Source organism: Pseudomaricurvus sp., from assembly GCF_965662505.1.
Classification (GTDB): Bacteria; Pseudomonadota; Gammaproteobacteria; order Pseudomonadales; family Cellvibrionaceae; genus Pseudomaricurvus.
This window is the reverse complement of the sequence record NZ_CBFIHX010000015.1, coordinates 1-44,663: the sequence shown is the minus strand read 5'-3', so window position 1 is coordinate 44,663 and position 44,663 is coordinate 1. Positions and strand designations below refer to the sequence as shown.

Below are 44,663 nucleotides of genomic sequence, written 5' to 3'. Positions count from 1 at the left end.
CATGACTCAATTTCCCCCGTTCGATAATTTGCCGAGTGAATTGTTGGACGAGGTCGTGGAGGTTGTAGAAATCGCCTATTTCAAGGCGGGCACGATGATTTTGGAGCAGGGACAGCCTATCCATGCGTTGCCCTATATCCGCAGTGGTGCTGTTGAGGTCTATCACTCCAGTGGCGATCTCTATAATCGTCTGGAAGAGGGCGATATTTTTGGCCAGTTTGGGCTTTTGCGTCAGCGTCGGGTGCGCTTTCCGGTTAAGGCTATCGAAGATACCCTGTTGTACCGAATTCCCGAGGCCTATTTTCAGCGCCTGTGCGAGGATGACAGTTTTGCGGATTTTGTGGAGTTGTCCGGCTCGCGCTTAAAAAGCACCGTTGATCAGAGTCTGCAAGAAAATGACCTGATGACGACGCGGGTACGCAAGTTGATCAATCGCTTGCCGGTAATGGTGGAAACCACAGTCTTGATTCAGGACGTGGCCCGTGTGATGACGGAGAATGGGGTTTCTTCGGTACTGTTGATCGAGCCGGCCGAGGAAGAGAACAGCGACGGTGTTTTCAGAGATGACGAGGGCCGACTTTGGTTGTTGGCGGGTATGATCACCGATGAGGATTTGCGTGTTCAGGTGGTTGCGGGAGGAGCAAGCCCGGATCTGCCAGTAAGTCATCTCAGTTATCATCGCCTGATCACTATCCAGTTTGATGAATCCGTCAATGAAGCCATGCTGACCATGCTGCGCAATCACATTCAGCGATTGCCGGTGTTGCATCGACGTCGTCCGGTGGGTGTAGTGCATCTGTCGGATATTGTCCGTTACGAAACCAACAGCAGTCTCTATCTGGTCAGTAATATTTTCAGTCGCAGTTCTGTGCGCGACTTGTCTCGACTGGTGCCGGAGATACGCGCAGCCTTTGTGCGACTGGTGAACGCGGGATCCACTTCGCAAATGATTGGCGATGCCATGTCCAGCATTGGGCGCAGTCTGATGCGGCGTCTGATCGAGCTGGCGGAAGATGAGCTGGGCCCGCCGCCTGTGCCTTATTGTTATATGGTGCACGGTTCTCTGGCGCGACACGCCCAGTCGGTGATTACCGATCAGGACAACGCCATTGTCTTGCACGACAGTTTCGATCCTGAACAGCACGATGAATATTTCAAAACCCTGGCGCAAAAGGTCAGCGACGGTCTGGACGCCTGTGGCTATGACTATTGCAAAGGTGGAATCATGGCCACCAATGACGAGTGGCGGCAGCCGCTGTCCCAGTGGAAGCGCTATTTTGAGGAGTGGATTGCCGAACCGGATCCGCAGCGATTGCTGCACAGCTGCATCTTTTTTGATCTGGATGCCGTACACGGTGAAGAGCGTTTTGTGGAAATTCTGCAGGATCTGGTGGCAACGAAAGCTTCCAAAAGCCCCCGCTTCCTGGGCGCGATGGCTCGCAATGCCCTCAATCGTACGCCGCCATTGGGCTTCTTTCGCACTTTTGTGATGGAGACCGACGGTCGGCAACACAAGATCATTAACATCAAAAGCCGGGGCGTAGCCCCCATGACCGATGTGATCCGTGTACACGCACTGGCGGCGGGGTCGCGCGCGCAGAACAGTGTGGAGCGTTTGCGGGATATCGATCAGGCGAAAATACTGCCCGCCGGCCAGGTGGATAAATTGAGTTATGCACTGGAGTTCATCGCTCTGGTGCGCATGCGTCATCAGGCAGGCGAACTACAAAACGACCAACCGGTGGACAACGCCATCGAGCCGGAAAACATCGACAGCACCGAACGCCACAATCTGAAAGAGGCTTTTCAGGTACTGAGTAACGCCCAGAACTTTCTTGGCTTTCGTTACCCCGGCTCGGAGAAATAGATGCTTGCCAAACGGCCACAGCAAAGTGTGATTGACGAGTGGCAGCGTTATCACCAACAGCAGGCGAAAGTCTGCGTGCACCCGGCGCTAAAACACTTTTACCAAACACCCTTGCCGGATGCGGATATGCCACTTTCGGAAGTACCACTGATGGCGTTGGATTTTGAAACCACGGGGTTGGATCCCAAGCGCAATGAGATTGTCAGTATTGGTATGGTGCCTTTCACGTTACACAGTATCCGTCCGTCAGACGGTTACTATCAAGTGGTGAAGCCAACGCGGGCACTGAATGAAGAATCTATCGCCTTCCACCGTATTACTCACTCGCAGGTCGATCAGGCACCGCCGCTAGAGAAGGTCTTGGATGAACTGGTGGAACGGCTTCGTGGACACATGGTGGTGGTGCACTACCGACCGATTGAGCGGCCTTTTCTGGATTATTCCTGTCGCAGGCTGTGGCGGGAACGCTGCTTGTTTCCGCTGATTGACACCATGGCGATTGAGGCGCGGTGGGAGCGTCAAGGTTGGAAGCAGAAATTGAAACAGGCTTTTGGTGTGCAACCGGTGTCGATTCGACTGAGTGACAGTCGCGAGCGTTATGGTTTACCGGTGTATTCGTCGCATCATGCGAAGGTGGATGCCATGGCCACCGCAGAGCTGTTTTCCGCTCAGGTGGCCAGACATTATTCTCCCACAACGCCCCTGGGGCAGTTGTGGGATTAACATTACAATTGTGGGATTGACCCCGGCTAACTCGCAGGGGCCGCTGAGCGTGGTTCACTCATCAAGCCGCGGATAATGGCGTAACACCCCACCAGCAACACAATGGTGAACGGAAGCCCGGCTGAAACGGCAGCCGCTTGCAGTGCGCCCAGGCCACCACCCAGCAACAGAGCGATGGCAATGGCGCCCTCGGTCACACCCCAGAAGATGCGCTGTGGTTTGGGTGCATCAATCTTGCCGCCGGCGGTAATGGTATCAATCACCAGTGAGCCGGAATCCGAAGACGTCACAAAGAATACAATCACCAGAATGATGCCAATAAACGATGTGATCTCGGCCATCGGCAGTTGCTCCAGCATCACAAACAGCTTCAATGACAGATCCGCTGTAGCGGCACCTTCAAAGCCAGACTGCAGTTGTTTGATCGCCGTGGTACCAAACGCCGTCATCCAGAAAACGGATACGACAGACGGAATCAGCAGCACTGAGATCAGAAACTCACGCACACTGCGTCCGCGACTCACCCGTGCGATAAACATACCCACAAAAGGTGACCAGCTGATCCACCAGGCCCAGTAGAAGGTCGTCCAGCCTTGACTGAAGTTTGCGTCTTCACGACCAAAGGGGTTCGACAGGGCCGGCAGTTCGGTAAGGTAACTGCCCAAATTGCTGAAGAAGCCGGACATAATGACCCAGGTGGGGCCGACAATAACCACAAACATCAGCAGCGCGAACGCCAGCAGCATGTTGATTTCCGACAGCCGTTTCACACCTTTCTCGACACCCGCCACAATCGACACAATGGCGATCGCGCTAATACCGGCAATTAACAGAACCAGTGTGGTGTCACCGTCGCCGATACCAAACAGATGATGCAAACCGGACGCCGCTTGTTGCGCACCGATCCCCAGCGAAGTTGCGAGACCAAAGAGTGTGGCGAATACCGCGAGAATATCGATGATATGACCCGGCCAACCCCAGATTCTCTCCCCAAGGATAGGATAGAAGATAGAGCGGACTGTGAGCGGTAAGCCTTTGTTGAAGGAGAAAATCGACAGCGATAATGCCACAATCGCATAAATCGCCCAGGGGTGCAGACCCCAGTGGAAGATCGTAGCGGCCATGCCTAAATCCAGCGAGGCTTGCTCATCACCGGCTGCGCCACCCAGAGGTGCCCAATCGGTTCGCGCGCCATCTGCGCCCACAGTGACTCCGGCGTAAGAAGTGCCGTAGTGAGACAGCGGCTCGGACACTCCATAGAACACCAGCCCGATGCCCATACCGGCGGCAAACAGCATGGAAAACCAGGACAAGCGGGAGAAGTCCGGCTTGGCCTCCGCGCCGCCGATACGGATACGGCCCAGCGGTGACAGGATCAGACCCAGGCACACCAGTACGAATATGTTGGCTGAGAACAGGAAAAACCACGTTAGGTGAGTGTTGATCCAGTTTTTGCCGGCCTCAAACAAACTGGTGGATTGCTCTGGCAAGGCCAGTGACATGAATACAAAAATCATCACCACGATTGCCGAGAAAATAAACACCGCACCGTGAATATCGATGGTGATACCCATGTGCTTGGCTCGGTAATTATCCTGCCCAATCTGGTAATCGGTATCGATTAAGTTGGCTGCACCGTCCGGGGCGGGTACGCCCAGCGATTCGGATTCAGGGGAGTTGTCGGACTGTTTGTCCACGTTGTTCTCCTTGTGTGAATGTGGGTTTGTTTGTCTGAAGGTACGTTATGGGTTATGAGAAACTGTTTATGACACAGCAGTCAGCACGCGCCAGTGAAAAGACGAGTGCTGACAGTAGTGCTTGAGCTTAGAAGTAATACCCGAAATTGATGTTGTAGCGAGTGAGCCACTCGTTATCAGCGTTTGCCCCGAGGCGGTCACCGAAAGCGGCATCACCCCCGACAAACTCGTTGCCGTTGGAAAAAGCCAGATCGTTGTAGATGTACCAGCCATTGCGGGCCAGCGCCACACCGATGATAAACAGCTCACTGTCGTTGAAACCGTCTTCATCCTTCACGATGGAGCTGTATTCCATGTAAGGCACGACGTAATCGAGCCAATCAATACGGTCTGTTGTATAGGTGTAGCTGAGAGAAACCGCGGGTACCCAGGCTTCAGCGGCTGCCGTGCTGGGGAAGTCGTAAGCACCGTATTGCACCAGAGCGTCTGTTCCCAGTGGCTGATCAGAATCCACATCGTATTCGTAGCGGGTCAGCTGGGAAGCCAGTTTAAGATTGCCCCATTGATTGATCATATGAACCGAGGCGGCGTAGTGATCACCATCGGACTGTGGCCCTTCGCTTTCCAGCTGACCCATTTGAACTGAGAAACCCAAATCGGTGGAGACGCCTTCGCCTTTGCTGGCAAAGGAATAGATACCACGCAGGTTGAACTGGTTGCGTTCCTCGTAGCCGTCGCCGGACTCATTCACCACGTCGTAGGAATAGCGGGCACTGTCGCGGCTGGCGCCGGTGTATTGACCCTCATCGGAATAGTAGTAGGCGACGTCCCAGGCCCAGTTGCCGCGCTGTGTGCTGTATTTCACACCCAGATCCATATCATCCGACAGGCCCAGGTAGTAGTGCTGATCGAATAGCCAGCTCTGGGATACGCCATAGGCGCCAGGACCAAAAGGCACACGGTTCACGCCCACTTGCATTTGGCTGTCTTCGTCAAAGTTGTAACCCAGCCAGGCGGTATGCAGAAAGTTGTAGCCGTTGTACCAGCGGTACTCAAATTTACCGGTGACCGGCCCGTTGCTGTAATCCAGATTGACACGAAAGGTATCCAGACTGACGTTGCCGTCATCCTCCCAGGCTCGGCTGGCTGCACCGCTGCTTGAGGATGGATAGTCACCCACTGTGTAGTTGGCGCGAATCGCACCGCCCACTCTCAAATTGCCGATCTGAATAGGAGAATCCGCTTTGGTGAGTTTCACATTGGTTTCTGTGAGTTCTTTGTTTTCAGCCTGAACCGTTTTTAACTCGGTATTGGCAGCGTCTAATTCAGCTTTCAGTTTTTGAATGCGCTGTTGCAACTCGGCTTCGCTGGCTGCAAAAGCGGGAAGAGAAGCGCACAGTAAAAGGGGGGGCAAAAAAGATAGCAATGGGCGACGTACCCACCCATGGATTGGTGTTGTCATTGTTATTCTCCCTGAGGGAATAGACGGGGAATTGAAAGGGTTTAGTTAAATTCATACGACAGTATGGTCGAAAAGGTTCAAATTTTCCAATTTGTGCGGAGTTTGACAGTGCGGGAAATACTGTGTTTCAAGAGAGATTTCGGTATCCAAATGTAAAACAAAACCGTAACTTTCTATTAAATGTGTTTAGAGTAACTGTTTTATTAGTTTAAAAATTAGCCACTAAAAAAACGGGGCCCTGGAAAATAAAATTGGAAAGATTCAGGTTTTCTGATGCTTACTCATTGTCAATTCTTTGGCGTTTGCTTGGTTGTACAAATAAGAAACTCTCTGGAAACTTTGATTAAATAGCGTCGTATATGTGTAGCATTCATTCAATTTAGACTTGTTGGTGATTTAAACTGTAGTGAGTAGTGAGTAGTGAGTAGTGAGTAGTGAGCGGTGGGTGGCCAGTGGCAAGGTCCATCCTATCCCCGCTGTTTATGAACTGGGTAAACTTGGGTAAGATCCCGTCCGAAACATCAATCTGCCTTGGCAAACCTCAGCTTTTGGTGACTTGAGGTTTTTAACAGGACGCTCCAGGAAAGGAATCGTAAAGCTATGATGAAGTGGTTGTTAATTCTGGCCGGTATCGCGTGTGTGCCGTTTATAGTCGGCATGGTTGCTTTTGGTGTCTTCAATTCTCCTAAAATGAATGGTGTTAAAGCTTTCGATCAGTCCGTCAGTAAGCAGTATTACCACGATGACGAAAACGTCTACTTCGTACGGGGCAGCAACTTTTTCGAGCTAGGTAAGCAGCACATGGAATCTGCTGAACTCAACAGTTTTACCGTGTTGTCCAACTCGTATGCCAAAGATAATCAACAGGTATTTTTTTCCGGAGAGGTGATTCCCGGAGCTGATCCCCATGCTTTTCAGTTGTTGCTGCCCAGTGGTGTGGATAGCAGTACACAGAATGAATCGTTTTATTCTCGAGATGATCAGCAGGTCTTTTTCTTCAGTCAGTTAATGGAGACGGCAGACCCCGCCAGTTATACCAATATTGGTGGTGGTTACGCGGTTGATAAGCAACAGTTTTATTACGACGGCAAGCCGATGTCAGTCGACGCTGCGAACTATAAATATTTAGGGGCGGAAGACGGTTATGCCTATCTGGCCATTAATGAGCGCGTGTATTTTCAAGGTGACCTACTGGCAGGTGCCGTGCCTTCCGGTTTTACTTTATTGGCTAAGGGTTTTGTCAAAGACAGCTCTCATGTGTTTTATCGTGGCGATCTGGTCAAGGGTGCTGACGTCGCCAGTTTTGAAATCGTTAACGAAGTCATTCAGAAAGATCATCAACGCATGTTCTATCAAGCCGAACCACTACCCTTTGGTGATCCTGCAACGGCCAAGGACGTAAATGGATATTTCTGGAAAGATAAAGACAGTGTCTATGAAGTCGATACACGTTTGCTGGATGTGAACCCGAATTGGTTTAGCAAAATCGATGCAGAAGACTTTGGCGCGTACAAGTATCAGGAAGTGAAAATCGATGAGCACAACTCTCGCTATATAAAACGCAGCAAGCTGGATTGGTTGAGTGATGGTTATTTCACCTACGAGGGAGCTGTGTATCATCATGCCCAAGGGCGTCTGGATGTAGGCTCAGTCGTGGATGTGCGAAGTTTCGACGATGCCTTTGCCGGTTGGTACATCGTCATTAACGATAAAGCCTTCTACGGTAACACCGTAATTGAGGGCGCGGACGCCAGCCACTTTAAGCCGCTCAGACAAAACTTTTCCACAGACGGTCAGACCCTCTTTTGGAACGTGCATCCCGTGATTGATGCAAACCCCGACGAATTCAAGGTGGATGAAGCAGGTTTTCCTGAGCAGGGCGAGGATGGCCGATATTATCTGAAGAAAACATGATGCAATGGCTTTGGCCGAGTTGTTATTTTTGATGCACTAACTCAAGCGCTTTCTCGCACTGGCCCTCTTGCGCCATCGCCCGGTCGATCAGGCCTGTGTAGAGAAAAGACATGCCGCCCGTTAAGAATGCGGCGCCGCCACTCAGTAACAACCCTTTTTGATTAAGACCGATGCTTGGCTCTTTCAATGTGCCGCTAAGTTTCACAAACGGTGTAACAAGCATATCTGCGCTGACGCCAACGCCTTTGCGGGGCTTGGTGTTGAATTCAATATTGAGTGTTTCATCGTTAAGGTCCACTTGGCCGCCGCCGACCACCATCAGCTTTTCGCTTTGCAGCAAAAATCCACTGATGTCGCCCTTACCCGAGGAAAAATCGATCGCAAACACACTGCACTCCCAATTGGTGAACTCATCGTCCTTGGCAAATGGATTCAGCGTATTGAACAGCTGATTCAAAATGTCACCGGAGAATTTGTCGATCATTTTGTTGCTAACAATCCCCGGGCCCTGGCTAGCAATGAGTTTGCCATCAAGACTGGATGCGAGTGCTCTGGGGGTCGTTCCCGTCGCCTGTAAATCCACTTCGATTTTGGTGACAGGGATTTGGTCTTTGGGGACTGATCCTTCAGACAGCAGGTCGGACTGGAAATCACTGACCAGACCCTGAATGTCGAGTGTTGCCCTGTTGCCTTCCTGCTGTAGCTGTAATTGATAATTAACTTTACCTGCTATTGAACCTTCAAAGCTGTTGCCCAGAATAAGCTGGTTCTGACGGTTTTGGATGTTCAGCTGTACGTTCTCGACTTCCGTATCGGGCAGTATCAGTCGACCGATCTGAATTTGTGCGTCCAGTTGCAGCCCTGGTCGCTGCTTTAACGGTAAAGGTGTGTCATCAAAAACATAGCGAGACGATGGTTTTCCTGTGGTCTTAGTGGTCGCGGTGGTGGTCCTAGTGGTTGGGTTTTCGGCCATAAACGGCGTCACATCCAGCCGATCCGAACGGGCTTGCAGCGTGATCTCGGGTTGATCGCCCTGATGAATCAATGCGTTTCCAGTGATGGTGTTGTCATCGATGTTAACGGTGAATGATTTCAGATCCAGCTCAGAGGTCGTCGCGACCAGCTGAGTTTTTAACCGGAAGGGCAATTCGGGTAGATCGGTTTTCAGGTAAGAGAGTTTACCTCCAGATGCTTCCACGCTCAGTTCTGCCTGGGCGTTGGCGGAGTCAATGTGGCCATCTACGCGCAGTTCCAGGCCGCTCAGACTGGCGACGACGTCATTCAGAAGCAGATTGCCATCGCTGACGGCAACATTGCCTTTTAGCTTGAGGTCTTCGGCGGGTAAGTCCTCGATCTCCAGCCAGTGACCGATCTTGTCGAGGGTGCTGATGGAGGCGTCGAGATCCACAGACTGGTCACGATATACGTATTGAGAGGTCAGGGAGAATTCGTCCGCCTTGGCGTTAACCACAACATGATTTCCCACCACTTTGGCGTTGAAGTCGACAGGTGTTTCGGCGAACTGGCCGCTGGCCTCTGCTTGCCAGTCGGAGGTGGTGCCTGAAATGGTCAGATGGTCGAGCCGGGCTTCGACATCATCATCCCCAGGCTTGCGCAGCAGCACCTGTACGTTGTTGACAGAGGCCGACTGGATTTCAACAGGCAGTGACAGTTCCACGGATTGTGGTTCCGGTGAGGGCTCATCGGTTTGTGAGCCCATAGCCCAGTTGGATTCGTCCGAGGCATTGCTTTCGTGGAGGATGTTGACGTTATCAACCTCAATTGTTCGCACCACGATTGGTGGCGAAACAAGGGACCAGAGATCAACTTCCACATAAGCTTTTTCTGCCGTTAGCATAGACGGCTGGGAGCCCCAGTCAGGACTGCTGAGACTGACCTGTTCTAACAGCAGCGTGGGCGTGGGCAACCCTTTGAAAAAGAAGTCACCGTCGATGCGAAATTGCCTGCCAGTGGACTCCGTGACGACGGCTTCAATTTTGGGTTTGAGAAAGCGAAAATCCGAAAACCAGAGGCACAATCCGACTACCACAATCAGCGTGCAGAGGGTCGCCAGCAGGATCAACAGGGTTCTTCGGAGTGACATACAACACCATCGTGGTTGGAATAGATTTCAGTATAGTCGGATCAATCGCTATCGCCTGTTTAGGCACGGTTTGAAGATGTCGTTATGCCCGTAAAGCTGTACTCTATGGTTTAGTGTATTTAGACAGGATCGTTGACGACACGATCAACAGACATTTTCTGCTGGAGTAATGTGTATATGGTTGATATGACAGCTGTTAAAAAACTGCTGAGTTTAACGTTGCTTATGACAAGCGCCTTTTTTATTGGGTGTGCTTCTAAACCGGTAACGCAGTTATCGACGGGAGATTCGTTGGATTTAACAGGAATAAAGGATCAGAACGACAATCCGTTTACCCATCAGGACACCATGAAAACCCTGTTGTTCGTAAGCGGCATGGAGGCTAAAGAACGGGTCTATGAAAGTTTCGAAGGCATCGACACCGCCTGTCTGAATAGCGGTAAACTGGTGTATCTGGCGAATATCAGCGGTATGCCCAGTATCATCAGTCAACTGGTCGCAGTTCCCAAGCTGCGTGATTATGCCTACCCAATCTGGTTGGATTGGGAGGGTGACGCTACGGCTGCTCTTCCGGTACGTGACGATCAGGTAACGGTGCTCAGCCTGGACGGTCAAGTGATAACCTCGACGGAGTTTGTTGAGGATTCCGAAACCTTGTCTCAGCATCTGATTGACCTTTGTGGGCCTGGGGATGGGAAGAGTTCGCAATCCAGCGAACGTTCCAACCTGCGTTTTTAACTGCCAACCTGCGTTTTTAACTGGGGGAATAGCAGCTATAGTGTAGCTGATGCTCTCTGTATAAGAAGCGTGTTTACGAAGATCAAATATCAATAAAAATAATAGATTGGCCGTTCCCGGTCTGGGTAGGAGGAACTTGTGATATTACTGATTTTGGGGGTTCTGCTCTGGTCTTTATCCCATCTGTCATTAGCCCTAATGCCGCAGTTTAAAGTTGCGGTTGTCAACAAAGTGGGACTGCTGCCCTGGAAAGGCCTGTTTTCTCTGGTGGTTTTGTTGTCATTGATGATGATTATCTTTGGCTGGAAAGCAACCATACCCTCAATAATTTTGGTGCCGCCGACAGGTGTGCGTCATTTAACCATGGCTCTGGTACCCATTGCTTTTGTATTCTTTTTTGCAGCACGACTGCCCACGGATATAAAACGTGTTATTCGTCACCCGCAGTTAACCGGGGTTAAACTCTGGGCGATTGCGCACTTGTTGAGTAATGGCGACACTCGGTCAATGATTCTGTTTGGTAGCCTGCTGATTTGGGCGGTACTGGAAGTCATCTTTATCAATCGCCGTGACGGGAGAGAATGGACACGACCTGAACCCGTTGGTTGGTTCAAGTCTATTGTCAGTACGATCGTTGCGCTTGTGATCGCAGGGGGAGTGGTTCACTTCCACCAGTATTTATCGGGCGTTCGTCTGATGGGCTAAACCGATTAAGAATACACGTTGAAAATATTAAAGCACTTATTGTTCATGCTCAGGAGAATTGACTATGCCTTTATCACTGCACGCTGCTTTTGTGCCTTCCTGTTTGCAATTACTGGGTTCCATGAAACACCTTCTCAAGAAGGCCGAGGACTTTTGTCGAGACAATGATATTTCAGAGGAGACTCTGCTTCATGAGAGTCTGGCCGATGACATGCTGCCTTTTGCCTATCAGATTAAATCAACTGCGGTACATTCTGCAGTCGCTATCCAAAGTTTGTCTAAAGGTGTTTTTTCACCAGATTTAAATCCACCGCCCGAAGATTTTTCTGGACTGCACCAATGCATTGATCAGGCGGTTGAGTTTTTAGAAACTGTGGATGAAGAAACTTTGGAGACGGCTATTGGTCAGCCGATGATGTTCAAAATGGGTGACTTTGAACTGAAGTTTACCGCAGACAATTTTCTGTTGTCGTTTTCTCAGCCGAATTTTTATTTTCACGCATCCACTGCCTACGATATCTTGCGTGCAAAAGGCGTGAAAATTGGTAAGGCAGATTATATGGGCAGGATGCGAAAACTCTAAGCATCTGCTTGACCGGTCATGGTGTTAACCGTTTTTATCGATGTTTGGTTTTCTGGGAGGACGATTTTTTCGTTTATTACCAAAGCAGACTCGTTTGTATGCCTCTGACATCACAAGTCGATTAGTCTCTGCAGTTCTGTAGCCTCTATAATCAGCAATCCCAATATTCAATAGTCCCAATAATCAATAAACTCCATAATTATTGATTGGTCAGGCCACAAAGTGATATTCAGAGGCGAATAGAATAACAATGACGAATACAGAGACGACCATTAAGCCGGTAGCGGTTATCACTGGTGGTGCGGGTGGCATGGGGTTGGCCACGGCCAAGATCATGGGCACTGACCATCACGTTATTATTTGCGATGTTAATCAACAGAGACTAGACAGTGCCGTTAAGACCTTGCAAGAGCTGGGTGTCAGTTGTGAATCGGTTATCTGTGACATCACTGATGAACAGGCGGTAGATGCTCTGGCGGCTCACGCCGCTGATGTGGGTCAAGTGAAAGCCGTCATTCACACAGCGGGTTTGAGCCCGCAAATGGGCGATCCCAATATCATCATGAAAGTAAACGCCCTGGGTACGATCAACATCAGTAATGCTTTTTACAACGTTGCCAAAGAAGGCTTTGCTTTGGTGAATGTCTCTTCCAATTCTGCGCATTTGGTGCCTGCTATGATGGTGCCGACACGAAGTTACCGCCATGCGAGAACGAATCGGGAGGCCTTTGTGAAAAAGGCACTGTTTCCCTGCAAACTGTTGCCGAAAAAACATCGTTCTGGTCTGGCGTACTGCATCAGCAAACACTTTGTGGCCTGGTACAGCAAGACCGAAGCCTCACGGTTTGGTGCAAAGGGCGCTCGCGTCGTGTCGGTATCCCCCGGTTTGTTTGATACCGAAATGGGGCGTTTGGAAGAAGATCACGGCGGCGCGGCATTGGTCGATATGTCGGCTTTAAAACGTTTTGGAAAACCGGAAGAGATCGCTGAAGTTCTGGCCTTTTGCGCCAGTTCGAAAGCGGGCTTCCTGACTGGCGTGGATGTTTTGTGTGATGGTGGGGTGGCCGCGTCCAAGTTGTGATATTTATCTAATCTATTCCGGATCAAACACACTCAACTTTAAATTTTCTGATATCGCTTGCAGGGCTTTCATGGCCCGCACGCTATTGCCAGCGGGTGACAAACGGGGTGAGTAACCCACCAGCGCCATCTTGCCGGGGGCAATCGCGACGATTCCACCGCCGACACCACTTTTCGCCGGTAGACCCGCGGTATAGGCCCACCAGCCGGATTCGTTGTAAAAACCGTTCATCGTCATCAGCGCCAACACTTTCTCAACCTGATCTGCTGCCAGTACGTTTTCACCGGTGATCGGATTGGTGCCGGCATTGGCAAGCGTCGCCCCCATGGTGGCCAGTTGTCTTGCGGTTACCGCGACACAGCTCTGCTTGTTATACACATCCAGAGTCTCCTCCGGGGATGCCCCGAGCATCTGACTGTTTTGCAACAGGTTGGCGATGGCGCGGTTGTGATAATTGCTTTTGCCTACCGACTCATAGACGTCTTGCATCAATGGCAGCGGTTCACCGGCAAAGCGTTGATACATATCGCGGACTTGCTGCCAGCGTTGTTCGCCGCTGTTGGCCTTTAACAGACTGACAGCAGTGATGGCTCCTGCGTTGACCAGTGGATTGATTGTATTGGGGGCGTCCGGTTCGATACCGCTCAGGGAGTTAAAGGGCAGGCCGGTAGGTTCCACACCAATCTTCTGCAGAACAAAGTCAGGACTGGTTTGGGTGAGTAGCAGGGCCAGGGTGAAAGGTTTGGCCGCACTCATAATCGCGAACGCCTGATTCGCATCGCCTTTGGTAAACACCTGACCATCGACGGTAATGATGGCCAACCCGAAGTGATCCGGATCGGCCTCAGCCAATGCGGGAATATACTGGGCGGTTTCTCCGTCTTTCAGATTCTTGAAACGTTCATAAGCCGAATCCAAAGCCGCCTGGATGTCGTCTGTATTCTGAATCTGAGAGCTCTGAATTTGAGAATTCTGGATTTGAGAACTTTGGTTTGAAGAGTTCTGGTTTGAAGAGTTCTGGGATGACGTGTTCTGGTCAGAAGCTGCCCTGGCAAAGCTGGCCTGAAAAACCCCCAGAGCCAGCAGAGCGACGCACAGAATAGAAACTTTGTGCAAATACCTGCTCATGGCGCAACTTCCGGTGGCTTGCGTCCCAGAGTGGCCTGTTCAAATCCGTAGGCCATCTCAATCAGCTTGCCCTCGCTACAGGCGGTGCCGACAAATGTCACGCCAAAGGGGATGGGCTTGGGATCAAAGCCTTCCGGCAGTGGTGGGTCGAGTGTGTTAGGTACTTCGGAGAAGGGCACTGCGATCACAGGGTAACCGGCCTTGTTGATGATGTTTTCACCGTACCACGCGGGAAACATCAGAGCGTCCAATTGATGTTCTTTCATTGCGGCATCGATCCCCAATGTGCGAGTCAGTAAAATATCTTTTTCACGATCGGCGTTATAGCGTTCACGATCATCGTACACATCCATCTGATCAGAAATGTCCAGTTCAGCTTGATCGTACTTGATGGCGTTCTCTTCACGGTGCGCTTCGTTAAATTCACGCAGCGCGGTTAAGGACTCGACAGGAGCGCTGTCGCCGAGACTATCAAGCCATTTATTGAAATCCCGCTTCATGCCGTATTTCATAACGACGGAGCAGTTTGTGTCTCCCCCTTTACCTTGTGGAGTGTCGTAACAGTTGCCAAACAGCAATTGATTTGCATCGGGATCTCCGCTGGTCACACTGGGAATATTGGCCGGATCCACCACGGTGGCACCTGCCACTTTTAAGGCGGCGATGGCGTTTTTCATGACTTCGGCCTGAGCTTCTGTGAGACCTCCGCGGGGTTTGTTTTCACCGGGTGGTGTGAACGCTTCATAGTAAAAAGCTCGTGGGATGCCGATACGAACACCTTGCAGCCCATCCTTCAGGAAGTGTTCACTGTAGCCGTCGTCACCGGGGGGCGGGCAAACGCCGGTATCCGGATCATTACTGTCGTCGCTTTCCATCGCAGCCAGTAAGGTGGCTGCATCGGCTACGGTCTTGGCCATAGCTCCGGCGGTATCCTGATCAGCTGTAATGGGGATGATGCCGTATCTGCTCACACGACCCACGGTCGGTTTAATGCCCACAAGGCGAGTATTATTTGATGGGATTTCCAACGACCCCGACGTTTCTGTGCCGACATTGGCGGCCCACAAGTTGGCTGCGGTTCCAATGCCCGAGCTGGAGCCACCGGTGTCCAGCACGCCGCGACCGTCATTAAAACCCTCGCGAGGGTCCATGCGCGGATCATAGGGATTGTAGCCATAACCGTTCACCGCGTTGTAGTTGTTGGGCATTCCAGTGGCGACCCAGTTAGCCAGTTCGGTGAGCGTGGTTTTGGCTATGATGATGGCCCCGGCTTCACGCAGGTTATCCACCAGTGTGGCTTCGTAGGGCGGTGTAAAATCCTCAAACGCCAGAGCGCCTCCGGTGGTAGGCATATCGGTGGTGTGTATATTGTCTTTCAGGGCGATGGGGATACCGTGCAGTGGACCTCTGACGTTGCCATTGGCCCGTTCCTGATCCAGCTTGCGCGCCTGTGCCAGTGCATCATCGGCAATGGTGATGGCGGCGCCCAGAAGTGGGTTGTACTGCTCGATACGGGTCAGATATTGCTGAACGATAGCTTCCGAGGTGGTTCGTCCCTCGTCCATAGCGGCTTGCATATCGCTGAAGCTGGCTTCAACGACGCTAAAAGTTTCAGCGCTAGCGGGCAGGGTGGACGGTGCCTGTTCCTTTGATTCGGCAGAAGCACTCTGCTCCGGTGTTATGATTTCATCCTGCGGCGCTGGTACTTCTTCTTTGCTACATCCTGACAGCCCTATCATGGCTGCCATTACCAGTACCGATAATGTCTTGCGCTGCATGTTGCTCTCCCTTTTTTAAACTGACTGGTTTTAAGCTAACTGGCTTTAAACTGCCTGGTTTTAAGCTGACTGGTTTTAACAACAAGCTAGTTTTAGAAGCTGGCTGAGAATTTGTGTTTGAAGGTCAGCTGCGTGCGGAAATCTTCGCCGACATTGCCGCCCACATCTTTGTGCTCTCCATAGAGTGCTTCAAGGCCAATCAGGAACTCGGGATAAGGGGTGTAGAGTACGTTGACACTGGCGTAGGTGCCTTTATCGAATTCTTCGTCGGCTTGTTGATTGCGAACATCGGCGTCATTGATGGACACACCAATGGATGAGCTCCAGCGGTTGGACCAGTAGCGGTCGTAGTACAGGGTGGTGCCCAGTACGGGAACCGCCTCGATGGTGTTATCACCAGGAGCCAGGTTTACACCGCCATCGTTCATAAAGCTGGCGATACCTTCACCGTAGACGACCCCAAACTTCAATTGATCTTGTCCTACGGTATTGATGGAACCGGTCAGGTTAACGCCCCAGCCGGTTTCTTCGGTCCTGGGGTGATTGTCTGGCAGACAAGTAGACGGATCACCGGGACAGGTCGTTTCAAATTCCAGTTTGCGCAAGACACCGGCCAGTTGCCAGTGGCCCCAGTCGTGTTCACTGCGATAGTGCGAGGTTAAGTCTGGGTATTCCGTGCGAACGCTGGCTCGCTCATCAATAACCGGCGATAGCTGACCAAAAATACCGGTGTTGAAACTGCCATTGGGTTTTTCCAGGGCGACAGCAATCTCGTTATTGTCACCGAACCAGGTGTAGCGAATCTGAGGGTTACGGTTAAAGACCATGCCCGATGGTCCCCACCAGTCGATGACGTTGGGGAAGATAGAGATGTCCATAAAAGTGGAGTTGGTTTGACCAAAACCCAGTCCGCCGATTTCTACCCAGGCGTGACGCAGATTAAAGGTGGTGTCACCAGTGTTGTTTCCCGTGCCAAACATATCGAATTCAAACCAGCCTTTGACTTCACCCATCGGTGTCTCGGTGGATCCTCGCAACCCCATTTGACTCTGACGCACACTCAGCAAGCTTGATCCATCCTGTCCGTATCGACCGTCATTGGTTGGAATAGTAGAAGGGCGCAGGGTCGCCTCGTAATCTGGATCGACGCGGTTGAAATCGTGAATCATATCCAGTTGCAAGTGCCCATAAGCGGTAACGGACGTGCGTGGCTTTTCAATCGCTATCTGCTGTGTTGTGGCTTGCGTAGAGGCTGTTGATGATCGAGTTGGTATCTGGCTGGAATCGGATTGAACCAGTGCAGGCTGTCCGCCCTTGAGACGTTTAATTTCCTGCTGCATTTGATTTAACATCTGCTGCTGCTGTTGCATGAGCGCTTGTTGTTGCTGAAGTTGTTTCTCCAGTGCCTGGATACGAGCGCTGTCGTCAGCCAAACTTGGTATGGATAAAGGTAGCGCTAGAAGAAGTAATGGCCGGTACAGGTTGGCTGGCAACGACATGTTGAATGACTCCGTTCTTAAATAATGTATTTTTAATTAAGATTTTATTCAATAAAACATATGGGATCCGTCTCGGTCACAAAGAGTATAGAAGAAGTTATTAGACTTTCCGGTTTTAGCACAATGCTGGCGAAAATTTGGTTGAAAATGAGCCATGCACAACAAGAAAAATGAATTAAATGTCATGCAGTGTGAAATCAGTTTGTGATTCATTCACTGATTCGTTGCACAGTAGAAGAAGGAGGGAAGTTATGAGTAACTTAAAGATTACTGAAGGTGATATTACAAAACTGAATATTGGTGCTATCGTCAATGCAGCGAATACCAGCCTTTTGGGTGGTGGCGGAGTGGATGGTGCCATTCATCGGGCGGCAGGTCCGGAGTTGTTGGAAGAATGTAAAACCCTGGGCGGTTGTGAAACTGGACAGGCAAAAATTACCAAAGGCTACCAATTGCCAGCCCGATTTATCATTCACACGGTTGGCCCCGTCTGGAATGGTGGTGACTATAACGAAGAATCGCTACTGGCGTCCTGTTATCGAGAATCACTGAAACTGGCTGAAGCACATAACATTAGATCCATTGCCTTTCCTGCGATCAGTTGCGGCGTCTATCGATTTCCGATTGATCGTGCCTGCGAAATTGCCGTTGATACTGTTAGAGAGTGTTTGGCAGAGGGTGATTCATTAAATGAAGTTATATTTGTGTGTTTTGGTGCCGATATTAAAGCCTGCTATGACGCAATTTTGCGTTAGCCCGATCGCATAATGCGTCTGCCAAACCCCTGCTACACTTTTATTTCTCCTTTTCTCGAATGAACCGTCTCTATGGCGACGTGGCGAATTGTCAGACTAATATTTCCTTCAGCGATGATGGCGTTGATGTGTCTGTGTGTTATGTCGTCAGTTGTTGCACAAACAACACTTATCAAAAAATCTGACAATCGTGTCAGTGTGGTAAATGACAGTAGCACCTCCGAAGAAAATAACATCAAGGATGAAACTGAGGAAACAGATCCAACGGACGTTCTGACTCTGGACAACGACGTCAATACTGAAACGACGGATCCGGAAATCAATCAGGTTCGCTTACTCCAAGGCTTAAAAGACACCACCTTCAAACCGGTTCGGTCGTTACTGGTAGATAAGAAAATACCGTTGTTGGGAATTCGTTGGGGCGCTGATTTGCAAGGCGATGCGCCGCTCAATAACGAGCCCGAAGATGCTTCCGCAATCTTGCGGTTGGCACGAATGACCTTTTACCGTTCGTTTGGTAAAGAGTGGTCGGCCAAAGTTCAGGGAAGCTGGAACAGCGAAGGCCAGTTTGATGTGGGTGATACCTACTTTGTCTACACCGGTTGGAAAACCATGCAGGCGACGTTCGGCATTCAGCAACCAGCTTACAGTCTGGAAAACATGACCGGTCGCATGGCGTTAACGTTTATGGAACGCGCATTGCCAGTCGAGGCGTTATCCACCCGACGCAGTGCGGGTGTTAGCATTCACAAGCGCACTACGGATAGTATTTTGAGTGCGGGTCTTTATCTGTTCAGTCCTGATGACGAAGGCCAGCAGGAAAAAGGACAATCGATTGTGCTGCGTTATATGCACGCGCCCTTGGACCTGGACTCAGACGTGACAACCGGAAGGTTTAATCTTCGCCGAGTGTGGGCGGGGGTCTCGGTGTCTTATCGAACTAATGCGGATGAAGACAATACCCGCTTTCGCTCTCTGCCGGAAGTGGGTATCACCGAAGAGCACTTTGTTGATACCGGCGATATTACCGGTGCTGAAGATATTGTCCGAGTAGGTGTAGAAGCCAATCGTGTGATGGGCCCCTTTTCCTGGCAGGCGGAGGTGTTGGCCAGCCGCGTCGAGCGTGACCATGAAGACAATGTCTTTTTTTATGGCAGCTATTTTTTTGCCAGTTGGCTTCTGACCGGTGAAACCCGAAATTACAACTCTGCAGCCGGTGAGTTCGCTTCGGTTAACCCCTCTGAAGCGGTGGGTGAGGGCGGCTGGGGTGCATGGGAATTAGCGGTACGAGCCAGTACCGTAGACCTCAACGATCAGGATGTCGTCGGTGGTCGTCAGCGCAACCTGTCAGTGGGAATGAACTGGTATCTGAACAAACAAGTACGGATTCAGGCCAACCTGATCAAAGTGCTCGACGTGGATCGCGCCGGCAGTGAATTTGACGGCCAGGACCCGTGGATCGCGGCGCTTCGGTTGCAGTGGTCACTGCGTTGATAACATCGGTGTTGATAAAACTTGTCTGTGGCTGAAGTAAAACTTTCCATTCGAGCGATTGGACTCCAGTGCGTTGCTATTTTAATCCGGTGTCCGATAATGGCTATTACTAACAAAAAATGACGGCCGCTAACAGAAATAGCGATCACTAATAATAAATCTGCGACGCTGATGATAACTTGACGACGCACCCGCAGAGAATAATCCCGACAGCAAACATCATGTTTTCCATTCTCAATTTTGCCCCTTAATTAGAGGAATTGCCCCGTGTCCATTCGACCCGTCTTTATTGCTTTCGCGTTGACAGTACTTTCCGTCCAACCAGCTTCGGCACTGACCATCATGCTCACCAACGACGATGGCTATCAGCACCCATGGGTACGCACCCTGCAAGCCACCCTGAAAAAAGCAGGGCACAGTGTGACCATGGTTGCACCGGATGAGAACCAAAGTGGCAAAGCCGCTGCTCTGTCTCTGGGCGCTTTAAGAAGTGGTGACAAGGCGGTGATCAAGCACTCGGACGATGTCTACTCGGTCAAAGGCACACCGGCGACCGCTGCCCTGTTAGGTATCAAAGACGTCATGCCGGAACGCCCCCAACTGATTATCTCCGGCATTAATGAAGGAGCCAATATTGGCGTGCTCTCGTCATTCTCTGGAACTGTCGGTGCCACCGTGGCAGTACTGCACCTGGCGGGTGAGCCAATTCCCGCCATTGCGATCAGCAGTAACCTGCTCGATCAAACATCCGAAGCGGATTCCGAAGCCAATCTTCAGCACGCCAAAGAAATTTCAGAGTATATGGTGCGACTGATCGCCAGTCTGGAAGGCTTGGCTGGTGAAAAAACGGCTGGTAAAGACGCTCCACTGCTGCCGACAGGCATTGCGCTCAATGTGAACTACCCAACCGTGACCAAAGACAAAGTGAAAGGTAGCGGCATCTACCGTCACGGCCACGACATCGGAGTGAACTTCTCCGATAAAGGCGCCATGCCAGTCACCATGATCGAAAGCGCCAAAACCCAGGACACCTTTGCACTGCAAGATGGCTACATCACCATCGTCCCTATCGACGGTGACTACACCGCGCACAATTGGGAGAGCGTGCTGCCGAAGGAATTGGTTGAGACGCTGAACGACTGACTGTTAACAGCTACGGGTCAGACCTCGCTGGCCCATAACGCTATTGGCAAGCCCGATACCTTCCGGTAGTATCAGTTTTCATTAAAGGAGATTTTACGCGACAGCGTGCATCGGATAGCACGGTATGTCTGCCTCGGCAGCTTGACCTCTACAAGATCCTCAAATAGTCGTTATTCCGTAACCGCCATCCCGCAAGTACATATCTCGTTTCACCCGAAACAGATCGTTAACTCCTAGAGATCAACCACAAACGGATTGTGTCGATATCGATCAATGCGTCGAAACCATAACAAAAAGGATAGTGAACCATGTACAAAACCCTGGCCCTTATCGTCGCCGTGTCTCTACTCTCGGCTTGCACCATTACCCAAAACGTCGAACCCGCCCAGTTAGCCAATCAACATCAGCTCTGCATTATTGAAAACCCCAAAGTTCGCGAAGGCTTTTTAGCCGAATATCGAGCCGCTTTAACCGACAAAGGCATCGCTCACCAGGTCGTCAGCGCAAACTCCGTTCCGGACTCCTGCGAATGGACTTCAACCTACACCGCCAGCTGGAGCTGGGATATGGCTTTGTATATGTCCTACGCCGATATCAAAGTCTATCACCGCGGCGTATTGGATGGCGAAGCGGTCTACGATTCAAGACGTGGCGGCGGGAACATGGGTAAGTTCATTGATGCTGAAGAAAAGGTGCGTGAATTGGTCAATGAGTTGATTCAGATTGAGATGGCGGGGTTGTGGTTTTTGAAGGTGGGATGATAACGGTAGTAAGGTAAACGTTAATAGTCAGCTTTTCAAATCAATAAGGTCGCAGCTCTCCTTATACTGCTTTTTCAAAATTCACTTCCCCAGAATAATTGTTTGTTCTATTGTCAAAAGGAATTTTAATGCAATCCCAGAAATCTAGATTAATTTTTTGTGTTCGTTCACTAATCTTATTACTGATGTTTTCTGTGTTATTGACCGGATGTGCTGGACCAAAAGTTGCTAAGGACTTATTGGTTAACACTGAAGTGTTGGAGAGTCCGTTAATTAATAGCGGATATTCTATAAATTCAGACATAAACACTAGAATTAATAACCATGAAAAATTAGACGAGTCTCTTAAGGAGTCTCTGCGCATAGCAATTAATAAAGCTAATATCTTTGAGGGTAGTGGAGCTAGTCCTTATATTATTAATGCAAATATAGAAGTTGCTAGTCAGGCTCCTATGAGTTTTGGTAATTTCGAAGGAAAGCTGCAAGTGAAATACACGGTTTATGATCAAAGGAAAAATAAAATATTAGAAAAGACCATATATACTGAAGCAGGTAGTGATGAATGGTTCTTTTCGGGTGCAAAGAGACATAGAAGGGCTAGAGCTGTCAATATTGCAAAAAATGTTCTGGAGTTTACTGACTACCTAAAAGTTCATATTTAATACACTACTCCGTTGCCCCCTTTATTGATAAAAATAAGCCTAAAATGAAATTCCAATACGCTCTTTCTATGATGTTCGTAGCCCTAGTTGGTTTGTCCTATTACTTAGGCTACACCCCGGTTTTGGTGTTGATGGTGTTCGTCTTAGCCAGCCTGATAACCTATCGCTTTTACGCAAAAGACAAAAAAGCCGCCATCAAGGGCGATTGGCGAGTTCCGGAAAAAACACTGCACGGGTTAGCTCTTTGTTGCGGTTGGCCAGGAGCCTTGATCGCTCAGGCAAGATTGCGCCATAAAACCAAGAAAGTGAGTTTCCTTGTGGTGTTCTGGATTACAGTCCTGGCGAACTCGGCAGCGTTTGTTTGGTTACACAGCTCTCAGGGCAATAATCAGTTACACAATGGATTGTTCCACCTGGAAAATATGGCGATGGCAAATATACAATCATCCCGAGCCAATGACGTGGTATTGTTTCTGACGCAATATCGGCCTCGTCACCCATTCTTGAGCCATTAACCACATAAAAACAGGGATGTATTGAGTGGATATCAATAAAATCGTTAATTCGGCATCCGAAGAAGAGGCGAAATCGGCACTCTCCTATTTTCTTCAAAGCTACATGAATCCTGCATTCGGTGCTTTACCCAAGAATGAAGTGGAATTGATCGTCCTTAACGTTCTGGAAAAGCTAAACGCGATTGACGATGCACCAGAGCTGTATGAGCTTGTGTCAAAGCTAAAAATCACTCGTTCCAAAGCGCGTAGACTGATCTATGACAGAGAGCTTCGCCGATCCTCTGATGATGACTTGAATGAAAAGGTGAAAGACCTTTTGAAAAGGCCGCTTATTCAAAAAAATGGCGACCTGTACGTCCTGGAAGTTGAAAATCCATTGGTGTCAGATCATCTTCGGTCACAGGTTAAGAAACTGGGCTACGTATCCGATGGTTCGTTTTCCCCGAGTATTGTGAAACTCGGGCTGGACGCAGTTGCCGCGTTGATAGAGTCATACCTTACTGAGCAAGAGCAGGATGATATCAAAGAAGCGTTAGTCGCAGCAGGTGCGCCAGACACGTCATTTCAGGGCGTCCTGAAAGCCACCTTCAAGAAAGTGGCTTGTAAAGTCGCTTCTGATACCGGTGAAGCACTAATGGAAAAGGCATCTGACTTTATCTCTCCTATTTTGGATGCAGGTATCGATTTGGTGTCGAAAAGAGCGGGTGAGTTGTTTAAAGATGCTGACTAGGAACCTATTCCCTAAATAGAAGCATGCTGGCTAAATAGAAACGTATTAGCTAAACAGGAACAGTATGAAGATTACCGTAGAACCACTTTCTGAAAGTGATAGAAATGCCTGGGAAAAGCTGTATTGCGCCTATGCAGATTTCTATAACATGCCAATGAATGACGAGACTCTCAACACGGTCTGGTCATGGATTTTTGATCCAGATAATAAGTTTTATTGCCTTGTTGCCAAAGACGAATCCGATCATAGCCTGGGACTCATGCATTATCGGGCAATGCCTTCACCTCTACGCGGTTCACATGTGGGTTTTTTGGATGATTTATTTGTATCGCCAGATGTCAGAGGCCAAGGCGTTGTTGATGCACTCTACGAAGCATTACAAAAAGAAGCTAGTCAGCATGGGTGGCCCTTTGTTCGCTGGATCACAGCAGACAATAACTACCGAGGCCGGAACGTTTACGATAAGGTTGCGGAGAAAACCCATTGGGTGACTTACCAAATGGCAACCAGTTGATCGCAGTGGAAAATAAAATGCAAGATTTTGACAAGTTGCTTGACATAGCCAAACGTAAATCAGAGTTCGATAAAAGTAATGCCTGGTATTCAGGAGCTTCTACCTATTTGTCTGAAATCAAAAAGGAAGTAGATGAAGTCTTGGACGAGTTGCCAAAACATCGAATTGGTCACCTCGAAGACGAGCTGGGTGATGTGCTATGGGATTGTTTAAATGCGATTCTGTGTTTGGAAAAAGAGGCCGGAGTCAAGATGGATTCTATCGTCCAACGGGCATGCCGAAAATACGAAGAACGTGTGTCGGCCATCGAAAATGGCATTTCATGGGAGGACGTTAAACGGAAACAGAAAAAGAAACTTGAGCAAGAGCAAGCTGCTCAATAGTCACCCAGTTTGATTGACCGCTCCTGATTTCGTCATTGCGTCAACAATCGGGGCTTTAGCCAGCGAAACGGCTTGCAGAGAAGCAACCCATGCCTGTCAGGTTTCTTCTACCGCGTACTCATCACGGGGTGCGACGCGGGTTACTAGGGAATTAGTTGTATGTTAGCAACAACTAACTTTTTGATCTTGTGCTTGTCTACAATGTAATCCAAACTCTTATAAAATACCCAGTCAGCAAGAAAGTCTTGGGTTCATCGTTTAATTTGGATACAACATTGATACGACGTTATTTTCATGTCCTCTGCGTTTTGCAGCTGCTTTTGGCGGGGTTAGGCTGGTCGTCTGCAAGTTGCTCGTCTGTGAGATCGGTCGATATGCCGATTCAGGAAACCATACTCAATACCGGTTGGGAATATCGCTGGGGTGATTCTCCGTTGACTGCTGATGGTGTTCCGAAATGGATTTTTCCTGACCGTTCTCCTAATGGTTCTTCGGAAAGTAGCGCTGATTGGACACCGATTGTATACCCCACCAACCCTGTTGGCCGAAATGGTCAAAATAATATCTGGTTCCGTGTGACCCTTCCGGAGACGGATTTGCGCGACCCTGTGTTTTATGCCACCAGTGTTGATCTTTTGGTTGAGGCGTATTTGGATGGTGAGCGGATTTATCGACATGGCGAATTTGATGAAAACGGAGTGGGTAAGTTTGCGGGCTGGCCATGGCATATGATCACGTTGCCAGAGGACTTCACCGGTAAGACGATGTACTTTCGTGTGTATTCAGATTACATGGAGATTGGCTTTTGGGGGGAAGTGAAGGTCGCCGAAAGGGTCGCTATCCTCAAGCAGGTCATTGATGAATCCGCGCAAGGCATCTTGGTCGCCGGAATCACGCTTTTAATTGCGTTAATGGCAGGCGCGTTTGCCGTACTACAAGGACAGCGTCGACAGTTTCTTTGTGTTTGCTTTTTTTCGCTGGCAGCTGCTGGACTGGTCATGGGAGATATTTCTGCCATGAAACTAGTTTGGAATCAGCCATTATTCTGGAATTACATTGGCGCTTACGCGTACTTTCTCCTTCCGGTTCCTATGTATATGTTGTTGGCCGACTGGCTCTCAAAAGCCAGCGTTGAGGTGCATCACTTCACTTGGCTGTGGAGGTTCCATCTTGCGTTTATCGTCGTTGCGGCAATCGGCAGTGTGCTGGGCGTGGTGGGTGTGAACCAGCTTTATCCGATTTTTGATGGGGTTTTTACCATATCGGTATTGCTGCTAGTGGTGTCTGTACTGTTTGTTTTTCATCGGGTGTCCGGCGAGAAAAAGGTATTGATCCTTGCCTACCTGGGCTTTTGTGGTGTCATGATGCTGGATATGGCGGTGGCTCATGACTGGGTCTCATGGATGAACGTACCGGTTTCCAGTGGCGCGTTGCTTTTTTCTTTGGCCATTATTGGCCTGTCATTTCATCATTACCTTATGACACAAAGGCAGCTCGCAGAATTGAATTCTCGGTTGGAGATGAAAGTTGAAGAGCGAACAGCGCAATTTGAAAGACTGGCTGAAAAAGAACGTTTACGTTCGGACTATCTGCAATTTCTTCAGCTTAAATTGCAAGCAGTCAGCGACATTGTTCTGTCTCTGGAAAATACCGATACTCTGGATTCCGGTGTTCATACATTGGGAGATTCTATCGCCGACCTCTGTCAGCCTCTCGCTGGGTTGTATCGGATTGCTACGCCAACCGGTTGGAAGGTTGTCCAACGTTGGGGAGATTATCGTTCGATACCGGCTGTTGGCGTTGTGATGCTAAAAGACATCAGGCTGTATGAGGGTGGCGGGTGTTTCCCATTCAATATCACGGATCAAAAAGGCGTGGTCCGCTGCGTGGCAACCCTTCAGGTGACGATGACGGAATTATCTGATGGCTATATCGGTGATGGCTTTATAACCTTGTTACAGCGTGCTGTAGAAAGAATCAATGTTGTGCTGGCGAACATTGCCTTGCGCGAAGAGTTGAAACGCTTGTCGTATGAAGATGACCTGACCGGCTTAAAGAACCGGCGTTTTCTGGACGAAGTACTGGAACACGAAGTCGCTGCCGCAGAGCGTAACCAACAGCCATTGTCGTTACTGATGTGTGATATTGATCATTTCAAAACCTTTAATGACAGTCATGGTCACCCTGCAGGGGATGAGGCCCTAAAGACCATTGCAGGGTTGCTGCAAAAATCCTTCCGCCAAGCCGACATTGCCTGTCGTTTGGGCGGGGAGGAATTTGTGGTGCTGATGCCGATGGCCAGTACTGAAGAGTGTGTGCGACGAGCAGAACAGTTGGTCGCCGCAGTGTCCAACGCAGAAATTAATTATGAAGGACAGGTATTGGAAGGCGTCACCCTTTCGGTCGGTATCGTCAGTTATCCTGCGCACACGAAAGATCCTGATAAATTACTGCACTTTGCAGATCTCGCGTTGTACGACGCCAAGGAAAGTGGCCGCAACTGTATTCGGGTGGCCTAATATAAAAAATCACGCGTACAATAACCTGAGCGGGGCTCCCTCAACTGATAAAAGCACGCTGTTATCGCAGTGCAGGTGAAGGATTTGTATGAACAAGTGGTTTCTCATATTCAAAGTGATTTTTATTGTTTCGGTGCTGGCGGGCTGTAGCCACCAGCCCACAGGGTCATCCAGTCAGTCTGTGAGGGTGTTGGACTCCAGTAAGGCTAATTTAAACGATACCAGAGTGGTGCAGCGTAAGCTCTATGATCAGTATCAACAGTGGAAGGGTACCGGCTATGCGATGGGTGGCCTTTCAAGACGGGGCGTTGATTGTTCTGGGTTGGTGTATCTCACTTATCGGGATCAATTCGGTCTTCGGTTACCTCGTTCCACTAAGGATCAGGCTATCGTCGGTGAGAAGGTTAAGCGTAGCCAGTTGCGTTCTGGAGATCTGGTGTTTTTCAAAACAGGTTTTAAAGTCCGGCATGTTGGCATTTATATTGAGGACGGTAAGTTTTTTCACGCGTCGACCAGCAGAGGCGTGATGATTTCTCGACTGGATGATTATTACTGGAAGGATAAGTATTGGCATTCGAGGAGGGTGAGGTAACCCTGAGCCGGGATTTTAATCAAGACAGAATTACCTCACTCCTTTTCTTCTTTCTTTTCCGATCAGAATCTCATGGTCGCCTGCAAACTCACCGTCCGTCCTCGCGTTGGTGTGCCAATCACATCGGCAGCGGGAATACAGCCCCCGGTAGCTGGTAATGAGCTACACACTGGCGCGTCGGTTCCGTAATCGCCACCCGTTCCCGTGCGGTCGATGCCGTTCACCAAGTTGCGCCGGTCCGTCAGGTTGCGTGCAATTAGCGCCAGTTCCCAGTGGCTGTCCTCTGCGAACAATCGTATTGAGGCGTCGGCTTTGATAAAACTGTCCTGCTCGGTATAGGGCTGGTAATCCGTGCCGTAGTTGTATGAGCCTGAATAGAAAAGATCCGATGAGAAGCTCATCATTAGCCCAGAGGCAATTGGTGTCTCGTAGTATCCACCCACTGTGGCGGTAAATTTGGGTGCTTTACGCAACTGTTCACCGGACAGATCCTGGGTGTTGCCATTACCGGTAACTGGGTCGTTGTCGAAATTACAGCCATCCGCTTTCGATTGGGATTTGTAACACTGCGCAAAGAATTCTTCGAAACTGGCATCGTTCCAGTTGGCTGAGGCGTGAAGTTCCAGACCCGGTACGGCTTGCGGGTAATACTTGGTTTCCAATTCGAGGCCACGTACGCGGGACTTGGCGGCATTACCGGTGCCGAATGAGCGGGCAGCCGTATCATAGGTTGCCACTTGCAGGTCTTCGTATTCGTACCAGTAGGCGGTCATGTTAAAGATGACTTGCTTGTCCATCAGGCTGGATTTGAAGCCGGCTTCAAATCCAGAGACTTCTTCTGGATCAAACGAGTTCACCCCATTGGTCAGTACCGCACCAGCAGTGTAAGACCCATCAAATCCACCAGATTTGTAACCCTCTTTGTAAGAGGCGAAGTACATCATATCTTCATGGGGTTTGTAGGTTAGAGTGACTTCCGGAGAGAAGTTGGTGAATTCCAATTCGGTATCTCCTGGATAAGACGGCATGGCCAGTACGTCCACTGGCGTACCTGACAAAACAGGAGCAGGATCAAAGGTTGTTTCTGTAATGATCGTATAGTCGGTCACTTCTTTCGTTTCACGTGTGTAACGGCCCCCCAGAGAAATTTGTACCTCGTCAGTAATGTCATAGAGAAATTGTGCAAATACCGAATAGCTTTCTTGCTCTTGATTGGTGGCTTCATAGGGTAACTCGTAACATGTAGGACATGTCGGCGCCGCTACAGTTGGAATAACGATATAGGTGTCCGTGAATAACTCTCGGTTTTCATAAAACCCGCCCACCATAAAATTAAACGGGCCAGTAAAGTTGGAGGCCAGTCGCAGCTCTTGAGTGACTTGTTCGTTTTCGTAATTCACGGCGTAGATATTGCTGGGTGCGAGGCCGTAACCGCCGTTTGATGATATTTCTTCTTCGGCTTTGTAGTAACCGGTCACAGACGTCAGCGAAAGCTCATCTGAAAAATCATATTCGATAGTGCCGGATATCAAGATCTGTTCACTGTCCCTGTGACCGTTGGGTTGCAATTGCGAATTAAGAGCGAGGACTTCCTCCGGAATTTGCGCCGCGACAATCTTGCCATCATTTTTGCAGTTGTCGGCCACTGGATATAATTCCTGTGGATTGCTGTACGGGCAATGGGTAATGTCACTGAAGTAAGAGGTGCCGCCAGTCACTTCGGTGTCCGCGTAAGTTCCTTTCAGCGACATGCTCAGCTGGTCGATAGGATCAAAGTCAAAGGTGCCGCGTAAAAACGTTTCTTCTTTCTGAGGAAAAGCATCGAGGCCAGAGGCTTGTATCGAGTAGGGATCGTTGGACGCGGGAATTAAATTGATGGGCGAATCTACATCGATGTAACCATCCATGTCTGCATAGTGTGCTGCCAGCCGAAAACCGGCTTTGTCGGAAATCGGTCCTGAGATTGAACCATCAATGGACCACTCTTCGGAATCAAATTCATAACCGGTGCGAATCATGGATTCAAATTCTTCCGTGGGTCCCGCCGAAGTCAGTGAAATAATCCCGCCGGGACTGTTCTTGCCAAAAAACAAAGCCTGAGGCCCGCGCAATACTTCAATCTGCTGTAAATCCATTTGTGCAACTCGCAAAATCTGTGCGGTACTGATCGGAATGCCATCAATGTTGATAGAAACTGCCTGATCAATAAACGCCTGGGATTCACCGGAACCCACACCGCGCAATGAAATACTACCGCCTACGGCGCCGCCCGATTCACCGGTTACCAGCCCCGGAGTCAGCGAAGCGATGCTGTCTATGCCAGTAACACCGTATCGATCCAACAAGGCTTCATTTAGAACTGTTAAGGGAACCGGTGATTCTTGTGCGGTCTCTTTTCGTCTGCGGGCTGTAACGATAATTTCTTCCAGCGAGGTGACACGACTGGACTTGCCTGTATTTTGGAGTGCTGAATTTTGTGCTTCTGAATCTTGTGTTTCAGTTTGTTGAGCCAGGGCAGGTGATCCGATTAAAGCGCTAATCACCCAGGGCAAGAGTTTTATTGAAGTCTTCAAGGTAAATCTCCATTAATTATTCTTATATGAGTTATTTACAAGTGTCTGATTGCAGGGGTTGACTGCCAACGATTTAAGTCGTCTGTATCTACATTAGGGGTATTTTATATATGAAATCGTTTTAAGGTTTTTATTGTTATTGTGTGACCAAGTTGAATTTCAGTCTTGGCGAGGACTTTTGGTATGTCAAATTAAAACAGCCTAAGTTAAGAAGTTTTTCGAAAAATGACTATGAAAATCAACAAAAACCAAAAGCTGTTGAATAGTGAATTTATCTGACTCTCATCTGAATGTGTGGAGAGGTTGTCGGTGTATGGTTTTATATAGGAAAAACATACAAAGAAGGTAGGCTCTAGGTGCTGAGAACTTTCTTTGAATGGATAATAACGAAAATATGCTTCGGAAATGAGACGTGGCTTTAAACTATTGCGATTGCAAAACTGCGCCAGTGCTCTAAGCTGGGGGGCTGTGCAATCTGAAAATTTATTCCCAGTACAAGGAAAGATAATGAAATTCAATCGTTTGTTAAGTGTTCTGTTTGTTGGCGTGTTGAGCTGCGCGACACTGCCGGTACTCGCGGCATCTTCCGAAAAATACGGCTATGTGGATGTGGAACAGCTGTTCAATACTCCAGCCGCTCAGGAGATTGTGTCAAAACGGCAGCAGCATCAGAATCAAACCCGGGCGGAATTGACTCAGATGCAGCAAAAACTTGAGCAGGAATATAAAGAATTATCCGCATTAGCGAATGTCGATCCGATGACTCTTTCGGCCGATCAGAAGGCAAAGCTGGATCAGTTCAGAAAAGATCAGATGGCGTTTGAGCAGAAGGTAGCCGCTGCTCAGGAAGTTCCTGCTAGTCTGAATCAGGATATGGAAAAATTTCAGGAACACATGACCACAGTTATTGGTAAGGTCGCGAAACAACACGGTGTGACGATGGTGGTTAATAAAGAAGCCATTCTCTGGTCTGAGCCGGTGAATGATCTCACTGCTGACGTGTTGAAAGAGATGAAATAAAGATCATTAAGACTGTAATGATCTTTTAGTATGGGCGGCCTCTGCAGTGGTAAAGCTACAGTGCCAAAAGCTGATGCTGTAAGCCGCCATAATACCGTTAAAAGTTTTTTTGGGAAACTGATTCAGTCGAACGTCTCCGCCCTGGAAACGTACTTTTTTACCATTAATTCTCACTTTTCGGCTGGTTAGATTTTTGGCCGTCATTTCATAGCCTGTGGTGAGCGATTCTCGCAGATCAGGTTGCATTCGGACTTCTACCGGATGGTCTTTTAAATTAATCAACAACAGAACTTTCTGCTGCAGCTCTTGTTCTTGTTCGCCAGCTGTTTGTTTTAGCGAGTGTAAATAACAGCGCAGGGCGGGATCGTTACTGGCCAGGTCGTAGGCTTGCGTGCCCATCAATTGTCCCCACAGCCAACTGACCCAGTAATCGGGGCGGGGTTTCAGTGTCAGGCGAACAATCATGCCGTAATCGCCACCGATCAATGACTGTCGCACCATGACTTTTTGACCGCACCTGGCGCCCATGCCCAGTTGATCGGCCCACCAAAAACTGGATACCCATCGGTCCGACAGTTCCGGTTGGCCGCCGCATTGAGCGGATCCGGTTTCCCCTGTCCACAATTCTGCCTGAGGTTGCAAGCGATCGCGCAGTCGACTCAATTTTCGGCTGTAGTGGCGGAAGTATTCAAACGATTTGGGGTCGAGTAAATGATGAATACGCGCTTTGCGAGTGCGTATCGGACTGCGATCACTTTGAAACGGGTAGTAGTGCCAGTCGACGATTTCGAGAGGTTGTTTTAATTCCGCTAAAAATTTGGGTGTGATGTTGCTGATCGGGCGAATGGTTTCGCCAAGCTTGGGCCAGAATGCGCTGCCAGGACCGGAAATTTTGGCGTGAGGAAACCGGGAGCGCACCAGTTCACGAAAGCTGTCGTAGTCACGTGCTAAATGTTTGGCTCGGGGTTGGGACAATAAACCGTGAAAAGCCCAGTACGAATTCAGTTCGTTGCCCAGTTCAAACACATCGATCTGATAATTTTTTTTCTGGGTGTAGTCTAGTAATTCCAGAAGTTCAGAACCCTGCCAGCGACCCTGATGTTTGCGTTTGAAAAGTCCGTACTTGCAGGTAAAAATCAATTTCAGATCGTTGCGTTGTATAAAATCCTGCAGTTCATCCCATTGATGGTGGGTCAGAGTCAGGGCGTCGGGCTCGTTTTCGGGTTGGGTGAAATAGTGAATCTTGTCCGCCTCGGATCCACCGATACGCAAATAGGCCGGCCCCAGTAATCTCACCAGGCGGTCGAGCTTTTTCGCGTTCAGTTTGAGCGGCGGAACTCTGAGTGTGCCCAGTCCGCGTCGGGTATTGAGTGCGCCCTCCCACCAAAAGCCGCCCGCGAGCACCGAGATGTCGATGGAAAACGACAGGTAGCGTTCGTGGGTGTGAGCCACCGCGGTGTCGTGTTTGAGAGTCAGCTCTACTGGGGTCGGGGCTTCATTTGATCGACGACCAAAACATGTGGTGTATAGACGATGAAATAAACGACCTTGTGAAAACGACTGGGGCATGGTGCTGTGTCACCTGCTTGAGAAGAAGGCTCAAAAGCAAGAGTGGAACACACCGCAGGTTTCAGAATGATGAAATCACTTGTAGCCAGTCACATGTCATTATGTCCGGATCGGTGTTTCCAAAAATAGTGACCGACTAACCAGGCCAGACCGACCAGCATGGTTAAAGCAGACATAAGAGCTTGCGAGCCCGGCGAGGCATCGATGTAAAACAGAAAGCCCATGGTGATCACAAACAGTGACAGAGCGGTATGGAGATCGAGTTTCTCGCCATTTTTAAAGTCCGGATGCAACATGGTTACCTCCAGCGATAGATGGGGTTGTGGATGGATGAAGACTTACCCTAAGTATAGTGCGCGCCCTTGTGGTTCGGTGAACGGTATCTGTATAACAGGCTTGGTTCTGGGAATGAATGGTTATATATCAAGAGTTCGCTTTGTCTCTACTTTCCATGGACAGTTTCCAGAATCACCTATAGTTGAGGTTAGAAAGCTGAGGTTAGAAACTCATAAGACTACTCATAAGACTACTCATAAGACTATAGCCGCATCACAATCGTCAGGAGAACACGATGACCCAAAGTCCCGGAATGTCTGATCTGGTCAAAGAGCTTGAAACCAAAACGCCGGAGGAGGTGGCTGACGCTCTGGCTGGTAAGGCTCCGGATGATGTGCAGTTTGTGCTCTCTCGTTTGCCTACCGATCAGGCGCTGGCTGTGGTGTCGCACATGGCGGAACGGGCCGAAGATGAAGCCAATACCACGGCGGTGGTCAGTGGCGTGGAAGCCGAGATTGGCGAGTTGATGACACCTGCACCCGCGGTGATACCCGCGTCCAAAACGGTAGCAGAGGCTATTGCCTATCTGGTGAAAACCACGGATATGACGGAGATTACCTATTTCTTTGTGACGGATAATGCCACGCTGATCGGTGTGGTGGGCATGCGGGATCTGTTGCTTGCCAAGCCTTCTCAGCTGTTATCGGAAGTGATGGTGGCAGAACCCTTTGCGTTCCATACCGATACGCCTATGTCCGAGGCGGTGAAAGAAGCTCTGTATCGTCATTATCCGGTGTACCCGGTTGTGGATGACATGCAGCAGGTGATTGGCGAGGTGCGGGGCTGGAAACTCTACGAACGAATCGCCACAGAGCTGAGTGCGCAGGCCGGTTCTCAGGTGGGTGTGGCGCGCGAGGAGCAGGTGTCGACGCCGGTGTTTGCGGCTTTTCGCATGCGTCACCCGTGGCTATTGGTAAATTTGATCACCGCGTTTGCCGCCGCGTTTGTGGTGGGTATGTTTGAAGATACCATCACCCGAGTGGTGGCGCTGGCCGCCTTCTTGCCGGTATTGGCGGGGCAGAGTGGCAACACGGGCTGTCAGGCGTTGGCGATTACCCTGAGGGGTATGACGCTGGGGCAGTTGAAAGATTTTCCCGTGCATCGTCTGTTGAGTAAAGAAATCCGACTGGGTGCTCTCAATGGTTTTCTGGTGGGGCTAGTGGCCGGGGCTGCGATGTATGGCTATGCCTTGATGACCGGTGCGGTACAACCGGTGATGCTGGGGGTTGTGATTGTGATCGCCATGACCGGTGCCTGTATTAGCAGTGGTGTGTTTGGTGTGCTGGTGCCTATCACGTTGAAACGTTTTGGCGCCGATCCGGCCACCGCCAGCAGTATTTTTCTGACCACCTTCACGGATATTATCGGTATGGGTTTGATGCTGTTTTTGGCAACGACGATGATTCTGTGATTCTGACTCTGAGTCTGATTTTGTAAGGCTCTGTTACCGGAACGATATTTGATCAGTCACTCACCCGTCGGTGATCATTCCTTGTTATCACCACCTTGCCAATATTGTCTGAACGGCTGATCATTTTTTCCTATACGGGCACTATCCAATGACCTGTGTCGCTTCTGGTGTCAGGCACGGGTAGACTCAATTGTTGGTTTTTTATCCAGATCGTTTTTCCAATCCTTATAAATACAAATAACCCTTCAGAGTGGCGAATCGAGTGAGTATGACTGATACCGCAGCAGAGACACAAAGCACCGCATCAAATCCCAATGAACCCTCGAATTCCAAAGAATTACTGCACGAGTCGAAACTGACACCGGTGCAGTGGCTGATCTTGGGACTCGGCATGCTGGCAAGCATGATTGAGGGCTTTGACATTGTGGTGATTTCCTACACCGCTCCGGCGATCACTCAGGATTGGGGCGTCTCGTCCGAGCAGATGGGGCTGGTACTGAGTTCTGGCGTGTTGGGGATGACACTGGGGGCTATGTTGCTGTCCTGGATGGCGGACCGCTATGGTCGTCGGGTGATGGTCAGCAGTACCTTGGTGATTGCGGGTGTCGCGACCAGTGCGGTGGTGTTGTCAAATAACGCGGTGGAATTAATGGTTCTGCGCGCCGTGGCGGGACTCGCATTGGGTGTGTTGGTGGCATCGCTGACGCCGCTAATGGGGGAATTCAGTCCATTGCGCCATCGCATTTTGATTGTGTCTGTCCTTGTCGCTGCGGCGTCGGCGGGTGCTATGTTGGGCGGTTTGTTTACCGCAGCCATGATTGAAACCCAGGGCTGGAAAAGCGTATTTCTGTACGCGGGTTTGGTTACGGTTATCCTGGGTATCATCATGCAGTTTGTGGTGCCGGAGTCGATCGCTTTTACGATCAAGCGTGATCCTGCCAATGCGCTGACGAAAGTGAATCGCACCTTAAAATACATAGGTCAACCAGAGGTTAAGCAGCTGCCAGCCGTGAGTGAACGCGAAAGCCAGGAATCGGCGTCGGTTGTTTCGCTATTTACACCTTCGCGAAAAGCCGCGACCTTGCTGGCATGGACGGCATTCTTCACCGGTTTCGTAGTGGTGTACTTTATCAGCAGCTGGATGCCGCAGGTGTTAAGTAATGCGGGCCTGTCTCAAGAGAAGGCGATTCAGGGTACGGTTGCCATTCCTTTCGGTTCAATCTTTGGCACCATGTTGATGGGGTGGTTGACCCGTTGGATTCCGCTGAATTATCTGGTGGCTGGTGGTTTTGTCTTGGGGACAGCGTGCATTTTTACTTTGGGCAGCATGACCCATGACATTGCCGCGATTCCGTTTGGGCTGTTGCTGTTTCTGTTGTTTTTTGTCGGCATTACTCTGATGGGGGCTTTCTCCAACCTTTACAACGTGGTGATGACAATTTATCCGGCGCAAATCCGCAGCACCGGCTTGGGCTGGGGTGCGGGTCTGGGGCGTGCAGGGGCGGTGATCAGTCCGTTGTTGGCCGGTGTGTTTATGGGAATGGGTGTTTCCATGCCGATGTTGTTTGTGATCTTCGCGGTGCCTGCTCTTTTGGCGGCGATTTGTGTATGGCGGACACCAATGCGCGAATTGTAGTGAAGAAAACCGTAGTAATTGGAAATAGTAGTAATAGGAAACTGTAGTAATAGAAGATTGCCGTAAATTAGAAATCGTCGTAGTCGGGAACGTTAGTCAGACTGTCTTCTTCAAAAGGTCATGACAAATCGTAAAAGGGCTCTATGAAAATAGAGCCCTTTTACGTTCCAGTGAGTGATATGGCTATGCCCCTCAGAATTCTGACTGCCAGCCCTGACGTTTATCGTCTTCCATAATAGAGTCCCAGTTCACGATGGCATCTTCCAGTGTGGTCAATGCCCATTTGTCTTCTTTGTACATCAACGTACGCAGCAGCTGATTGTTTAGGCGGTGGCCGCTGCAGTGACCGACAAAGCAGCCGACGATATTAACACCCAGTAGAGCCAGGTCACCGACTGCATCGACCACCTTGTGGCGTACGAACTCGTTATCAAAACGCAGACCTTCAGGGTTGGCGACCATATCGTTTTCCACCACCACGGCGTTGCGCATGGAGCCGCCCTGAGCCAGCCCCAGGGTTTTCATGGTTTCAACATGCTCTGCAAAACCAAAAGTGCGCGCGGCTGAAATGCACTCGCTAAAGTTTTCCTGATTCAGTTGCATGGCGATGTTCTGACGTCCAATCGCACGAGACTGAAAGTCGATAGTCATGTCCATCCAGGGCTCAGGAAAAGGCACGATGCCAGCCTTGGCGTTGCCGTCATTGACCCACAACGCTTCTTTCATCACTAAGGCCATGCGTGGTTTTTCCTGCTGCTGTAACCCTGTCGCTACGATTTGGTCAACAAAAGGTTTTGCACTGCCATCCATAATGGGGGCTTCAGGACCATCGATGTCGATTTGGCAATTATCCACGCCACAGGCAAACAGCGCTGCGATCAAATGTTCAACCGTGGTAATACTAACGCCATGGTTGTTGCCGACAGTGGTCGACATGCGGGTTTCGGTAACCGTCATCCAGCGGGCTGGAACCACATTGTAAGGCGGTGCCAGATCGGTACGGCGAAAGACGTATCCTGTGTCAGCTGCAGCAGGGTGCAGAGACATGCTGACGTGTTTGCCTGTATGCAAGCCCCGGCCAATGAAGTGAATAGGCTGGTTCAGTGTGTGTTGCAGATAATTAGGATTCGTAACCTTTTTCATTGGATCGTCCTCTTTGGGTTCCGTTGAGGACTATGTTATGAATCCTGGCCTGTTCAGACTGATCCTTTGAAACCTAATGCTGGTCAATCATTTGTCTTTTCACGCCAAGGTTTTATCCTGTATAGATATAACAGGGAGAAAGAGCCATGGCAGCAACAACATTAGCCTCTTGGGGCTTCTTGATCTGGGAGGAGTTGAGCACTCGTGAGCTGGATGCCAACGGGGTTTTCCGTGAGGTGGGACTGGATCCGGCCCAGCTGAGTAACAATGTGGCTCGATACACTGTCAGTCAGATGCAGCAGCTCTGGCGCTTGTCGCACGACATGACAGGGGATGATTTTGGTGTCGCAGTGGGTGGCCGCTGGAAACCAACCACGTTTCATGCGCTGGGTTTTGCCTGGTTGGCCAGCGCGTCGTTAGGCGAGGCGCTGTACCGCTTTTCCCGCTATGGCAAGTTTCTCAATGATGGCATGCAATATGTACTGACGTCTGAGAAATTGAATTATCGTTTTGTCGCTCGCCACACCATGGATCGTGACACAGAACCTTCTCCGGCGTCGGTGGACGCTAGTATGGTGGCGTTGTTAAAAATGATTCGTTTGTTGTTGGGCGAAGAATACAATCCGCTGGAAATTCACTGCCCCCACTCGCCTAACTCCGCAGGCTTATTGTTGGAGCAGCGTGCCCGTTGCCCATTGCTCTATGGTGGCGACGCGGTAGAGGTGTTGTTTGATCGGATGGATGTCGAACGCGTGTTGGCTACTGGCAATGCGGAGTTGAGCCAGGTTAATGAAAAAATCATTACGCAACATTTGTCACAACTGGATCAGGGTGGATTAGTTGATAAGGTCGAGCTGGAAATTGCCAACCAGTTACCATCGGGCCAGTTAAAAGAAGAGAACGTCGCCAAAGCCTTGAATCTCAGCAGCAGAACCATGCAGCGACACTTGGCCGAGGAGGGTGTCTCGTTTTCCAGTTTATTAGAGGCCAAACGTAAAAAGATGGCGGAAAGCTATGTTCGCAACGACGCTCTGGCGATCAGTGAAATCGCCTACCTGTTGGGCTTTTCGGAGCAGGCGAATTTTACCCGAGCGTTTAAGCGCTGGTTTGGCGTATCGCCGACACAGCGTCGGCGGGCTGGTTAGGCCATAGTGTGGTGCTCTCGACGACCAGAGAGTAATGGTGCCGGTTTCCTCGTGTGGAAGGCGATCATAATCAACGGTAGTATCGACAGCCATAAGGTATTTGGTGACGGGACTTCGTTACTGACTTTTTGAAAGGAAACTTCGTGGAGTCTGAATCGTACGTCTGAATCGATGCTGGGGTTCAAACCAGTCTGGGAGCGACTCCATAATGAGTAACGAAATAGTCCTGAACCTGATTGATTGGAATCTTGAAAATCCAGATCTTGCCAGACAATCTCGTTACTTAAGAATGGTCTCAAATCGTCGGGGCCATAGTCGGGGTCATAGTCAGGGCCGGTGGGTACTATCATAATATCGTTGATAAAGTCATCAAAGCCGATGGCCAAAAGCTTGTTTGTGTCTGTGTCTGGCAGAAGACCTGGTCTTTCGTTGTCCGCAAAAAGAAAAGAGTCTGGAATGTCACCGTGATCACCATACTCATCGCGCGGTTCTGCATTGTAAAGTTCGATCCATTCATCGCTGTACCAGCCTTCCTCCCCAGGACGACTGTTTCCTTCTTGAGTCAATGAAAATAGCTGATTGCCAATATTGATTTGTGATGTCATGACACTATAACCGGAAATGTTCGCCCACCAGTAAAAAGAGGCTTCCTGCCGACCGCTGTCTCCCAGTGCCTCCAGATCCAACAGGTAATGGCCTGTTACTGCCGCACCGATCGTCGTCGACGGATCCCAGAAAGCACCGGCGTTGTTTTCAAAAGAGCTGACTTCTCCAAAGAACGATATTTTCATCACGGTGGCGTGAGAAAAACAAGGCAACAAACATAGGCTGATTAACACAAACAGTAGTGGTGATTTCATCAAATAGACCCAAACTAATAAATGGATAGGGAATATATTAGCAGTCAATAGCCTTCACGTTTCTTGAGAAACTCATTTGGTCTTAATTATTGACACTGCTTTCATTAAATGAGATTAAGTTTTATGAAAAAGGAAGTGTCACACAGAAAAAGTTTACACATACAGTCTGATCGTTTCACTTTAACTGTCGTCTAAAGTTGTAGGAATATTATGAAAAGAGCCGATTTTTTTGTCTTCTCTGTACTTTCCATGTTTTTGTTGGTGTTTCCCGTCGATAGCTTGTCGGCTTCTGAGAAATCCGTCACTTACGATGCGCAATTAACCGGATACACGTATCCCTTTCCCGTCAAAAACTATCTGTTTCTGTCGCAAAATCAGTCGTTAAAAATGGCGTATATGTGGTTGCCCGGTGACGCCAATAAACCTGTGGTGGTTTTGTTGCACGGTAAAAATTTTAACGGTGCCTATTGGCAGCAGACTGCACAATTTCTGTCCAATCAGGGTTATGGCGTGTTGATCCCGGATCAGATCGGATTTGGTAAATCGTCCAAGCCGGTGAACTATCAATACTCGTTTTCCGTGCTGGCCAAGAACACTCGTGACTTGATGTCGTCGCTCAAGATTGAGCAGGCGGTGATTGTCGGTCACTCCATGGGCGGTATGCTGGCGACACGCTTTGCGCTCAACTACCCGACCGCCTCTCAAAAACTGATACTGGTCAACCCGATTGGTTTGGAAAACTATCTGCATTATGTGGATTATCAGGACGTGGGTTTCTTTCTGAAGAATGAATTGAAAAAAACTGCTGAGGGGATCGTGGCTTATCAACGCAAGAATTATTACGACGGCCAGTGGAATGAGCGCTATGCAGAATTGGCCCAACCATTGATCGGCTGGCTGCAGGGTTCTGACTGGTCCCAACTGGCAGAGGTCAGTGCGCTCACCTACGACATGATCTTTACCCAGCCGGTGGTGGAAGAGTTTAAGGATCTCAGCGTTCCGGCCACTTTAATCCTGGGAACCCGCGATCGTACTGGTCCCGGTCGTCAGTGGAAAAAGGCCGGTGTGGACTATGAGTTGGGGCGTTACGACCGTTTGGGAGAACAGATCCGTCAGCGAAATCCGGCCATTGAGCTGTATCCGCTGGACGGTTTGGGGCACCTCCCTCAAATTGAGGATTTTGACCGCTTTAAGTCGGTATTCGAACCCGCTCTGCCAGCGCCGTGAGGCGTCGAGCTCTCACGCCCTGTCATTATTGCCACCAAATCAGCCAAAACCGCTAAGGAGGACGTTTTCTGAACGGTTTTGTCGAGATCGGCGTGCTTTTGCATTAGAGTGCAGCCTCCGCTGCTCGCAATCCCGGGCCTGACTCGACTCAGGCCTCTATTCGCAGCGACATGAATACTCATCAGCGGGTGAGCCTCACGTGAATGGCGCGCTCTCTGGTTTCAGAGGTAGTCGGCGATTGATCGCCGAACAGAGACAGGAAAAAGACATGAAAACACGTTTGACTGAATTACTGGGCATTGAATACCCGATCATTTGTGGCGGTATGATGCGCGTAGGCACTGCTGAGCTGGCGGCTGCCGTATCCAATACCGGTGCTCTGGGTGTTATGACCGCCCTGACCCAGCCGACGCCTGAGCTGCTGAAGCAGGAAATTGAGAAGTGCCAGTCCCTGACTGACAAGCCTTTTGCGGTCAACTTGACCGTGGGCGTGGTGGCGACTGCCATCAACTACGATGACTACGTGGATGTGATCTGTAACAGCGGCGTTAAAATTGTTGAGACAGCCGGTCGCAGCCCAGAGCCGTTTATGGAGAAGTTCAACGCTCATGGCATCAAAGTCATTCACAAGTGTGTTGCCGTGCGTCACGCCCTGAAGGCAGAGAAAATTGGCGTTGCCGCGGTTAGCATCGACGGTTTTGAGTGTGCTGGTCACCCAGGCGAAGAAGACGTGCCAGGTCTGGTGCTGATTCCTGCTGCAGCTGACAAACTGAACATTCCCGTTGTGGCTTCCGGCGGTATTGCCGATGGTCGCGGTCTGGTTGCGGCTCTGGCTCTGGGCGCGGACGGCATCAACATGGGTACCCGTTTCGTGGCAACTCAGGAAGCGCCTGTGCACGAGAACGTGAAGAAAGCCATTGTTGAGATGAAAGAGACCGATACCTCTCTGATCTTCCGCAGCTACCGCAACACCGCTCGTGTTTACGACAACGACGTGGCCAAAAAAGTACTGGAAGTGGAAAAGGCCGGTGGCGAGTTCGGCGAAATCCATGAGTATGTTTCCGGCCAGAATCAGGAGAAAGCCTGGACGACCGGTGATGTGAACGCAGGCATGGTGACCTTTGGTATGTGTGGTGGCCTGGTGAAAAGCGTTCCAACCTGTCAGGAATTGGTTGACGAAATCGTTACCGATGCCAGACAAATCATTACCGATCGCCTGAACAGCTTTGTGGGTTAATCCCTCAAAGACTGAATCGACGGTTTGATAAAAGGCCAGCGACTCTTCGGAGCGCTGGCCTTTTTTATGGGCCGTTCGTTATGGCTGTTCGTTAAGGGTGGTCCGTTATGGGGTTTGAATATTGTAATATCCGAGCCTTTTCGGCAGGCTGGCGTTATGACTCTGCAAATATCCAAACCACAAGGCATGATTAATCTGGGCGTCGGGCAGCCGGATCCGGATTTATTGCCAACCGAATTGTTTCACTCTGTGTCTGTCGGGCCACTGGATCTGGCCTATGGCCAGGAGGCCGGTGATCAGCGATTTAGGGAGGCCTTGTCGCATTGGCTGACGGAAGATTGCGGTCGGGGCATAAGCCCTGAGCAACTACTGGTAACCACTGGCTCATCCAATGCGCTGGATATGATATGCAGTCGATTGGCGCAGCGGGGTGATACGGTACTGGTGGAAGACCCGACGTATTTTATCGCACTGAATCTGTTTGTGGAGTCTGGGCTCAATGTCGTCGCTGTGCCCATGGACGATGAGGGATTGTGTCCTGCGTCTTTGGAGAGCGCGATACAACAGCACAATCCCGCTTTTATTTACACCATTCCCACGTTTCACAACCCCACCGGTATTACCCAGCCAAACAGTCGACGTCAGTCTCTGGTGGCTCTGGCCAAGCGTTATCAATGCCCGTTGGTTGCCGATGAGGTGTATCAGAGTTTGTATTTTGGACAGAGGCCGCCCCCACCGCTGGCGTGTTTTGATGACGAGGCACCCGTGTTGTCAGTGGGGACCTTCTCGAAAATTTTGGCACCGGGGTTGCGCCTTGGCTGGATACAGGGATCCGGCGAATCGTTACAACCGCTACTGGATTCCGCGCTGCTCAAAAGTGGCGGCGGGCTTGCTCCGGTGACGTCGTCGCTGGTGGCAACGCTGATAGAGCAGGGCGACTTCCAAACGTATTTGAACAATTTGAAAGCGGTTTATCAGGCGCGGAAAGATTGCCTCTATCACGGACTACGAACGCATCTTGGGGAACGATGGCAGGTGAATAATCCCGATGGCGGCTATTTCCTTTGGGCAAACTGTGCTGACGCCAGTGAGTTGCCGAAAGACAGCTTGGCACGTGCAAAGTCGGAAGGGGTTGGTTATCTGGCCGGATCGCAGTTTTCAGTCGATCATCATTTTGCTGCCAGCATGCGTTTGTGTTTCGCCTGGTACCCCGAGGCTGAGCTGATTCAGGCTTGCGAGCGGCTTGGGCGGGTATTCAATCCCTAAGCTTGTTTAGTTCAACAGTTCCTGGAACGCAGCATTAGAGTAGAGTGCAGCAGGCAAATTTCATCAATAACGGCTACAGTGGACAATAAGATAAATCGCTAGGGAGTTGCCCATGATTACCTATTTGTACTGGTTTCTGGTTATTGCTATCGCTATTGGCGTTTTGGTGTTGTTTGGCAAAAAGGATAAGTGGAAACCAGGCTTTATCGGCTGCGGACTGATTTTTTTGGTGGGGCTGCTGGCGTATTATTTCCACTTCCAGCAGGTGTTTGTGAAGCGCTACGGCGGGGTGATGTCTGTGACCGTGCCGGAGGGACAGCAACACATCACGGCGACCTGGAAAGACGATAATCTATGGATCGAAAACTACGATCCTGAAAGCAATACCTGCCATTTCAATGAATATTCCAAAGGCAATCTGTTGCAGGGCAAGGTGGTGATTAAGAACTGCTCTCCGGTGGCTGCTCAGCCTCCCTATCCGAAGACATTTGCGCCTTCCACCGCAGAGGCGAAAGCAAAACCCTTAGCGAACCCCTGATCCGAGAGTCCCTGGCAAGAGGCTCGCCACCCCGGGTGTTAAAATTTGGTGCCCGGGTCCTCTTCCTCGTCTTCGATCGATTCAAGACTTAACTCAATGCCCGAAGAGGTCTTGGTGACCGTTTCTTCTTCTTCCTTTGTTTCCTCTACCGGCAGCTTGTTGCCCTCTTCATAGAGTTTAATGCGCAAACGCAGGTTGTTGGCCGAGTCTGCATTGCGAATGGCCTGGTCGTAATCGATGCGGCCCTCGACGTAGAGTTTGAACAGCGCCGCATCAAATGTCTGCATGCCGAGGTTTTCGGATTTTTCCATCATCTCTTTGATGGAGTGAAATTCCCCTTTCAGAATCAGTTCATTGATGGTCTGCGTACCCAGTAGAATTTCCACCGCGGCACAGCGTTTGCCCTCTACCGTAGGCACCAGTCGTTGAGAGACAAACGCGCGAATGTTTTGCGACAGGCTCATCAGCAGTTGTGGACGACGTTCTTCCGGGAAAAAGTTGACGATGCGATCCAGTGCCTGATTGGCGTTGTTTGCGTGCAGGGTGGAGATGGCCAAATGACCCGTCTCTGCAAATGCCAGTGCGTGCTCCATCGTTTCGCGGTCGCGGATCTCGCCAATCAGAATCACATCCGGCGCCTGACGCAGGGTATTTTTCAGCGCCGCGTGGTAGCTTCGGGTGTCGACACCCACTTCCCGTTGATTGATCACACTCTTTTTGTGTTTGTGGACGTATTCAATCGGGTCTTCAATGGTGATGATGTGGCCGCCAGCGTTGCTGTTGCGGTGATCGATCAAGGCGGCTAAGGAGGTGGATTTCCCCGAACCGGTGCCGCCGACAAACAGCACCAGCCCGTTCTTTTCCATAACGATGTCTTTCAGAATCTGGGGCAGTTTCAGATCATCAAACTTGGGAATCTCCATGACGATGTTCCGCGCGACGATGGAAACCTCATTGCGCTGCCGAAAAATATTGATGCGGAAGCGACCGACACCGGGAATCCCCATCGCCAGATTCATCTCCAGCTCCTGCTTGAAAATTTCCTGCTGCTCGTCGTCCATGATCTCCATGGCAATGGCTTCGGTCTGGCCGGGCGTCATGGGCTCCTTCGATAACGGCTTTAGCGTGCCCTGAAATTTGGCGCAGGGTGGCGCGCCGGTACTCAGATAAAGATCCGAACCGTCGTTTTTGGCCAGTATGCGAAGGTAGTTGGTGAACGTCATGGTAAACATCCTGTTGCGGTGTCTGCGAGTTGTTATCGTGCGTTGGTGGCGTCTGAATTGTTGTCGGCAGTCTTCGTTCAATATTAAGAGATATAAGTCAGATCGTTTGCACGTATGGCTCGACCCCATTAA

At 49.9% G+C, this 44,663-nt stretch carries 38 protein-coding genes; 26 read left to right on the top strand and 12 right to left on the bottom strand.

The features are described 5' to 3' along the window. A partial coding sequence (locus ACTG33_RS03700) for a DUF294 nucleotidyltransferase-like domain-containing protein (RefSeq protein WP_439133836.1) occupies positions 1-1,867 on the top strand: 1,867 nt, incomplete at its 5' end. Further along, positions 1,868-2,590, top strand: a complete 723-nt coding sequence (locus ACTG33_RS03695) for a 3'-5' exonuclease (RefSeq protein WP_439133835.1) — start codon at positions 1,868-1,870, stop codon at positions 2,588-2,590. Positions 2,591-2,616: 26 nt separating this feature from the next. Here the strand turns inward: ACTG33_RS03695 and ACTG33_RS03690 are convergent, their stop codons facing one another. Together ACTG33_RS03690 and ACTG33_RS03685 are read right to left on the bottom strand one after the other, a co-directional pair. Beyond that, positions 2,617-4,287: a BCCT family transporter gene (locus ACTG33_RS03690; protein WP_439133834.1), complete on the bottom strand. Its 1,671-nt coding sequence runs from the start codon at positions 4,285-4,287 to the stop codon at positions 2,617-2,619. Positions 4,288-4,414: 127 nt separating this feature from the next. After that, the gene (locus tag ACTG33_RS03685) at positions 4,415-5,749 is read right to left on the bottom strand and encodes a hypothetical protein (protein ID WP_439133833.1); all 1,335 of its coding nucleotides are present in this window, start codon (positions 5,747-5,749) and stop codon (positions 4,415-4,417) included. A gap of 600 nt (positions 5,750-6,349) precedes the next feature. On the opposite strand from ACTG33_RS03685, the gene ACTG33_RS03680 reads away from it, so the two are divergent. Beyond that, entirely contained in the window at positions 6,350-7,663 is a 1,314-nt protein-coding gene (locus ACTG33_RS03680; RefSeq protein WP_439133832.1) for a DKNYY domain-containing protein, read from the top strand. Between the two features lie 22 nt (positions 7,664-7,685). Here ACTG33_RS03680 and ACTG33_RS03675 read toward each other — a convergent pair whose 3' ends face one another. Further along, positions 7,686-9,767 (bottom strand): AsmA family protein, encoded by a 2,082-nt coding sequence (locus tag ACTG33_RS03675; RefSeq protein ID WP_439133831.1) that lies wholly within the window; start codon positions 9,765-9,767, stop codon positions 7,686-7,688. Between the two features lie 291 nt (positions 9,768-10,058). Here ACTG33_RS03675 and ACTG33_RS03670 point away from each other — a divergent pair, with 291 nt between their 5' ends. From ACTG33_RS03670 to ACTG33_RS03655, 4 genes are all read left to right on the top strand, one after another. Then, complete coding sequence (locus tag ACTG33_RS03670) at positions 10,059-10,505, top strand: hypothetical protein (RefSeq protein ID WP_439133830.1); 447 nt, start codon at positions 10,059-10,061, stop codon at positions 10,503-10,505. A 138-nt stretch (positions 10,506-10,643) separates the two neighbouring features. Next, positions 10,644-11,210 carry an NnrU family protein gene (locus ACTG33_RS03665; RefSeq protein ID WP_439133829.1) on the top strand — a complete coding sequence of 189 codons (567 nt, stop codon included), beginning with the start codon at positions 10,644-10,646 and terminating at the stop codon, positions 11,208-11,210. A 64-nt stretch (positions 11,211-11,274) separates the two neighbouring features. Further along, positions 11,275-11,793, top strand: coding sequence for a DUF1993 domain-containing protein (locus ACTG33_RS03660; protein WP_439133828.1), 519 nt, complete (start codon positions 11,275-11,277; stop codon positions 11,791-11,793). Between the two features lie 250 nt (positions 11,794-12,043). Then, positions 12,044-12,874, top strand: coding sequence for an SDR family oxidoreductase (locus ACTG33_RS03655; protein WP_439133827.1), 831 nt, complete (start codon positions 12,044-12,046; stop codon positions 12,872-12,874). A 12-nt stretch (positions 12,875-12,886) separates the two neighbouring features. Here the strand turns inward: ACTG33_RS03655 and glsA are convergent, their stop codons facing one another. The 3 genes from glsA to ACTG33_RS03640 form a co-directional block, all read right to left on the bottom strand. Then, complete coding sequence (gene glsA / locus ACTG33_RS03650; RefSeq protein WP_439133826.1) at positions 12,887-14,002, bottom strand: glutaminase A; 1,116 nt, start codon at positions 14,000-14,002, stop codon at positions 12,887-12,889. Continuing rightward, positions 13,999-15,780, bottom strand: coding sequence for an amidase family protein (locus tag ACTG33_RS03645; protein WP_439133825.1), 1,782 nt, complete (start codon positions 15,778-15,780; stop codon positions 13,999-14,001). The genes glsA and ACTG33_RS03645 overlap by 4 nt, the downstream gene beginning before the upstream one ends. Positions 15,781-15,872: 92 nt before the next feature. Then, a complete protein-coding gene (locus ACTG33_RS03640; RefSeq protein WP_439133824.1) occupies positions 15,873-17,279 on the bottom strand; it encodes a DcaP family trimeric outer membrane transporter in 1,407 nt (468 codons plus the stop codon). A gap of 251 nt (positions 17,280-17,530) precedes the next feature. On the opposite strand from ACTG33_RS03640, the gene ACTG33_RS03635 reads away from it, so the two are divergent. From ACTG33_RS03635 to ACTG33_RS03585, 11 genes are all read left to right on the top strand, one after another. Further along, positions 17,531-18,034 carry an O-acetyl-ADP-ribose deacetylase gene (locus tag ACTG33_RS03635; protein WP_439133823.1) on the top strand — a complete coding sequence of 168 codons (504 nt, stop codon included), beginning with the start codon at positions 17,531-17,533 and terminating at the stop codon, positions 18,032-18,034. Between the two features lie 141 nt (positions 18,035-18,175). After that, positions 18,176-19,528, top strand: coding sequence for an OprO/OprP family phosphate-selective porin (locus tag ACTG33_RS03630; RefSeq protein ID WP_439133822.1), 1,353 nt, complete (start codon positions 18,176-18,178; stop codon positions 19,526-19,528). A gap of 267 nt (positions 19,529-19,795) precedes the next feature. After that, positions 19,796-20,671, top strand: a complete 876-nt coding sequence (gene surE, locus ACTG33_RS03625) for a 5'/3'-nucleotidase SurE (RefSeq protein WP_439133821.1) — start codon at positions 19,796-19,798, stop codon at positions 20,669-20,671. 308 nt (positions 20,672-20,979) lie between these two features. Then, positions 20,980-21,432, top strand: a complete 453-nt coding sequence (locus tag ACTG33_RS03620) for an Sbal_3080 family lipoprotein (protein WP_439133820.1) — start codon at positions 20,980-20,982, stop codon at positions 21,430-21,432. Between the two features lie 128 nt (positions 21,433-21,560). Continuing rightward, positions 21,561-22,094, top strand: a complete 534-nt coding sequence (locus ACTG33_RS03615) for a hypothetical protein (protein ID WP_439133819.1) — start codon at positions 21,561-21,563, stop codon at positions 22,092-22,094. Positions 22,095-22,138: 44 nt separating this feature from the next. Next, on the top strand, positions 22,139-22,609 hold the full coding sequence (locus ACTG33_RS03610) for a DUF1294 domain-containing protein (protein ID WP_439133818.1): 471 nt from the start codon (positions 22,139-22,141) through the stop codon (positions 22,607-22,609). Between the two features lie 25 nt (positions 22,610-22,634). Next, complete coding sequence (locus ACTG33_RS03605; protein WP_439133817.1) at positions 22,635-23,339, top strand: hypothetical protein; 705 nt, start codon at positions 22,635-22,637, stop codon at positions 23,337-23,339. A gap of 64 nt (positions 23,340-23,403) precedes the next feature. Beyond that, positions 23,404-23,853 carry a GNAT family N-acetyltransferase gene (locus tag ACTG33_RS03600; RefSeq protein ID WP_439133816.1) on the top strand — a complete coding sequence of 150 codons (450 nt, stop codon included), beginning with the start codon at positions 23,404-23,406 and terminating at the stop codon, positions 23,851-23,853. After that, a complete protein-coding gene (locus ACTG33_RS03595; RefSeq protein WP_439133815.1) occupies positions 23,823-24,236 on the top strand; it encodes a MazG nucleotide pyrophosphohydrolase domain-containing protein in 414 nt (137 codons plus the stop codon). The genes ACTG33_RS03600 and ACTG33_RS03595 overlap by 31 nt, the downstream gene beginning before the upstream one ends. Before the next feature lie 359 nt (positions 24,237-24,595). Continuing rightward, positions 24,596-26,755: a GGDEF domain-containing protein gene (locus ACTG33_RS03590; RefSeq protein WP_439133814.1), complete on the top strand. Its 2,160-nt coding sequence runs from the start codon at positions 24,596-24,598 to the stop codon at positions 26,753-26,755. Between the two features lie 88 nt (positions 26,756-26,843). Then, positions 26,844-27,347, top strand: a complete 504-nt coding sequence (locus ACTG33_RS03585; RefSeq protein ID WP_439133813.1) for an NlpC/P60 family protein — start codon at positions 26,844-26,846, stop codon at positions 27,345-27,347. 62 nt (positions 27,348-27,409) lie between these two features. On the opposite strand, the gene ACTG33_RS03580 is transcribed toward ACTG33_RS03585, so the two are convergent. Beyond that, entirely contained in the window at positions 27,410-29,920 is a 2,511-nt protein-coding gene (locus ACTG33_RS03580; protein ID WP_439133812.1) for a TonB-dependent receptor, read from the bottom strand. Between the two features lie 507 nt (positions 29,921-30,427). On the opposite strand from ACTG33_RS03580, the gene ACTG33_RS03575 reads away from it, so the two are divergent. Further along, positions 30,428-30,940 carry an OmpH family outer membrane protein gene (locus ACTG33_RS03575; protein ID WP_439133811.1) on the top strand — a complete coding sequence of 171 codons (513 nt, stop codon included), beginning with the start codon at positions 30,428-30,430 and terminating at the stop codon, positions 30,938-30,940. Positions 30,941-30,946: 6 nt separating this feature from the next. Here ACTG33_RS03575 and ACTG33_RS03570 read toward each other — a convergent pair whose 3' ends face one another. After that, positions 30,947-32,509: a glycoside hydrolase gene (locus ACTG33_RS03570; protein WP_439133810.1), complete on the bottom strand. Its 1,563-nt coding sequence runs from the start codon at positions 32,507-32,509 to the stop codon at positions 30,947-30,949. Positions 32,510-32,598: 89 nt separating this feature from the next. Next, on the bottom strand, positions 32,599-32,805 hold the full coding sequence (locus ACTG33_RS03565; RefSeq protein ID WP_439133809.1) for a hypothetical protein: 207 nt from the start codon (positions 32,803-32,805) through the stop codon (positions 32,599-32,601). Between the two features lie 275 nt (positions 32,806-33,080). Between ACTG33_RS03565 and ACTG33_RS03560 the strand changes: the two genes are divergently transcribed. Next, entirely contained in the window at positions 33,081-34,256 is a 1,176-nt protein-coding gene (locus ACTG33_RS03560; RefSeq protein ID WP_439133808.1) for a magnesium transporter, read from the top strand. Positions 34,257-34,524: 268 nt separating this feature from the next. Next, the gene (locus ACTG33_RS03555) at positions 34,525-35,892 is read left to right on the top strand and encodes an MFS transporter (RefSeq protein WP_439133837.1); all 1,368 of its coding nucleotides are present in this window, start codon (positions 34,525-34,527) and stop codon (positions 35,890-35,892) included. A 192-nt stretch (positions 35,893-36,084) separates the two neighbouring features. On the opposite strand, the gene lpxC is transcribed toward ACTG33_RS03555, so the two are convergent. Beyond that, positions 36,085-37,035, bottom strand: coding sequence for a UDP-3-O-acyl-N-acetylglucosamine deacetylase (gene lpxC, locus ACTG33_RS03550; RefSeq protein WP_439133807.1), 951 nt, complete (start codon positions 37,033-37,035; stop codon positions 36,085-36,087). 146 nt (positions 37,036-37,181) lie between these two features. Here lpxC and ACTG33_RS03545 point away from each other — a divergent pair, with 146 nt between their 5' ends. Beyond that, entirely contained in the window at positions 37,182-38,180 is a 999-nt protein-coding gene (locus ACTG33_RS03545; RefSeq protein ID WP_439133806.1) for an AraC family transcriptional regulator, read from the top strand. Here the strand turns inward: ACTG33_RS03545 and ACTG33_RS03540 are convergent. Then, positions 38,177-39,040, bottom strand: coding sequence for a hypothetical protein (locus tag ACTG33_RS03540; RefSeq protein ID WP_439133805.1), 864 nt, complete (start codon positions 39,038-39,040; stop codon positions 38,177-38,179). The genes ACTG33_RS03545 and ACTG33_RS03540 overlap by 4 nt on opposite strands. Positions 39,041-39,250: 210 nt before the next feature. Between ACTG33_RS03540 and ACTG33_RS03535 the strand changes: the two genes are divergently transcribed. From ACTG33_RS03535 to ACTG33_RS03520, 4 genes are all read left to right on the top strand, one after another. Continuing rightward, positions 39,251-40,267, top strand: coding sequence for an alpha/beta fold hydrolase (locus ACTG33_RS03535; protein ID WP_439133804.1), 1,017 nt, complete (start codon positions 39,251-39,253; stop codon positions 40,265-40,267). 268 nt (positions 40,268-40,535) lie between these two features. Next, complete coding sequence (locus tag ACTG33_RS03530; RefSeq protein WP_439133803.1) at positions 40,536-41,504, top strand: NAD(P)H-dependent flavin oxidoreductase; 969 nt, start codon at positions 40,536-40,538, stop codon at positions 41,502-41,504. Positions 41,505-41,660: 156 nt separating this feature from the next. Continuing rightward, a complete protein-coding gene (locus ACTG33_RS03525) occupies positions 41,661-42,770 on the top strand; it encodes a PLP-dependent aminotransferase family protein (RefSeq protein ID WP_439133802.1) in 1,110 nt (369 codons plus the stop codon). 112 nt (positions 42,771-42,882) lie between these two features. Further along, positions 42,883-43,308: a hypothetical protein gene (locus ACTG33_RS03520; protein WP_439133801.1), complete on the top strand. Its 426-nt coding sequence runs from the start codon at positions 42,883-42,885 to the stop codon at positions 43,306-43,308. A gap of 38 nt (positions 43,309-43,346) precedes the next feature. Here the strand turns inward: ACTG33_RS03520 and ACTG33_RS03515 are convergent, their stop codons facing one another. Continuing rightward, entirely contained in the window at positions 43,347-44,531 is a 1,185-nt protein-coding gene (locus ACTG33_RS03515) for a PilT/PilU family type 4a pilus ATPase (protein ID WP_439133800.1), read from the bottom strand. Positions 44,532-44,663: the final 132 nt, after the last annotated feature.

What these genes read in the sequence shown, in the direction of transcription:
- ACTG33_RS03695 (WP_439133835.1), top strand. Translation starts at nt 1,868, where the DNA reads ATGCTTGCCAAACGGCCACAGCAAAGTGTGATTGACGAGTGGCAGCGT.
- ACTG33_RS03685 (WP_439133833.1), bottom strand. Translation starts at nt 5,749, where the DNA reads ATGACAACACCAATCCATGGGTGGGTACGTCGCCCATTGCTATCTTTT.
- ACTG33_RS03680 (WP_439133832.1), top strand. Translation starts at nt 6,350, where the DNA reads ATGATGAAGTGGTTGTTAATTCTGGCCGGTATCGCGTGTGTGCCGTTT.
- ACTG33_RS03675 (WP_439133831.1), bottom strand. Translation starts at nt 9,767, where the DNA reads ATGTCACTCCGAAGAACCCTGTTGATCCTGCTGGCGACCCTCTGCACG.
- ACTG33_RS03660 (WP_439133828.1), top strand. Translation starts at nt 11,275, where the DNA reads ATGCCTTTATCACTGCACGCTGCTTTTGTGCCTTCCTGTTTGCAATTA.
- ACTG33_RS03655 (WP_439133827.1), top strand. Translation starts at nt 12,044, where the DNA reads ATGACGAATACAGAGACGACCATTAAGCCGGTAGCGGTTATCACTGGT.
- glsA (WP_439133826.1), bottom strand. Translation starts at nt 14,002, where the DNA reads ATGAGCAGGTATTTGCACAAAGTTTCTATTCTGTGCGTCGCTCTGCTG.
- ACTG33_RS03645 (WP_439133825.1), bottom strand. Translation starts at nt 15,780, where the DNA reads ATGCAGCGCAAGACATTATCGGTACTGGTAATGGCAGCCATGATAGGG.
- ACTG33_RS03640 (WP_439133824.1), bottom strand. Translation starts at nt 17,279, where the DNA reads ATGTCGTTGCCAGCCAACCTGTACCGGCCATTACTTCTTCTAGCGCTA.
- ACTG33_RS03635 (WP_439133823.1), top strand. Translation starts at nt 17,531, where the DNA reads ATGAGTAACTTAAAGATTACTGAAGGTGATATTACAAAACTGAATATT.
- ACTG33_RS03630 (WP_439133822.1), top strand. Translation starts at nt 18,176, where the DNA reads ATGTCGTCAGTTGTTGCACAAACAACACTTATCAAAAAATCTGACAAT.
- ACTG33_RS03620 (WP_439133820.1), top strand. Translation starts at nt 20,980, where the DNA reads ATGTACAAAACCCTGGCCCTTATCGTCGCCGTGTCTCTACTCTCGGCT.
- ACTG33_RS03615 (WP_439133819.1), top strand. Translation starts at nt 21,561, where the DNA reads ATGCAATCCCAGAAATCTAGATTAATTTTTTGTGTTCGTTCACTAATC.
- ACTG33_RS03610 (WP_439133818.1), top strand. Translation starts at nt 22,139, where the DNA reads ATGAAATTCCAATACGCTCTTTCTATGATGTTCGTAGCCCTAGTTGGT.
- ACTG33_RS03600 (WP_439133816.1), top strand. Translation starts at nt 23,404, where the DNA reads ATGAAGATTACCGTAGAACCACTTTCTGAAAGTGATAGAAATGCCTGG.
- ACTG33_RS03585 (WP_439133813.1), top strand. Translation starts at nt 26,844, where the DNA reads ATGAACAAGTGGTTTCTCATATTCAAAGTGATTTTTATTGTTTCGGTG.
- ACTG33_RS03575 (WP_439133811.1), top strand. Translation starts at nt 30,428, where the DNA reads ATGAAATTCAATCGTTTGTTAAGTGTTCTGTTTGTTGGCGTGTTGAGC.
- ACTG33_RS03570 (WP_439133810.1), bottom strand. Translation starts at nt 32,509, where the DNA reads ATGCCCCAGTCGTTTTCACAAGGTCGTTTATTTCATCGTCTATACACC.
- ACTG33_RS03565 (WP_439133809.1), bottom strand. Translation starts at nt 32,805, where the DNA reads ATGTTGCATCCGGACTTTAAAAATGGCGAGAAACTCGATCTCCATACC.
- ACTG33_RS03560 (WP_439133808.1), top strand. Translation starts at nt 33,081, where the DNA reads ATGACCCAAAGTCCCGGAATGTCTGATCTGGTCAAAGAGCTTGAAACC.
- ACTG33_RS03555 (WP_439133837.1), top strand. Translation starts at nt 34,525, where the DNA reads ATGACTGATACCGCAGCAGAGACACAAAGCACCGCATCAAATCCCAAT.
- lpxC (WP_439133807.1), bottom strand. Translation starts at nt 37,035, where the DNA reads ATGAAAAAGGTTACGAATCCTAATTATCTGCAACACACACTGAACCAG.
- ACTG33_RS03545 (WP_439133806.1), top strand. Translation starts at nt 37,182, where the DNA reads ATGGCAGCAACAACATTAGCCTCTTGGGGCTTCTTGATCTGGGAGGAG.
- ACTG33_RS03540 (WP_439133805.1), bottom strand. Translation starts at nt 39,040, where the DNA reads ATGAAATCACCACTACTGTTTGTGTTAATCAGCCTATGTTTGTTGCCT.
- ACTG33_RS03535 (WP_439133804.1), top strand. Translation starts at nt 39,251, where the DNA reads ATGAAAAGAGCCGATTTTTTTGTCTTCTCTGTACTTTCCATGTTTTTG.
- ACTG33_RS03530 (WP_439133803.1), top strand. Translation starts at nt 40,536, where the DNA reads ATGAAAACACGTTTGACTGAATTACTGGGCATTGAATACCCGATCATT.
- ACTG33_RS03525 (WP_439133802.1), top strand. Translation starts at nt 41,661, where the DNA reads ATGACTCTGCAAATATCCAAACCACAAGGCATGATTAATCTGGGCGTC.
- ACTG33_RS03520 (WP_439133801.1), top strand. Translation starts at nt 42,883, where the DNA reads ATGATTACCTATTTGTACTGGTTTCTGGTTATTGCTATCGCTATTGGC.
- ACTG33_RS03515 (WP_439133800.1), bottom strand. Translation starts at nt 44,531, where the DNA reads ATGACGTTCACCAACTACCTTCGCATACTGGCCAAAAACGACGGTTCG.